The sequence below is a fragment of the Paenibacillus sp. 2RAB27 genome (genome assembly GCF_052115445.1).
Taxonomy (GTDB): domain Bacteria; phylum Bacillota; class Bacilli; order Paenibacillales; family NBRC-103111; genus Paenibacillus_E.
The window spans coordinates 57672-102029 of the sequence record NZ_JBFRGR010000025.1; the positions used below are offsets into that span (position 1 = coordinate 57672).

23 protein-coding genes and 1 pseudogene (1 of these 24 cut by a window edge) are annotated in these 44358 nt (G+C 46.9%); 23 read left to right on the forward strand and 1 reads right to left on the reverse strand.

The window, feature by feature from the left end:
* From AB4114_RS26355 to AB4114_RS26365, 3 genes are all read left to right on the forward strand, one after another.
* A protein-coding gene (locus AB4114_RS26355) for an ABC transporter substrate-binding protein (RefSeq protein WP_441991122.1) crosses the window boundary here: on the forward strand, positions 1 to 1248 show its 3' portion. It extends 75 nt beyond the left edge of the window; only the last 1248 of its 1323 coding nucleotides appear in the window; its start codon lies beyond the left edge, outside the window; the stop codon is at positions 1246 to 1248.
* A 104-nt stretch (positions 1249 to 1352) separates the two neighbouring features.
* Complete coding sequence (locus AB4114_RS26360) at positions 1353 to 2582, forward strand: MFS transporter (RefSeq protein ID WP_441991123.1); 1230 nt, start codon at positions 1353 to 1355, stop codon at positions 2580 to 2582.
* Positions 2583 to 2833: 251 nt separating this feature from the next.
* Positions 2834 to 3784, forward strand: a complete 951-nt coding sequence (locus tag AB4114_RS26365) for an NAD(P)/FAD-dependent oxidoreductase (protein ID WP_441991124.1) — start codon at positions 2834 to 2836, stop codon at positions 3782 to 3784.
* A gap of 164 nt (positions 3785 to 3948) precedes the next feature.
* Here the strand turns inward: AB4114_RS26365 and AB4114_RS26370 are convergent, their stop codons facing one another.
* The gene (locus tag AB4114_RS26370) at positions 3949 to 4662 is read right to left on the reverse strand and encodes a DUF2161 domain-containing phosphodiesterase (protein WP_441991125.1); all 714 of its coding nucleotides are present in this window, start codon (positions 4660 to 4662) and stop codon (positions 3949 to 3951) included.
* 120 nt (positions 4663 to 4782) lie between these two features.
* Between AB4114_RS26370 and AB4114_RS26375 the strand changes: the two genes are divergently transcribed.
* The 20 genes and pseudogenes from AB4114_RS26375 to AB4114_RS26470 all read left to right on the forward strand — a co-directional run.
* Positions 4783 to 6081 (forward strand): sn-glycerol-1-phosphate dehydrogenase, encoded by a 1299-nt coding sequence (locus AB4114_RS26375; protein WP_441991126.1) that lies wholly within the window; start codon positions 4783 to 4785, stop codon positions 6079 to 6081.
* A 382-nt stretch (positions 6082 to 6463) separates the two neighbouring features.
* Complete coding sequence (locus AB4114_RS26380) at positions 6464 to 7849, forward strand: family 4 glycosyl hydrolase (protein ID WP_441991127.1); 1386 nt, start codon at positions 6464 to 6466, stop codon at positions 7847 to 7849.
* Positions 7850 to 7862: 13 nt separating this feature from the next.
* A complete protein-coding gene (locus AB4114_RS26385; protein WP_441991128.1) occupies positions 7863 to 9245 on the forward strand; it encodes an MATE family efflux transporter in 1383 nt (460 codons plus the stop codon).
* Positions 9246 to 9269: 24 nt separating this feature from the next.
* A pseudogene (locus AB4114_RS26390) lies at positions 9270 to 11479 on the forward strand (alpha-galactosidase).
* A gap of 4 nt (positions 11480 to 11483) precedes the next feature.
* Positions 11484 to 11858 carry a cupin domain-containing protein gene (locus tag AB4114_RS26395; protein ID WP_171629990.1) on the forward strand — a complete coding sequence of 125 codons (375 nt, stop codon included), beginning with the start codon at positions 11484 to 11486 and terminating at the stop codon, positions 11856 to 11858.
* Entirely contained in the window at positions 11855 to 13633 is a 1779-nt protein-coding gene (locus AB4114_RS26400) for a glycoside hydrolase family 36 protein (protein WP_441991129.1), read from the forward strand. Before AB4114_RS26395 ends, AB4114_RS26400 begins: the two co-directional genes overlap by 4 nt.
* 44 nt (positions 13634 to 13677) lie before the next feature.
* Positions 13678 to 14670, forward strand: coding sequence for an aldo/keto reductase (locus AB4114_RS26405; RefSeq protein WP_441991130.1), 993 nt, complete (start codon positions 13678 to 13680; stop codon positions 14668 to 14670).
* Positions 14671 to 15127: 457 nt separating this feature from the next.
* Positions 15128 to 16327: a glucuronate isomerase gene (locus AB4114_RS26410; protein WP_441991131.1), complete on the forward strand. Its 1200-nt coding sequence runs from the start codon at positions 15128 to 15130 to the stop codon at positions 16325 to 16327.
* 145 nt (positions 16328 to 16472) lie between these two features.
* The gene (locus AB4114_RS26415; protein ID WP_441991132.1) at positions 16473 to 17429 is read left to right on the forward strand and encodes an ABC transporter permease; all 957 of its coding nucleotides are present in this window, start codon (positions 16473 to 16475) and stop codon (positions 17427 to 17429) included.
* Between the two features lie 28 nt (positions 17430 to 17457).
* Complete coding sequence (locus tag AB4114_RS26420; protein WP_441991133.1) at positions 17458 to 18327, forward strand: carbohydrate ABC transporter permease; 870 nt, start codon at positions 17458 to 17460, stop codon at positions 18325 to 18327.
* A gap of 254 nt (positions 18328 to 18581) precedes the next feature.
* Entirely contained in the window at positions 18582 to 25421 is a 6840-nt protein-coding gene (locus AB4114_RS26425) for an S-layer homology domain-containing protein (protein ID WP_441991134.1), read from the forward strand.
* Positions 25422 to 26077: 656 nt separating this feature from the next.
* Complete coding sequence (locus AB4114_RS26430) at positions 26078 to 27658, forward strand: extracellular solute-binding protein (RefSeq protein ID WP_441991135.1); 1581 nt, start codon at positions 26078 to 26080, stop codon at positions 27656 to 27658.
* A gap of 176 nt (positions 27659 to 27834) precedes the next feature.
* Positions 27835 to 28797, forward strand: coding sequence for a Gfo/Idh/MocA family protein (locus AB4114_RS26435; protein ID WP_441991136.1), 963 nt, complete (start codon positions 27835 to 27837; stop codon positions 28795 to 28797).
* 12 nt (positions 28798 to 28809) lie between these two features.
* Positions 28810 to 30936, forward strand: a complete 2127-nt coding sequence (locus tag AB4114_RS26440) for a TIM-barrel domain-containing protein (protein ID WP_441991137.1) — start codon at positions 28810 to 28812, stop codon at positions 30934 to 30936.
* A gap of 79 nt (positions 30937 to 31015) precedes the next feature.
* Positions 31016 to 32035, forward strand: coding sequence for a response regulator transcription factor (locus tag AB4114_RS26445; RefSeq protein WP_441991138.1), 1020 nt, complete (start codon positions 31016 to 31018; stop codon positions 32033 to 32035).
* A complete protein-coding gene (locus AB4114_RS26450) occupies positions 32032 to 33867 on the forward strand; it encodes a cache domain-containing sensor histidine kinase (protein WP_441991139.1) in 1836 nt (611 codons plus the stop codon). The genes AB4114_RS26445 and AB4114_RS26450 overlap by 4 nt, the downstream gene beginning before the upstream one ends.
* Before the next feature lie 11 nt (positions 33868 to 33878).
* Entirely contained in the window at positions 33879 to 36167 is a 2289-nt protein-coding gene (locus tag AB4114_RS26455) for a glycoside hydrolase family 95 protein (protein WP_441991140.1), read from the forward strand.
* A gap of 177 nt (positions 36168 to 36344) precedes the next feature.
* The gene (locus AB4114_RS26460; RefSeq protein WP_056624593.1) at positions 36345 to 38240 is read left to right on the forward strand and encodes a PrkA family serine protein kinase; all 1896 of its coding nucleotides are present in this window, start codon (positions 36345 to 36347) and stop codon (positions 38238 to 38240) included.
* Between the two features lie 575 nt (positions 38241 to 38815).
* A complete protein-coding gene (locus tag AB4114_RS26465) occupies positions 38816 to 41191 on the forward strand; it encodes a preprotein translocase subunit SecA (RefSeq protein WP_441991141.1) in 2376 nt (791 codons plus the stop codon).
* A gap of 67 nt (positions 41192 to 41258) precedes the next feature.
* The coding region (locus AB4114_RS26470; RefSeq protein ID WP_441991142.1) for a beta strand repeat-containing protein at positions 41259 to 44358 on the forward strand (3100 nt) is incomplete at its 3' end.

A 44358-nucleotide genomic window follows, 5' to 3' on the forward strand; every position in this document is an offset into this window, starting at 1 on the left:
GACGAGACAGCAAGTCCTGCTCCAACTACGGGTACATCAACAGCGACAACAACGCCTGCTGCTAGCGGCAAGCCAGTTACCATTAAAATCTTCCAATTCAAAGTTGAGATCGCAGACCAGCTTGGTAAAATGGTGCAAGAATATCAGAAGTTGAATCCGAATGTCAAAATCCAAGTCGACACTGTCGGCGGTGGAGCTGACTACGGCGCGGCGCTTCTTGCGAAGTTTAACGCAGGTGACAAACCGGATATTTTCAACAACGGTGGTTTCACAGACCTAGATAAATGGATCGATAACTTGGAAGATCTATCCGATCAACCATGGGTGAAAGATCTTGTTGACGTTGCGAAAGAGCCAATGACAAAGGGTGGAAAGCTATACGGTCAACCACTTAACCTTGAAGGATATGGCTTCCAATACAATAAAGATTTGTTTGCCAAAGCCGGCATCACAGAGCTTCCAAAAACGTTCTCTCAATTAGAAGCAGCGGCTAAAAAGCTGAAAGATGCGGGTATCACTCCTTTTGAAACAGGCTATGCCGAGTGGTGGGTACTTGGAAACCATTTCGTGAACCTTCCATTTGCTTATCAAAAGGATCCGAATGCGTTCATCGATGGCTTGAATAAAGGTACAGCGAAAATTCCAGGCAACGAAGTGTTCAACCAATGGGTGAAATTGTTCGACTTGCAATTGCAATATGGCAACAAAAACCCGCTGCAAACCGACTACAATACACAAGTAACGGATTTCGCTACGGGGAAAGCGGCAATGACGCAACAAGGTAACTGGACACAAGTTCAAATTACCAAAACAAACCCTGACATCAAAATTGGCTTCTTGCCAATGCCGATCAACGATGATGCAACAGCGAACGACAAATTGTTCGTAGGTGTACCTAATAACTGGGTAGTCAACAAAAACTCTGCAGTTAAAGACGAAGCTAAGAAATTCCTGAACTGGATGGTTACCTCCGATATTGGTAAGAAATATATCACAGATGAATTCAAGTTTATCCCTGCTTTCAAATCCATTCCTGCTGACGAGAAAGTACTTGGACCATTAGCAGCAGATATTATCGCTTACAGCAAAGCTGGCAAAACATTGAGCTGGAACTGGTTCAAATTCCCAGGTGGAGAAGCTTCCAGTAAGAAATTCGGCGATATCATGCAAGGTTATGTTGCTAAGAAGTATACGAAGGATCAAATGTTGGAAGAATTCCAGAAAACATGGGATAGCCTTAAGAAGTAACCCGAATCTAGACGTACGTCAAGCCTCAGCGCCAATGCTGAGGCTTTTTGCTGTTTAACAGATGTGGCAATGGCTGTTACAATGAAGAGGACTGGAGGTTTACCATGAATCTTAATATCAGAGCTTGGCTGCAGGGCAGAGGGAATGCGCTGCCACTTGAGAAAAGACTATCACGCGAAGCAGTCATTTCTTTAGTTATTCATTCCATTTTTCAATTTGGTGCTTCCATGTCAGGGGTGTTTCTCAATTTATATTTGTGGCGGTTAACGCATAGTGTTGTCGTGAATGGAACCTACAACATAATCGTGTACATCTTAACACCGATTGGGTTCGCCATTGGCGGTTATATGATTAAGAAGAAGGACCGTATGGTAGCGTACCGACTGGGTATTGTACTGATTGGTCTCTTCTATTTAAGTGTGAGCATTGCTGGGGAACGGCTTGTCGATTATTACGTGCTTTTTGCCATATTTAATGGACTGGCTAGCAGCTTCTACTGGGTCGGTTATTTAACTTTGATGTATGATGTGTCGACGGAGCAGAACCGTATTCGCTATCTCGCTTTCAATATGATGTTTTTCACAGCGGCTACGCTTGCAGGGCCAGCACTTGCTGGTTTCATCATTCGAATGAAAGAAGGGTTAAGCGGATACACCATCGTCTTCTCCATTGCTTTCTTCATGTTTCTATTGGCCGCGTTAATCTCTTTGAAAATTAAGGCGTCAAGCGGACATCACCGTGTGTATTATTTGAAATATACGGGGCTCATTATGAAGAAAAAGCAAGAGTGGTCGAATGCGCTGCTTGGCTTCTTCGGTATGGGCTTGCTGCAGGGCACGATGTTGTTTCTACCTAACATCCTTTTATTCAAAGTACTGCCGCGGGAAGATTTGGTTGGTTACCTAGGTGTCCTCTATTCGAGTCTAAGTATTGTCATGGGGATCTTTATTTCGAAGTACGCGAATGCGGGCAGGGCAAGGATGTATTTGACCATTTCGACTGTGGGTTATCTCGTTGGGGTCTCCTGTATTATAGGAAGTTTAAATGTGTGGTCTGTGGTCGGCTTTATGATTCTGTACTCCATCTTTGCACCGCTGCAAGGGAATACTATGACAGGGTACTATTACAGCCTTATTGCGAGGCTTCCTCTTAAGGGGGAATTAAAGGTTGAAAGCGTGGTCGTGCGGGAATTTTTCTTAAATGTGGGGCGGGTTATTTCCATTCTCGTTCTCATTACCTTTGGGAGCGATTTGGATGGTGGTCTTATTCCATGGATCCTGCTGCTGGCCGCTTTGACGCAATTTGGTTTGATCTGGTCAATTAAGAATCGATAGGGATGTAAGTGCAAGTTCAACAAGTCCAGTTTTCAGCACCGAGAAGATTGAAAGAAGATAGGAAATGAGGAGCGGAGCGTAGTGGAAGCTACGTGAGCACCGGAATTTCCGGCTGAATTCACAATATTCGATGTCGAATACGCTACTTGGAATGCTTCGTGATCAAAAGTGGACTACCTTGGTAAGGATTAGAGGCCTACAATTCGGTTATCCTAGATGGTAGTGAATTGGAGAAGAGGGGCATTGTGCAGATGGAGAAAGTAGATATTCTGATCGTCGGAGGAGGCATTGCAGGGCTTCAAGCGGCGATTCAATTAGGCAGATATGAGCACAAAGTACTTGTGGTTGATGCAGGTTACGGACGTTCGACCCTGTGCAGGAGCTATCATAATATTCTAGGTTGGCCAGATGGAGTATCGGGGGATGAACTGCGCCAATTAGGCAGGCTGCAAGCTGAGCGATTAGGGGTAGCTTTTGTCCAAGATGAAATTGTGCAGGCTGTCGCCAAAGGAAGAATCGGTGACGGCTTCGAGCTATGGGGAAAAAGTGGCCGAGGCTATGAAGCGAGGACGCTTCTGCTGGCGACTGGCTTATTGGACCGGATGCCTGAACTCCCGAACCTGAAAGAATGCTTGGGGTTAACCGTATACGTGTGCCCCGATTGCGACGGATATGAGATCAAGGATCGCAATACGCTAGTGATGGGCTCAGGTGATACAGGGGCAGCTATGGCGATTAAGCTCCGTCATCGAACCGAGCAAATGACGTATGTGAATCACCAAAATCGGGCCGTGAAAAGTGAGCTTCTTATGGAAATGAAGAACAAAGGCATTACTTATTTGACGGAAGATCTGGATGAGGTTGTGGTGGATTCGCCCGGACGATTCCAGGGAGTTGTGCTTAAAGATGGCAGATGGCTGGAAGCAGAACGAGGCTTTATCGCTTTCGGTGGGAATGAAGTGAAGTCGGATTTGGCTCGTCAGCTTGGTGCAGAACGCATGGAGAATCGGCATGTGATGACCGATCCTCGCAGTAAAATGACGAGTGTTCCTTTCGTCTGGGCGGCTGGCGATGTCGGCGTTCATGCGGAGCAAGTGACGATTGCGATGGGGGAAGGCTCACAGGCGGCCATTTGGATCAACAAGGCGTTGCTTAGAATGAATGAAGAGGCGAATGTTCATCGGGTTGTGATTCGGTCTTAGGGTGAATCTATAAGGTGATAATCGCTTAATTAAGGTAAATAACGTTGTGAGATAACTTTATTTTTCTCTAAATCCGATTCTGAAGGCTATTAAGGTGATGGCACAACTCTATTTTCATAACGGAGAAACTCTGGTTTAATCTGTATAGATAATAAAGGTAAAGACTAAGGGATGGTTATGGTTGGGAAAGCAGTAACTACGTGTGCATACTCTACTAAGGCTTTCTCGCCGATGGGGGTAAGATGGTAGATGCCTCGGCTTTGTCGGACAAACCAACGATAGTAGTTTTGCTGCAGAAGTGAGCTCACGTTCATATTGCTGGTCATCTCGCGCAGTTTACGTGGGCTGAGTGGACCGTGCTGCTGCATTAGATAAGCGCAGTGCAACGATTTCTCTCTGTATGCGGTCATAAGTTTCTGCTGAGAACTACCGCCGACATTATAGTCGCCGCTGCGCTCATGGAACTCCGCCATTAGCTTGCCGGAAGCCCTCTTGTTGGGGCGTAATGTATAAGGAGTAGGCTCACAGACGAGGTCGACTGTGGGCTGTTTGCGTTTGTAGAATTGAACGGTCAATACACCAAGTCCAAGCATGCGACAAAGTCGACGAATATCCTCCCATTGTAAGCGGTGGGGGGCTTTTCCTTTGTTCGGCAGCTCGAAGGCTACATAGACGTCTTGCGTTAGCCGCAGCCGTTCAATTCCTTGAACGAGGAGCGGGATATTAAAGCTTTTTTTCAATTCAACAATAACCGGGGGCTCATCGCCTCGAATTGCGACTAAATCACAGTGCTTAACTTCGCCACGGACGGTATAGCCACGCTGCTCGAAGAAGTGTTTAATCGGTGCATACAGCTCGGTTTCGGTCTGGATCGGCATGAGGGGCTCGTTCTCCTCTTTTCGTGCAAAAAGTCTGATAGAATGGCTTTTATTATAGCATAGGTTGCGCTAGAATAGGTGAGAGAATAACTTGTACGTACAGGTTAGGAGATGAGAGATATGAGTGAGTTGTTAAATGAGTGGTTGGGTAAAAGCTTTGCGTGCGCCTGCGGGCAAAAGCATGAGATTCCGATTCGCCGTATTGTTATAGAACGAGATGCTTTAGCTACTGTTGTTGAATATGTGAGAGAAGCGGGCTATGAAGAAATAACGCTCGTTGCGGATGCGAATACATACGCTGTGGCTGGTGACAAGCTGCGCTCTCTATTGGAAGATGGCCAGGTGAAGGTTGGTACTTGTGTCATTCGTGAGAATGAGATGGGGGAAGTAGCAGCGGACGAGGAAGCTATCGTTCAGTTGATGTTAGACACGTCACTGACATCGAAGGCTTTGATCGCCGTGGGGTCAGGCACGCTCCATGACATTGTGCGTTTCGTTAGTCATCGTACGAATCGGCCATTTCTTTCCGTACCGACAGCACCATCGGTTGACGGATTTGCTTCTGTAGGCGCTCCACTCATCGTCCGTGGCTTCAAAATGACGATACCTTGCTCAGCGCCAGAGGCGATCTTCGCTGACTTGGGGCTGCTTGCTGCAGCGCCGCAAGCCATGATTGCGGCTGGCGTCGGCGACATGCTCGGCAAGCATACCTCGCTCGCGGACTGGGCACTCGGCCGCGTGCTGCTGGATGAGCACTACTGCGAGCTGAGTGCTCGCTTGACCTTGGAGGCGGTGGAGCTGTGCACCGCACATCTAGAAGAGATTGCGCAGCGCACCGAGCTGGGCATGCGCCGTCTCATGGAAGGCCTGATCTTATCCGGCCTTTCCATGCTCCTGGTCGGCCACTCTCGGCCGGCCTCCGGGGCTGAGCACCATCTCTCCCATTATTGGGAGATGGTGCTTCTGCAGCAGCGCCGCCGGGCGCTGCTGCACGGCGCGAAGGTCGGCGTCGCGACCGTGCTCATGGCGCAGCGCTATCAGGCGCTGCTAGAGCTCACGGCCGACGAGGCCGCTGCGCGCCTAGCGGGGCGGCAGGCCCCGAGTGCGCAGACGGATGCGGAACGCATCCGGGCGGCCTACGGGGCCATGGCCGAAGCCATCATCGCCGAGAATGCGTCGGCGATGGGTGGGGATGCGCGTGCGCTTGGGGCGCGCATCGCGGCTTGTTGGGGCGATGTGCTCAGCATCGCCCGGGCGGTTCCGCCGCCTTCGCAGCTTGCTGCGTGGCTCGCGGCGGTGCAGGGGTCTGTAGCGCCGGACCAGCTGGGCGTGGAGCCCGCGCTGGTGGAGGCGTCGCTGCAGGATGCGCTGTTCGTGCGCAACCGGTTTACGATCTTACGCTTACAGCGATTGCTGTAAGCACGAGGTGAAAGGGAACCTAGATGCGCTATTTAATCGAAATCGATCGAAATTGGCTCAAAGCGGAACGTAGGTACTCTATTTGTTCGATTTTCGTGATTTTTAGTGTTATTCCGGCAAAATAAGGTACCGTAGTTCCCTTGCAATGTACATTTCACGTATTTGTTCGCAATAGCGCATCCTCGTTCCCTTCTCACGTTCCGATATTGCATCCATCATCTAACGCCAGTCCTCTAGAGAGGGCAGGCGTTTTTTTAGTTTCTCTTATGCAAAAGTGTAAAAAATCACAACCCCACTTAATTTTTGCCATCCCCTAATGTGGAATTGTTTTCTATACTGGTAGCTAATGGTAGGCGGTTCTACATCATGAAGGAGGCGTAACATGAAATTTGCTAATGAGAAAGTCAGCGATATCCAAATTGCTTATATTGGCGGCGGCTCAATGTATTGGGCTAAAAATTTGATTGCCGATTTGGCGCTGGATGGTCAATTATCGGGCACGATTCGCTTGTATGATCTTGACTATGGAAAAGCCAAAAATAATGAAAAGCTGGGGAATTCAGTTTCTGATTATCCTGAGACGAAATCCAAGTGGACATACAAGGCGTATCCGACGCTTCAAGAGGCGCTGAATGGATGCGACTTTGTGTTTATCTCGATTCTTCCAGGCACCTTCGAGGAAATGGAATCCGATGTCCATGCGCCAGAACAATACGGTATTTACCAAGCCGTTGGGGATACAACGGGACCTGGGGGACTGCTCAGAGCGCTTCGCACCATCCCGATGTATGTGGAGATTGCTCAAGCGATCGAGCGATATTCTCCGGATGCTTGGGTGTTTAATTACACGAACCCAATGACGCTCTGTACGCGAACGCTGTATGAAGTATTTCCCAAAATCAAAGCCATTGGCTGTTGTCATGAAATTTTCGGCGTGCAAGGGTTATTGATTCGTATGCTTCGCGATATGGAAGGCATTGAAGGTGTTCATCGCGATCAAGTGAAAGTGAATGTACTGGGAATTAACCATTTTACTTGGATCGATCAAGCCACGTATCACAATATGGATTTACTTCCGATGTATCGCAAGTTTGTAGATAAATACTATGATTCAGGATTTGAACACAACAAAGATGCCTGGGTTACGAACACCTATACGGCGGCGAACCGCGTGAAGTTTGATTTGTTTCGGCGCTATGGGGTTATTGCAGCGGCAGGTGATCGCCACTTGGCAGAGTTCATGCCTCCTTGGTATTTGAAAGATCCGGAGACGGTTCGATCCTGGAAGTTTGGGTTAACGACGGTCCAGAGTCGTGTTGAAAAGCATGCGGCAACTGAGCTTTTTTACGGGAAGCTGCTAAGTGGCGAGGAGAAACTACCGCTTAAGACATCAGGTGAAGAAGAAGTTAGGCAGTTAAAAGGTTTGATTGGACTTGAGCAATTTGTAACCAATATTAACGTTCCTAACGTTGGCCAAATGAAAGGTATTCCACTGGGAGCAGTTGTTGAAACGAATGCAGTGTTCTCTGCGAATAGCTTGCGTCCGGTCTACGCGGGTGAGCTTCCAATGGAAGTTAATAATCTGGTCCTGCAGCATACGATGAATCAAGAGCTTATTCTGAAGGCTGCTCTTCAAAAGGACAAAGCCTTAGCCTTCAAGGCGTTTATCAACGATCCGTTAGTGAATATGGATATCCACGATGCGGAAGTATTGTTTGATCAGATGCTGCACAATACGAAAGCATATTTGCCTGGTTGGAACATCTGATGGCAGGTCAGCCATGAGTTCAGATGCAGCGACATACAGCGAATCCGCCTCCATAAATCCGCAGGATGATAAAGCTGTTCGCCGGATGATTTTCAAATTGGCAGGGCCATCTTTGATGGAGATGCTGCTCATGAACGCAACTCAAATGGTGATGATGATCCTAGTCGGACACCTTGGGGCTGTTGCCGTGGCAGCTGTTGGCTTAACAAGCCAGCCGTATTTATTATTGAGCGTACTGTTTGCAGCGCTGAATTCGGGTACTACCGTTATCGTTGCTCGCTCCACGGGAGCGGGGAAGATGGGGGATGCGAATTTGGCGGCAGGGCAATCGCTTATGCTTGGTACAGCCCTGTCTGTCGTTATTGTGGCACTTGGAGTCACCTTTGCGGAGAGTCTGCTTCAACTGATGGGCGCTAGTGATGAGGTCGTTCAAGTTGGACTGCCCTATGCGAAGATCATGTTTTTCTCGATCGGTTTTTCCTCCATTTCGTCGGCTTTATCCGCTATTCTGCGAGGCTCGGGAGACACCCGAACACCGATGAAAATCAATGTGCTGGCTGGCTGCGTGAATGTTACCCTCGGGTTTTTGCTGATTTACGGCCATCTCGATTTACCGCAAATGGGGATTACGGGCGCAGCGATAGCTACGTTGGTTGTTCAGTCCGGAGCTATGATTTGCTTTATTGCTGTCATGTTCAGCGGAAGATTTAGAGTCCGCATCGGCTGGTCAGAGATCAGTCGTTTGGATAAAGCCATGATTAGTCGTATGCTGCGGATTGGCATTCCGAGCAGTCTTGAGCAGTTGATTATGCGATTAGGAATTATGACGTTTGTGAAAATATGTGCGGGATTGGGGACCGTTGCCGTCGCGGCAACACAAATAGTAACGAGCGTCATTGGCATCTCGTTTATGCCGGGGGCTGCCTTTGCCATAGCAGCTTCAACGTTAGTTGGGCAAACCCTTGGTGTAAGCAAACCCGATCTTGCTGAACGCTATGTGTGGCAGGTCCGCAAGTACGGCATGATCGTGGCCGGTTGTATGGGGGCGCTTTTTATTTTGTTAGCACCGCATATCCTTAGGCTGTATACCAATGACGAGACGATAATTCGTGAAGGGGCTTGGGCACTTCGAATCGTAGGATTCATTCAGGTGTCCCAAATATCGCAATTTGTTCTTGGAGGCGCTCTACGAGGAGCAGGCGATACCCGTTATCCTTTATATTCGACATTCATTGGCGTGTGGGGAATCAGGGTTGTTCTGAGCTACTTGTTTGTCTATATCTTCCACTGGGGCATGATCGGTTTATGGAGTGCGGTTGCAAGTGATCAGTTTCTCCGATCTAATCTGATTTATTTGAGGTTTAAACGCGGGGCTTGGAAGCATCTCAAGGTTTAATACGCACAAAGGGGACGCGTCAAAATGGGGATTGTGTACAATTCGAATTCGCAAACCTTCCATCTTCAAGGGAAGTCATCGAGCTATATCATGCAACTGATCAATTCCAAATATGTAGCTCATGTTCATTGGGGGCGCCAAGTACGAGGCAGTAATCCCGGCGGGTTGCTCGCAATGAGACGTCGATGCTCTTTCTCTCCATCCACGGATCTGGATGATCTTACACTGTCATTGGACACATTACCGCAGGAATATCCGGGATATGGGGGGAGTGATTATCGAGTTCCTGCCTATCAGGTTCAAATGGAAGATGGCACGACGGTCAGTGAACTTGTCTATGAGTCCCACCGGATTTACGCGGGAAAAGCACCGTTGGAGGGACTTCCATCAACCTATACGGAGGATGAGAGCGAAGCAGAGAGTATTGATATCGTAATGAGTGATAAGTTGATCGGATTAAAGGCTATTCTCACGTACACAGTATTTCGTGATTTAGATGCCATTACCCGGTCTGTTCGATTCGTAAATGAGAGTCATCAGTCCATCAAGCTGTTGCGAGCATTGAGCTTCGGTCTCGATCTGTCTCGCAGCGATTTCGATATGCTTCATTTATCAGGCACATGGGCGCGCGAGCGACATATCGAAAAACGCCCCCTTGCCACAGGTGGGTCTGTGATTGAAAGCCGTCGGGGAGCTAGCAGTCACTCTCTGAACCCCTTCATGGCGCTGCTTTCCAAGCAAGCGGATGAAGATCACGGAGAAGTTTACGGATTCGCCTCGTTTACAGCGGGAACTTTGTTGCTCAAGCCGAAGTGGACCCTTATGGAACGACGCGTGTCGTGATGGGCATCAATTCCTTTGATTTCTCGTGGCTCTTGGAGCCTGGGGAAGCTTTCCAAACGCCCGAAGCGGTTCTTGTTTATTCTGCCGAAGGCCTCGGCGGGATGTCGCGCACCTATCATAGGCTGTATCGCACACGGTTATGCCGTGGACAATTCCGGGATCGTCACAGGCCAATTCTCATTAACAACTGGGAAGCCACTTATTTCAATTTCAATGCGAATAAAATTGAAGAGCTTGCACGAGTGGGCAAGGAGCTCGGCTTAGAGCTTCTAGTACTGGACGATGGTTGGTTCGGCAAGCGTGACAATGATAAAAGCTCACTCGGCGATTGGTTCGTTGATCGTAACAAACTCCCACAAGGCATGCAGGATTTGGTAAGCCGAGTGAAACAGCAAGGGCTAGAGTTCGGTCTATGGTTTGAGCCAGAGATGGTATCCCCAGACAGTGAGCTGTATCGGGCACATCCCGACTGGTGTCTGCATGTGCCGGGCCGGCGAAGGACAGAAGCACGGCAGCAGTTGATTCTGGACTATTCGCGTCAAGATGTCAGAGATTACATCGTGAAGGTCATCACAGATATACTCGCGAGCAGTCCCATCACGTATGTGAAATGGGATATGAACCGTAATATGACGGAAATCGGTTCTGCCCAACTCCCGCCAGAGCGGCAACGTGAAACGGCACATCGTTATATGCTGGGGCTATACGAAGTAATGGAACGGATAACTTCAGCATTTCCGAACGTATTGTTCGAAAGCTGTTCTGGCGGTGGAGGGCGGTTCGATCCAGGGATGCTTTACTATATGCCGCAGACATGGACGAGTGATAACACGGACGCGGTGGAACGGCTGAAAATTCAATATGGAACGAGTATGGTGTATCCCATCAGTACGATGGGCGCTCATGTTTCCGCAGTTCCTAATCATCAAGTACATCGGACGACGCCGCTTGATATGCGTGGGCATGTGGCGATGTCGGGGAACTTCGGTTACGAACTTGATCTGACTACTTTCACGGAAGCGGACAAGGAAGACGTGCAGAAGCAAGTCGCACTCTATAAACAATTGCGGCCGCTGATCCAGTTCGGCGAATTTTACCGATTGATAAACCCTTTTGAAAACGCTAGCGCGGCTTGGATGTTTGTTTCCGAGGATAAGAAGGAAGCTTTGGTCGCTTTTTTTCAAGTACTGTCAGAGCCGAACGCACCTCTCAGGAAAATGCGATTGAAGGGCCTTGCACCCGAGAGCAATTATTTACTTTATGATGCGGGAGATCAGGATACGCGTGTGGAAATATTTGGGGGAGACGAACTCATGCATGTAGGACTTAATTTACCGATCTGGAAGGGCGATTTCCGAAGCCGCCTTTACCGCATACAAATGGAGGAATAACAAGATGAAAAAGCTGCGTTTCAGCGATTTGCAGGATAAGAAGAACGGTCATATTTTGCAGGATGTATTACCAGGTGCTTATTTATCGTCAGGCGGTCTATCTTTCGCGAAACGTGGCGACCGCAGCCATACGAATGATGGTCCTGAAGGAAGAGACTACCATGTTCATGGAGATTGTGAAGCGTTTCTTATTTTGCAGGGAACGGGAACGATGGAGATGAACGGGGAACATATCCCAGTTACGACGGGAGATATCGTGATTATTGAACCAGGCGAGGATCACCATCTCAATTCCAGTGAGGACGACCCGATTGTTACTGTCTGGTGCCATGCAGGCCCGAATCGGCATAAGAATCAACAACAGGAGGATGCAGTGTGAACAAAATCATAAACACGGATATCCATTCCTTTCAAGTATCGAGTGAGGACCATGGATTCACCGTCACGCTGTTTACGGAGAACCTTCAGGAGGGTATTGATGTCATCACGTTGCGACTGGAAGCAGAGGAGGCGCTAACGCCTCCAGTGTTCACACTTCGTTGGTCGCATCCCGCCTGTGATATTCAAGGCAGCTGGCATCCGGCCCAGGACCGGAATAAGAGCTTTAAAGCCGATTGGATGCGTACTTTGCGTTCCAATGCTGCTGCTTCTGCACCTGTTTATGCGTTATTTAATAGTGTGGGTCGTAACAGGCTAACATTTGCCTATTCAGATGCCTTGAACACGGTACACTACTCGGGAGGCATCAGTGAGGAAACCGCCGATTTCCATTGCTGCGTTCAATTGTTTACAGAGACGACGGCGCCTTTCAGATCGTATGAAGCCAAGCTCCTCGTAGATACGAGAGATGTGCCTTACTATGAAAGCCTTGATGGCGTCCAAGCGTGGTGGAGCGAGATGCCGGAGTATCGTCCGGCGTTTGTTCCAGAGGCTGCCAAGGAACCGATGTATTCGACTTGGTATAGTATGCACCAGAATGTCACAGACGTCCAAATCGAAGAACAGTGCCGTGTCGCCAAAAAGCTAGGGATGGAAGCCGTCATCGTAGATGATGGCTGGCAGACTGCAGATAACCGCAGAGGGTATGCCTATTGCGGAGATTGGGAGACCTATGAGGGCAAATTCCCCGATATGAAGCGGCATGTGGATACGGTTCATGCGTTAGGCATGAAGTTTATCCTGTGGTACTCGGTACCGTTTATTGGCAAATACAGTCAGGCATGGAATCGATTCAAGGATAAAATCCTTCGATTTAATGAAGGCCATGGAGCCGCTGTGCTGGATCCGAGATATCCGGATGTCCGGGAATATATCATCAATACCTATGAGAAGGCGGTCAAGGAATGGGGGTTGGACGGCTTTAAGCTTGATTTCATTGATACGTTCTATTCGCCTGAGTTACAGTTGCCTTCCACAGTGGAAGGTAAGGATTATGAGTCAATACCTGCTGCTGTTGATCGTCTATTGACGGATTCTATCGGTAGATTAAGAGAATTGAACCCTAGTATCATGATCGAGTTCCGTCAAATGTACATTGGTCCTGCGATGCGCAAATACGGCAACATGTTCCGCGCTTCCGATTGTCCGAACGACAGTATCCAGAATCGCGTGCGAACACTGGATCTTAGGCTGATTTGTGGAAATACAGCGGCTCATGCCGATATGATCATGTGGCATCCTGAGGAGCCTGTTAAAAGTGCTGCCTTGCAGTTGATTAACTGTTTATTCTCGGTGCCGCAGGTATCCGTTCTTTTGGATAAATTGCCTAGCGATCATTTGAAGATGCTAACCTACTGGCTTGCTTTCTGGAAAGAAAATCGAACTCTGCTACTGGACGGTACTATTGCGCCAATGAATCCGGAATTGTTATATCCGCTAGTCCGTGCGGTTCATGAGGATCGAGGGATTGTCGTCGCTTATCATGAGCAAATTGTGCCTATCGATGCAGCCGTGCCAGTGTCTCAGTGGATCGTTGTGAATGGCAGAAGACAGAACGGACTCTATGTAGAAGTTTCAGGTGAAATCGGGATCGTGCAGGTGACCATTCGCAACTGTTGTGGTGAAATCACGGAGGAACAGTCTGTTGAATTGCGATCAGGTATTCATAAGCTTGCGATTCCGGCGTCAGGGCTTGCAACCATCTCAATTAGATAAAAATCAGAAACACGGTAGTATTAATTTAGGGGGTCAACGAAGCGATGAACTATGCAGCAAATGAAGGAAGATATATAGACATGCCGTACAATCGAAGCGGAAAGAGCGGTCTAAAGCTGCCGCCGATTTCGTTTGGATTGTGGCACAATTTTGGTGGCGTCGATCTATTCGAGAACAGCAGAGCGCTAGCGCGCCATGCCTTTGATCTAGGGATTACGCATTTCGATCTTGCGAATAATTATGGCCCACCGACTGGCTCAGCAGAAGAAGTGTTCGGGCAAATTTTGAAAAAGGATTTGCTACCGTATCGTGACGAGCTGATTATCGCTACGAAAGCTGGCTACCGCATGTGGGATGGTCCCTATGGGGAGCGTGGCTCCCGCAAAAGCATGCTCGCCAGCCTTGATCAAAGCTTGAAGCGACTAGGCATGGATTATGTAGATATATATTATTCGCACCGTTTCGATGCAGAGACGCCTCTGGAAGAAACGATGAGCGCTTTGGATCAGGCTGTACGTCAGGGCAAAGCGTTGTATGTCGGCGTGTCCAACTATAATGCGGAGCAAACGGAGCAAGCCGCAGCAATTTTGAAAGGTCTTGGCACTCCGTTCATCATTCATCAAGTACACTACTCGATGTTTGAAAGGCGGCTGGAACAGGGGCTGCAGGATATTTTGGCAAAAGAAGGCGTAGGGTCTATCGCCTACAGTCCGCTCGCCAGGGGGCTTCTGACGGATCGTTATTTGGAGAACATTCCGGCTGATTCCCGTGCTGCGGGGGGCAGTGTGTTCCTAAGACCTGAGGATATTACGGAAGACAAGATTGCTAAGTCACGTCTATTGCATGTATTAGCTCAGGAGCGAGGGCAAAGTCTTGCCCAAATGGCTTTAGCTTGGGTTCTTCGCAAGGGACATGTGACTTCTGCATTAATTGGCGCAAGCAAAGTGAGTCAGCTAGATGATAATGTGGCCGCCTTGAAGCAGCCTAATTTCACACAGGAAGAATTGGATCTGATCGATAGCATTTTAAGCAAATAATTTAAGAGCATCGCGTGGACATTGAAGTCTACTCGGTGCTTTTTATTTTCAGCATAAATGAAAGTATAAATTTAAAGTTAAAAATCGGGTATTACGAAGTTTGAATGTGGAGTTAGTCGATATAATCGACTAACTCGTGCTCTGGCGGAGCAATGCGAGGTAAGTTAGTCGATAAAAACGACTAACTCGTGTGCAGGAGAGGCAATGCGAGGTAAGTTAGTCGATAAAATCGACTAACTGGTGCGCAGGAGAGGCAATAGGAATGGAGTTAGTCGATAAGATCGACTAACTCGTGCGCAGGAGGGGCAATGGGAGCAGAGTAGTACAAGGACAGCGGCGGTTTATCTTCCTTTTCAACGATCATAAAAAATCACAACCCTGTGGAAGTTATCCCATGTAACAGATCAGACAATCCATGTACCATCAGGACATACGACGTGTAGAAGGAGGAAGAAGAATGAATAGTCAGATGAAGCAGGGGAAGGAAGATTTTGAGGCGCAGATTATGCAGCTGCCCGTTGTAGATACGCACACCCACCTTGTGGGGGATCGACTCTGTGCTGGCGACTTCTGGGAGATTGCCCACTATTTCTGGTTGTTTCGTGAACTACAGGCTGCTGGTTACCCAGCGAATGCCATCGAGCTGCCTGAAGACGAACGGATCGCTGCTTTCTTGGAAGCTTACCATGGATCGCGAAATACGATGATGAATGTGGCGATGACGCACATTTTCAGAGATTTATACGGCATTGTCATCCGTGACGCGGCCTCGGTAAAGGAAGCTGACGCTGCCGTGAAACAGAGCGCTGGGCGTGTTACGTGGGCGCAAGAGGTGGCAGACCGATTGAATGTGAGCAGATTCGTCGTGAATATACCCGAACACGCAGATTTTCAAGGCATGCGTGAGAACGCCATCCTAATCCCGCGAATTGATGGGAGAATAGGGGGCTGGGTCAAGGAAATCGAGTCATCGCCTAATCCAGCTGGGGTATTCGCACAAGTGCGAGAGAAACTAACTCAGTTATTAGATACTTATAAGGAAGCCGGATACGCAGGTGTTATGACCACGTTGCCGAGCTATGAAGCCAGCGCAAACCGCAAGGTTATAGTCGGGCAAGGCAATACGAAGGATGAAATATTAATGATGCTTCTGCACGAATTAGGGGCTGCTGCTGAGCAACGGGGACTTCTCATACAGCTGTTTCTCGGCGTGGAACGATCCTGGTGTGGAACAGCGACGCCAGTCAATGACCCCACTCGTATCCTGAAGCTCTCTGCCTTGTTTGAATCGTATGCCTGCACCTTTGAACTCGTGGTGGCCTCCGAGCTTAACAATTTGGATATTGTGCAAGCGGCATGGAATTTCCCGAATGTTCATGTAGGTGGGCATTGGTGGTTTAACTTCCGTGCGAGTACCTATCGCGATAGTATGCAGTATCGGTTAGAGGCGCTTCCGGCAATGAAAAGTTCCCTTATTGTATCCGATGCCAGGTGCATGGAGTGGAGCTACGGCAAGATTCTGCTTGTTAAACGGATTGTGAGCGATTTCCTATGGGGTCAGATCGAGGCAGGCTGGATTGATTATGACACGGCGATCTATGTGGCTGAGCATTGGCTCTACCACAGTGCAGCGAAGCGCTATGGGGTTGCACATTGATCCTATTGTAATCGTTCTCACCGCTCCCATAGTTCTAATCGTAAAAAAACACAGCGCGCTATAAGTTTCACCATGTCTGCCTTGGAACAACCCTAGTAAGATGAAGAAGTCAAATCGATGCAGCATGCAAGAAGGGGAGGAAAACATGGCCAGCAAAATACAGCCATCCGATCAATCAATGTATAATTTCTCATCGCAGAGTCAGAAATGGGCTTTTATGCGAAAACATTGGCCGATTTATGTGATCTCATTACCGGGAATTATTTATTTCTTACTTTTTAAATATATCCCATTATTCGGTTCGGTCATCGCGTTTCAAAACTACAACATTTTCAAAGGGATAAAAGGAAGCGACTGGGTAGGATTAGAGCATTTCCAACGCATGTTTGCTTACACCGATTTCCTGCAAATTTTAAAAAATACGATATTAATCGGTATTTATGATATGTGTTTCGCTTTTCCGATTCCAATCGTCTTGGCTCTTCTCATTAATGAAGTACGCATCATGGCTTATAAACGGATTGTACAAACGGTGGTGTATATGCCGCACTTCCTGTCGTGGGTCATCGTCGGAGGCATAGTTGTTGGGGTTTTGTCCCCTTCCACGGGAATTGTCAATCATCTACTCTCCTTGTTCGGCGTTGAGCCTATCTATTTCTTGGGGGAAAATAGCTACATTCGAACCATTCTCATTAGTTCTGGCGTTTGGAAGGATAGCGGTTGGGGAACGATCATCTATTTGGCAGCGATTGCAGGCATTAATCCTGACCTGTACGAAGCATCACAAATCGATGGAGCCAGTCGGATTCGTCAAGTGTTCTCCATCACGATTCCTAGTATTTTACCAACTATCGTTATTTTATTTTTGCTTCAAATTGGTAATTTCCTCGATTTCGGTTTCGAACGCGTCTTCGTATTTCTTAACCCGCTTAACAATGAGAATGGGGAGATTATTGATACGTTTGTGTACCGAGCAGGGCTTGTTGATCGTCAATACAGCTACACGACGGCTATCGGGTTGTTCAAGTCGGTTGTGGGTCTACTGTTGATCATGATCAGTAATATGTTTAGTAAAAAAATGACGGGCGAAGGCTTGTACTGATAAGGAAGGAGACCGGAGGTGAATCGCTATGATTATGACAAGAGGCCATAAAATTTTTAATATCTTCAACCTTATATTGTTAGGTGTTCTCGGTTTGAGCATGGTGCTGCCCCTTATTCACATTATTGCGCAGTCCTTAAGCAATAACACGGCCATTAATGCAGGAGATGTATCGTTTTGGCCTGTGGGCTTCACATTAGGCAGCTATAAACTTATTTTGGAGGATCCGACGATCTGGATCGGGTTCAGGAATAGTGTCATTATTACGGTATTTGGTACTTTTATTAATTTATTTATGACAACAACGCTTGCATATCCGTTGTCCAGACCTGAATATTTGTTTCGTAAATCGATTCTACTGTTGGTGTTGTTTACTTTAATTTTCAGCGCACCGTTAATTCCCAACTATTTATTGATCAAGCAATTAGGAATGTTGAATACCCTCTGGGCCTTAATGCTGCCAATGGCGATTAGCGCTTTTAATTTATTCGTGATGCGGTCATTTTTCTTGAATCTACCATCGGAACTGCTGGATTCGGCACGAATGGACGGCTGCGGAGAGTTCCGTATACTCTGGAATATCGTCTTGCCGCTATCTAAGCCTGCGATGGCTACAATGGGCATTATGTATGCAGTCAGTCACTGGAACCGATATGCGGAGGCCGTCTTCTATATTGATCATCGTCAATGGATACCGCTGCAAGTGCGGCTGAGGGAAATTGTATTTACCGATCAGATGGGGCAATCGGATGTATCATCGGAACTTCTGCAGCTCCTATCCCCAGAAGGAATTAAGATGGCGGTCATTGTCGTCGCTACGATTCCAATCCTGTGTGTGTACCCGTTCCTACAAAAGCATTTTATCCAAGGTATGATGGTGGGTTCGGTGAAATCTTAATGCAAATAGCGTGAAATCGGCCGCCCCGTAAGCATATATGGGGTGGTTTTTTGACCTAACGGATTGCAGCTCATATCGTAAATAAAACAACCCCAATCGTAAATTTTTCCATCTATGGAAATAAGAATGTGATTTACACTTATCCAAGCAGGGGAGGAAGGAGATGATCTTAACATTTATAATGGAAGCGATTGCAATATGAATGATAACCCCTTGTTTCAAGTAGGTGTAACTGACTCTAAGGAGGCTTTAGAATGTTCAGTAAGATGTTGAAGCAACAAGTACTTAAAAAGGCGGTAAGCATAGTGCTTTCCTTAGCACTTGTTCTTACATTAATTAACATGAATCCAGTAGAAACGGTTTACGCAGCGCCGGAGGACAACTTGGGCATTTTGGACATACACGTGAACAAGCCAGTGGGCGCAGTTGTCGATCTCGATGATGCGACAATTGACGTATCCTTACCCTACGGTACCATCTATCAAATGCTGAATATAACCACAAATGGTGCAAACGCAGTACTATACAGAAGTGACGAAACAACGGTGATCCCTTTTGCAGCCAGCGGCATTAACAAAGGCGATGCGAAAATGGACCAATTTTCAACAAGCGGAACCACGACATATTACTTGGTAGTGACCGATATCCAGAATAGCAGTAATAGCAAAAAATACACGATAACGGTTACGGTAGATATGGCAGTGCCCTCTTTAAGTGGCCCAATGGGGCCAAATGACAAATACTTGCCACTGAATATTAAGGCAGGCGAGTCCGCGTGGGATGTGATTGGCGCATCCAAAATTGGCAATGGCAGCGGTACAGGTTCAATCGAAGGTCCAACGAGCCCTTCTTCTTACAGTGGGAAACCATGGTCAGAATCTGTATATGACCGTTCAGGTGACTACCCTGTGGCTTCGACTGTGAATGAATCATGGTTGGGAGACAATATGTATTTGCAAACGATCGGACGAAATAATTTGAATGCGCTTACGAAATATGGCATTGCAGGCGTACCAGGAACGTCTAAGCTCAACTCGGACATTTTACGGTTTCACGAATTTAAACCTTTTGTGACGCCTGGAGGTGTAAGTCGGGACGACGGTGATCGCGGAGCCGTAGGCAGTGACCGGCAGAGATTGGAAATTAAAAGCAATACCAGCGCAGCCAACATCGATGCAAATAGCGTAGGCGGCGATATTATGACCCATCATTGGAGACTTATGCTCCCATCGGAAACGTTAAGGTTTCAACAAGATGTTGGTGAGAAAAAAGCAGGTGAATTCATTGAACCGCACCGGTTTTGGCACATCTTCCAATTGAAAGAAATCGCCGGCAACGCAGCCGGCCAACCAGTGACTACACTGACCTTAGTTTCCAGCGAAGGCAAAGGGCAGCTTGAATTCAGGAACAATCCAGATGGCAGCAATGCGGATCGCATTAAGCCATTGTTCACGATTCCTTTTGAAAAGGTCGCAGATCGCTGGCTGGATTTTGAAGTAACGATCTTAACCGCAGATAAAGGTTATTTATACGGTAAACTTGTCGATCTGGAGTCGGGCGATGTGCTGTTCGAAGGCGGGATGACGGCCGAAACCTCTAGACGCCCTGAAGTGAGCAATCCGACAACAGGCAGACTCGAAAGAACGGATTTACCCGTTGAAGCGGGTCAACAAAATCGTTCCAAATGGGGGCTTTACCGGGGGTTGTATAACAGTCCGGCTGATGCAGCTTATGCGGATGAATGGCAAGCAGCAACCATGTACCTGTCTGACGTACACTTAATCAAACGGGATGAGGACAGCTATATTTTCCCTGACGGCTGGAACCCCAATACACAAGCGAAAGATGTTGTTGCATGGGCAAGGCCAGCTGCGATTTCAGCTTCCCAAGGTACGGCATTTGGCAATTTAGCTTTACCTTCAAAGCTAGATGTCACCCTGAGCACGGGGAAAATAGAGCCGGTGAATGTAACATGGAGCTCATCGGGCTATAATCCAGATCATACGGGCATTCATACGATTTATGGTGAGTTTAATGGCTCAGGTATTACGAACTCAACCAATATTAAACCATTTATTGAAGTTAATCTTTCTAGTTATAAAAACTGGGCGGTAACTCCCGGAGCTACGCTTAAAGTTGTGTCTAGCAGCAGCAATAGTAAAAACAACTTTATTGATGATAATGCTACGACAGCTTGGCAGGCCAACAGCTCTCTAACCAAGACAGATGGTTATCAATACTGGGCGGCCGTACAACTGGAAAAGAAAATAGATGTGAGTAACATTCAAATTGAATGGACGAGTAATAGTAAGTTTTTGAAAAATTATCAAGTATACTACGCGAATGATGCTGCAGCTTTTAATGAACTCAAAGAGGGAAATGCCCTATCAGCGACTTCAGATGCAACGCGTAAACCGCTTGAGACGGCAAATGGTGCCCTATGGCAACCAATTGCAGGCGTGGGAAAAACGACACAACTAGAAAATAACGAAAAAGCCAATCATACGTTGGCTGTACCGATTGCAGCGCAATATCTATTACTTGTATCCGATGTCACACTCGATAATAGTGCTGGCGGAATCAAAGCGAATGTATTCAATGTTTTCGGTGAACCTTCGGCAACGGATATTCCGGTTATACCGTCGGGCTCTGTTAACCTGCTAGATCCATCTCGTTTTACACCGCAGGCTGGTGTCAATCTCAAGGTAAGCTCGGAAGCCAATGATCATCCGGGTGTAGATGCTTTGCGGTCAGGCGGCAGCGGGTATTGGCGGAATGCAAACCCTGATGTCTATAAAGGGGACTACTCGCCATCCTCACTTGCATTAAGTCTTGACTTAGGCGCGCCTAAAACGATTGATAAACTTTACCTTGAAATCCCTAACACTATCGCCAATATTCAAAGTAATGCTACAAGATTTGAGGTCTATTACACCAATGATCCTGCAGCATGGTCAAGTGCACCTACGCCTTCAGTTGGGTCACAGCTCTATGACTGGAAAGCTAACGGTTGGACGCTAGCTGGTGGTACAGAGACTGAAGGTTTGTGGTCCTACGTGACGTATAATGGTCAACAATGGGGCTATGATACGAAGCGTTTTCTGTATCCGTTTACAGCACGTTATGTGATGATAAACACCGTATTGGTTGGTCCTAGCGATAAGCGTGCGAATGATACCAATTCCATGATGGGTCTATCCGCCTTAGCGATTTATGGTAAAAATCCGTATACGAACGCAACCGCACTAGTGCCAGCTAAGGAAACCTATAGTACATGGGATCAGGTTGAACCTATATCGACAACGATTAATCTGGGTGGGAAAGTGCTTACGAGCATTACGAAGGGTGACAGTACGCTTCTATTAAATACGGATTACACATTTGCCGGCAATATGGTTACTTTCACACCTCCCTACCTTGCCAAGTTGCCGCTAGGCACGAATGAATTTACGTTCAACTTCAACAGCGGCGCACCTTCGCTATTTGCATTGGATGTCATAGCCCGTGGTTATGGCGCCAATGATAAGACGATCAAGATGAACGCAATCGAAGGCGTATCTCCTTACAATGTGTTAGGCGGAGCCATGGGTACCGACGAACCTGTAGAAGGAGTTACGAAAAGAATAAGAGACGCTTATCACGCTTTCTATGGTAATCAGCCTCGGGCGACAGCCGCGGATGATCATATCCAGAGTGTGTGGGATAGTACATTGCAAAAAAATGTGTTCAAGATTTTTGAATACGGCAGAGGTTTGAATAATGAGTTCTTGGATAAAACGCGTGATGGCGAGTACGGTCACAAAGGTGTATTTGACCCGAGTGTAGGCTATATCGTTGACGGCGCAGCTACTACCGATCGACAAAGAGTTGAGATTCGCCCAAGCGAAGATTCGAATAACGATTTTGTCGCATACGAAGGCGATTTGGTTTCCTATGAGTGGATGTGGAATATTCCGGACGGCATCCAATGGAACCAGTCTAACTTCAGGCATATCTTCCAGTTGAAGGCTACGAATCGACAAGCTCCTGATACTTTACCAGGCGGCAATAATGGCGGGGAGAACGGCGCCTATATTCTTGCGATGTCCATTTCTGGAACGACGAACCGTGATCTAGTTGTCAATCATAACCGTTATGATGGAGATAAGACGCTGATGCGAATTCCATTACGAGAAATCGATGGACATTGGATTAAAGTTGAGCTTAAAGCTCACATTTCGGACAGCGGCTGGCTGACCATTAAAATTACCGATCAAGTGACGGGCAAGGTATACACCTTTGACAGTCCCGATGTCTATCAAGTCTTCGGTAATCAAGGTACAGGTGACGGTGTCAAAGATTTATGGCGAAGACCCGAACGAGCAGGTGGCTTTGAGACCGAGTATCCGGCTGCGTTTGATCAATATTTGCGTCCAAAGTGGGGGATATACCGCAGCTCTGCTAACGGTACCAACTCTGCGTATGACGTTCAGCTCGGGCTATCGGACATCACCATAAGCAAGGTGGCATCAGGGTTGTCATCTGTCAACTTGGCGCTTAATAAAAAGGCGTACAATGTTGGACCGACAGGTGGTGCTAATCCGATTCAGATGCAATCTGCTACGGCGAATATCTACGGAAATGCTAACAAATTGACCAATGGTGTATTACAAGACCCGACCAAATGGACGGTAACAAACGTTACCAATTTGGACCAAATCGGCAATTATTCATGGCTGGGTACCGACGGGGAACGCAAAGGCAGCTTTGTCATCGACCTTGGCCAGGCGATGGATTTCAGCCAGATTAGACTGTTTGCCAAATCCACGAGGTTAAAGGGCGCAACCGTGTTTGTATCCAATGAGATCGGAGATCATTCATCGGCTGCTGATTTTAACAATATGACCTTTCAACAAGTGGAAAAGCAGACGGCCCTTGGTTATACGTATGAGTCAGGTAATAGTAATGGTGGTATCGATTCAGCAGATAGTTCGCACCCGATTAACCTGGGCAAAACCTACCATGCCAGATATCTCAAAGTAACGGTGGAGAATGCTTCTGGTGGTAATACAGGCACAGATCTGACGGGACCTCCACGCTTGACACAAGTACAAGTGTTCAATGCGCCACTTCCTCCGCAGCATCTGACGATTGAAGCTAGCGGTTCAGGTAACATGCTGAAGTGGGATGCTAATGTTTTAAGCGAAGGATATACGGTGTACAATGAGACAACAGTATTGGCTGATTTACCAGCAGGCGTAACTACTTATCTGTTACCGAGTAACCTGACTGATTTCTCCAAAGTGACCGTAAGGTCCAAAGGAACAGACCCGTATTCACGTAAGTTTATGATTTCGGCACCGACCTTACTTAACATGTCAACGGACATCGTAGGGATTGCACCGATTAGCATCACAACGAGCGCGGGCGTAGCTCCTGTTTTACCAACAGTCGTCACAGCGGTTTATAGTGACAACACGACGGGACAAAGAGGGGTCATCTGGGACGCTATTGACGCATCCCAATATGCTGTAGCAGGGAGCTTTAGCGTGCAAGGAACCGTCACCGGCGTAACGTATAAGGCTTTGGCTAATATTACAGTTACAGCTGTAGACATTCCACTACCTGTTATTGTTAGTTATTCGCCAATCAACATAACGACAACAGCGGGTACAGCACCCGTATTACCAACAGTAATCACAGCGGTTTACAGCGACAATACGACTAAGCAGCTAAGCGTCGTCTGGAGCAATATTGAGGCTTCACAATATGCCTCGGCAGGTACATTTAAGGTGCTGGGAACAGTAGTGGGCACCTCCTTGAAGGCAGAAGCAACAATCACAGTTACACAGCGTACGACGGATCCGGGGCCAAGTACAGGGACAGGTAGTGGAACTGGTTCTAGTTCTGGTTCAAGTTCTAGCTCAGGGACCACAGGGATCATCGATCTTGATAAAGATGCCAAAGTGACCAAAGAAACAACGGCAGATGGGAAGACGATTACGAAAGTCACCTTAGATCGGGATAAACTGGAGAAAGCATCAGCGATTCCAGTCGTCGTGATTGAAGTGAAGGACAGTGCATCCATTGTAAAGGTGGAACTGCCGGGCCAAGCGATCCTGAATGCAATCAGTAAGCATAACAACACAGTAATTCAGATTAAAGCGAATGGTGCCATATATGAGCTGCCAGTTCAATTGTTTAAAGATATAGCTAAGGATTCAACCATAAGCGTTGTAATTTCAAAAGTTTCGGGTAAAACCGGAGACGATGTCACTGCCGCAGTGAACAAGTTGAACGCGAAGCAGCTCGTTGCAAACCCGATCGAATTTACGATCACGGTCAATGAGAAAGAAATGAATGATTTTGGTGGCGTTTACGTGAACCGCACACTTAGCTTGGGGACATGGACAGGTGACCCTGGCAAAGTAACTGCGCTCTGGATCGATGCGAATAATGGGATCCATTTCGTACCAGCCATACTTACGACGAAGAATGGATCATCTGAAGCTACGATTCGCTCGCCGCACAACAGTACGTACACGGTCATCCAATCCAATCAATCATTTGCAGATTTAGCAGGGCATTGGGCCAAGGCGGATGTTGAGCTGCTGGCCAATAAATGGATCGTTAACGGAATCACGGATAAGCAGTTTGCACCAGAGGCGCAAGTTACGCGCGCTGAGTTTGCGGCCATGCTAGTTCGATCCCTTGGACTCGTAGAGAAGAAAGCAGATGCATTCCGTGATGTAAAGTCGATCGACTGGTTCGCTGGAGCCGTTAGCACGGCGCATCAAGCCGGGTTGATTAACGGTTATGAGGATGGTACCTTTAGGCCGAATACCAACATTACTCGCGAACAGATGGTGGCGATGATGATGCGCGCGATGAAAGTTGGAGGTAAGGAAATCCAAGCCAGTAGCACAGTGATTGATCGCTTCGCCGATCGTTCGACGATCGGCGAATGGTCGAAGGCAGCCGTCGCTCAGGCGCTGACAGCAGGTCTTGTACAAGGCTTATCGGACAATAGCTTCGCACCGACAGAGCCTGCCACACGCGCACAAGCGGCCACAATGCTGAAACGTATGCTGCAATCGTTACAATTTATTAACTGATTCACAACCAGACCGCCAAAGCTGTAGTGTCCCCGTCGGGCCATCGCACGCTAGCGCACAAATATTGTGCGCAAGGGAAGTCGTCCGGTCGGCCGTCGCTCGCTAGCGCACAAATATTGTGCGCAAGGAAGTCGTCCAGTCGGCCATCGCACGCTAGCGCACAAATATTGTGCGCAAGGTAAGAGTCCCGGTCGGCCATCGCACGCTAGCGCACAAATATTGTGCGCAAGGAAGTCGTCCCGTCGGCCATCGCACGCTAGCGCACAAATATTGTGCGCAAGGAAGTCGTCCCGTCGGCCATCGCACGCTAGCGCACAAATATTGTGCGCAAGGGAAGTAACCCGATCGGCCATCGCTCGCTAGCGCACAAATATTGTGCGCAAGGAAGTCGTCCCGTCGGCCATCGTACGCTAGCGCACAAATATTGTGCGCAAGGGAAGTAACCCGATCGGCTACCGCTCGCTAGCGCACAAATATTGTGCGCTAGGAAGTCGTCCCGTCGGCCATCTCACGGCGGCGCAAGCCGCCTCTTTTCTCAATCGTATAAAATCACATAGCGTCTTAAATTTATACATTCAGAAATCGGATCGTAATCGTTATGATAATCACAGATCGATGGAATCGCTTACAGTACATGAAGAAAGAAGGGGTTTTCAATGAAAAAAACAATGAGTTTAGGTTTAGCTGCTGTCATGATGGCAGCTACCGCACTAACCGCGTGTTCCTCAGACGGAAAAGTGGCAGGCACAACTTCACCACAACCATCAGGCAACGTAAAGGCAGCACCGGTCAAGTTCTCGTTACTTTTTCCGACGACAGTCAGCACAGGTTACCACACTCGAATTCCCGATTTAAACAAGGACAAGTGGGTCTTGAAGCTGGAAGAATTAACGAATACGGATTTGGATGTTAGGGTTGTCGAAGATGCCAAGTTCGGGGTGATGTTCGCAAGTAACGATATTCCCGATGTTGTTGGCAGTATCGGTGGTCCAGGCAGTAAGTCGATGTCAGGTTCGGTTGAGAATGGTGTGTTCATGCCGCTGGACGATCTGTTGAAGCAGTATGGACCGAATTTGTTGAAAATGGTACCCAAAGCAGCGTGGGAGAGTGTTTCGTATAACGGAAAGATTTATGGCATTCCCGAATATTTGAGCAATCCTTCCCGTCGTGCCACTTACATTCGTACCGATTTGCTAGCTAAAACAGGACTTCAAGCTCCCAAAACGGTAGATGAGTTTCTGAATGTCCTAAGGGCTTTCAAGAAGTTAGGTGTCGAGAGTCCGTATCAAATGAGGGAGAATTTCAAGTATGCAGACGTTCTTCTAGGAGCTTACGACGTACTGCCGTATAAAGATCAATTTGAACTCGTAGATGGTCAAGTGGTTCCTAAATTTTTCGATTCGGAAAATGTACAGAAAGCACTAACCGCATATAAAACAATGTACGAAGAAGGTTTGATTCCGAAGGAATTCGCTACCATTTCCGCAACAGATTACAACAAAAGCCTAGATGCGGGGAAAGCGGGAATTTGGTCACAGAATGCTTCCGGTTTACCAGGGGCCAAAACCAAGCTAAGAGCGCTCAACCCAGACTTTAAAGCGGATATCATTGCTTCTCCGAAGGGTCCGGAAGGCAAAGGCGGTTACTTCTACTATTCACCTGTTGTTCGTACGTTCTATATCAATAAAAATGTGAAGCAAGATACGGCTGCCGGTATTATCAAAATGTTCGATTGGATGATGACTTCCAAGGATGCAGAAACATTCTTTACCTTCGGGATTGAAGGCGATACCTATACCAAAGACAGCAGTGGTGCGATCAACTATAAATTCCCAGTAACGAAGGAAGAAATTGATGAAGAAGGGTTCCGCAGCGGAACACTTTGGGCGGTACATGACTCTACCTACAATAAACCAAGAATGCAGTTAAACGATGATGGAAAAACGACCTTGAAAGCATTTGATGAGATTCTTTCGAAGGAAGGTTTACCTGGTATTGGATTCTATCCGGATTTGAGCAGCTTCGCTAAATTCCCGGATCTTGCAGCGCCTCAACCAGACGTAGGTCCGAAAATCATCGTGGATCACATGATCAAAATGATTTATGGCAAAGAGCCAATCACCGATTGGCCGAAAGTCATCGAAGAGTATAAATCCAAAGGCGGCACCGAAATTATTAAAGAAGCGACAGAGCGTTGGAATAAGAAGCAAGGCGCGATTATGATTGACACGAAATAAATGCATGTCTAATGAGGCATCCCTCTCGCAATGTAATGCGCGGAGGGGTGTCTTTTCTCATACAGGAATCGTAAAAAAACACATACTGCCGTAAGTTAATACGTTTTTCTTGGACGGTCAATCTCCTATAATGAAGGCAACTAAAATCTATGGAACTTTAAGGGGGTATTTTATACATGAAAGCGATATTGGTTGGTTTAGGTTCAGCCGGGTTCAGTTGGTATAAACGTCTAAGAGATCAAGGATTGTTAGCAGCAGTTGTTGAAGTTGATCTAGCAATGAAAGAGAAGATGCTGGATGATCCGTTCCCTTTTTACACGTCATTAGAGGAGGCTTTGCAGAACGAAAAGGCTGATTTTCTAGTCAATGTAACTTCACCTATGCGGCATACAGCAGTGAACCATGCGGCATTTGATCATAAGCTGGCTGTATTGTGCGAGAAACCGATTTCCTTTGATTATGAGGAATCCATCGAGATCGTAGCTCGAGCTGACAGGGATAAGCTCCCGTTTATGATTGCAGAGAATTACCGTAGGATGCCTTATATTCGTAAAATGAAACAGCTTTTGGACGAAGGTGTCATCGGCCGTATTTCGTCTATGGACATACAGTTCTACAGATACCACCATGTTCAGCGGAGATATACCGTTAGTATTCTGGATGATATCGGAGTGCACCACTTAGATATGATCCGCTATTTCACGGGTAGAGAAGGGACGTCCGTGCAATCGAAGCTGTACAATCCAATTGGCGCTTGGCAAGAAGAAGGAGCGCTTATTAATGCGTATGCTTTCTTTGAATTGGAGGGTGGTATCACAGCGAGCTACAACGCATCGATCTCAGCCAGAGGGACGGAGACGCCATGGAGCGGCAATTGGCGAATCGAAGGAACGGAGGGCGCTATGGAAGTCGTCGATAAAGAAATTCGCCTTATTCGGGACGGCAAAGTTGAAGTTATAGATGACATAAGTGGTGTTGATGAAACAGATACACTGGCCGAATTTCTGACATCACTCCGTGAAGGACGCGAAGCGGAAACGAGTGGCAGGGATTATTTGAAAACCCAAGCACTTGTTCATTACACGAAGCTGGCTAATGAGTCCCGTAGAACGATGTCCATTGAGGTTCCAACAATATAAAGGATTGGGGAAATGAGTGTGCAAACATCGAATTGGCAACAAACAGCACCTGGCGTATGGCGCCTTACGATTGGAAATCCGCAGGGCATAACACCGCTCTCTTTGATGGGGGTGTTACCGAAAGATGAAGCGCTGCAGCAGCTTCCGCAAGTGAATCCTCCTTTTACAAGAGAAAGCATTGAAATCGAGGATCTTGGTGATTATCTTTTACTATCCATACCGCTTAATCGCACAGAAAAGCTATATGGGACAGGCTTACAATTATTAAGAATGAATCAACGTGGAAGAAACCGTTATTTGCGGGTAAACAGCGATCCTAAGCAAGATACAGGCGAGACGCATGCGCCAGTACCCTTCTATATAAGCGATCTCGGGTATGGTGTGTTGGTGGATACTTCGCGGATCGTGACCATGTATTGCGGCTCAACGATGAGACAAGAGGAAACACGAAGTGAGGATATACGGGATCGCAATACCGATAAGGGATGGAAAGCTACACTAGTGGCATCGCGGGTGGAGATCAAACTACCCAGGGAAGGTGCACACGTTTATTTGTTTGGTGGACCAACCCTCTCCGATGTCGTAGCTAGATATAATTTGTTTTGCGGTGGAGGCACGCTGCCTCCGAAGTGGGGACTGGGCTTCTGGCATCGGGTTCCGACGCTGTATACGGACGAACAAGTGCTCGAAGAAGCAGAGCAGTTCCGTCAGCACGATATGCCTTGTGATGTCATTGGACTCGAACCTGGTTGGCACAGCCACAGTTACCCGGTCAGCTATGAATGGGAGAAGATCCGATTCCCTGAACCGGAACAATTCGTAAAGGAACTGGATCGTAAAGGCTTTCGTGTCAACCTGTGGGAGCATCCCTTCGTATCACCAAAGAGTGAGTTGTATGAGGAATTGAAGCCGCTGTCGGGGAGTCACTCGGTATGGGGAGGGCTTGCGCCGGATTATTCGCTGCCTGAAGCTGTGTCGCTCTATAAGAAGCAGCATGAAGAGCAACATGTCAATATCGGGGTGGCGGGTTACAAGCTGGATGAGTGTGACGGCAGTGATCTGACCAACAACTCATGGATGTTTCCTGGGCACGCTCAGTTCCCATCGGGGCTTGATGGCGAGCAGATGAGACAAATGTACGGGTTAATGTTTCAAAAGATGACGACGGAACTTTTCCGCAGTAAGAATCGGAGAACGTATGGGCTTGTCAGGGCTTCGAATACCGCGGCTTCCTCCATGCCTTATGTCTTGTATTCAGATCTTTACGATCACAAGCAATTCATTCGTGGTGTATGCAACGCCTCTTTCAGCGGGTTGCTGTGGACGCCGGAAGTGCGCAGAGCTAGGAATGCCGAAGACTGGGTCAGACGGATGCAAACGGTCATCTTCTCGCCTCTTGCGATGCTCAATGCATGGGGGGATGGCACGAAACCGTGGTCTTTCCCAGAGGTTGAGGACACGGTTCGCCACTATATCAAGCTGCGGATGAGACTGCTGCCTTACTTGTATACGGCATTCGCCGCGTACCGGGAGAAGGGAATTCCACCTTTCCGTGCCATGCCATTCGTCATGTCCCCAGCAGAAATCGCAGAAGCTGAGGCAATCCAAGCTGAAGCAGCTGAGCAAACCTTGAACACGACAGATGGCGCTTATGGCAAAAGGAAAGTGAGAGAATGGGACGACCAATACATGGTCGGCGACGCCCTGTTAGTTGCTCCACTTGTCGAAGGAGAAACTGAGCGAGAAGTCCTGCTCCCTTCGGGAACCTGGTATGGATTAGAGACGGGTGAACGATACGAAGGTGGTTGTATCATTCGGATTCAATGTGGTCTAGAACGAATCCCAGTATTTGTTAGAAATGGATCAATCATTCCTATGATGCCTGCGCTGTCGCATGTCCCACCGCTAGGAACGCAAGTTCCACTTGAGCTGATTCATTTCGGTGATGCGGTAGGTGAAGGGAATTTATATGACGATGACGGGGAATCGTTTGACTATGAGGTAGGTGTATGCGGTTTGTGGAAAACAACGGTCATCCAACAAACAGATGGCTCCTACAAGGGGCATCTTACTGGACCGACTGATAAGCCGCAAGCCTACAGCACTGTCACGTGGCGCTTCGCACAAATTCGTTTGTAGCACCTTCCGTTGAAGAACTGATCACGGTGAGTTATCATAATTGGATATTGATTCTGAGACATGGGTAGGAGGTCTGGACATGCATGTATTGATCGTAGATGATGAGCCTGTCATACGCAGAGGAATCGTGAAGATGGCGGAAATGTACCAACCTGCTTTCTCACGTATTCAGACAGCCGAGAATGGCTTGGAAGCGTTGGAGCGAATTCGAGCCTGCGAGCCTGATCTTGTGCTGGTAGACGTTCGTATGCCGAAAATGGACGGATTAGAGCTCTGCAGAATCATTCATGAGGAATTCCCGCAAATCAAAACCGTTGTGATATCCGGATATAGTGATTTTGAATATGCGCAAAAAAGTATGAATTATGGTGTACGCCATTATATGTTGAAACCAGTTACGACAGCGGATGTCCATGACATGCTGAATCAGTTAATCAAAGAGCCTTCACGCGGCTACATGCCGCCTTCCCGTTATATTGAGTGGATTGATCAGATGGAGCAGCACATATGGGCTTTGCAAATGGAGGAGCTTGGCAGCTTAATCGACCGTTGGCGTGACTATTGTCTCTCTGTGCAACTGTCTTTGGCTGGACTTAAAGAACTATTGGATGATTGTTATGCCTTGTTAGTCAAGCGCTTCCAAGCCCGTAACTACTCACCTTCCATCGCGCAAGCCTATTTGCAGGCAGATAGTGTGAAGGAAGCTATAGACACATTTAATAAAGGGTTAATTCAAATGGCCAAAGGCTTGCAAGCCGTTCGAAGTGGAAGCTTTAAAGATCCGATGGAAGAGGCCAAAAGCTATATTGACAGCAGGTTATCTGAGGATATCACGTTGGATCAAGTTGCGGCCATGGTCGGATTGACACCGACCTATTTCAGCTCGCTTTTTAAAAAAGTAACCCAAGAGACCTTTGTTCAGTATCGGATTAATAAAAGAATGATGAAGGCGAAGGAATTGTTAGCCATTCCCTATGTCCGAATCGTGGATGTAGCCACAGATGTGGGGTACGACGATTACCCTCATTTTACAAAAACCTTCAAGAAAATAGTCGGCGTATCCCCGTCTGAATATCGTGCAGGATTGGGTATCAAATGAAAATTAGAGGATTAACGAAGAAAATATTCGTTTATTTCTTGATCGTTATCATTCTTTCGCTTAGCAGTGTTGGCTTCTTCTCCTACATGACTTCTTCCGGAGAGTTAGCTGAGATGGTTGAGAATCAAATGAACCAAATCGTCGGAAATGCGGTTCATCACACGGATCTTTATTTGAAGGATTATGAGCGGTCCATTGTCTCCCTTTTGACAAACAGACAGGTTATGGAGTTTGTAGATTTGAAGGCTGACCGGGAGGAATATGACTATTATATCGCTCGGAAAACGATTCGCGAACTGAGTGTCGATCCGTTATTTATCCGTAATCCGAAGTTGTCATCCGTATATGTGCTTAGCGATAAACTGAATGCCGTCTATTACTATAACGGTGTAGGTGAGCAATCTTTCAACGCCGAGGATAAGCGGAAGCAGCGAGAATATCTTCTCGCCAATACAGCGGCTGACGGTAAATTAAGTATTTTGAACCATACCATCATTGAAGGTCAAGAGAATCAAATGCTTACGTTAGTTCGTCGATTTCGAGGGTTCACCTCGTCTGAACTGAGCGGCATACTCGCTATTGAGATGCGATCGGCGGATCTGTCTGCCCTATGGAAAGGGATTGATCTAGGTAAGTATGGATACTTATTTATTATTGATAATAAAGGCCGATATATCTATCATCCAGATGGGGAGAAAGTCGGGTCCGATGTCCCAAAAGCGTTTGTAGAAAAGATGGAAAAGGCTGGAACTTCTTCCTTCATCGACAGCAGTGAAGGGGATGAACGCATGTATGTGAGTCGGAAGTCTGATTATTCGGATTGGCAGCTTGTCGTTTCTATGCCGTTGCGGGAACTGCGTAAGCCTTTGATGAACATTCGTTCGACAACGTTGATTGTCGGTTTATTTACATTGATGTTGGCGATTTTACTTGCGTACAGATTCGGTAAATCGATTACGAAGCCGATTCAAGTGTTGAAAAGCGGCATGCGGGAGACGGAGAAGGGGAACTGGGCTACGATTCCACTCCCTCCTCACAAGGATGAAATTGTTGAGCTGATGGTGCGCTACAATTTGATGGTTAAGCGGCTATCCGAAGCCGTTGACCGCGTGGTTCAGGTTGAAATCAGCAACTCTGAGATTCGGATGGAACGCCAGAAAGCGGAGTATCAATCTCTGCAGCTGCAGATCAATCCTCATTTTATGTACAACACACTTGAGACCATTGTTTGCTATGCCACGATTCAAGAATCGGAAGAAATATCTGAAATCGTGAAGGCATTGGCGTACATGCTGCGTTACTCGGTTCAAACGAATCTCGAGGAGATTACCGTTGCTAACGAATTGAAGCATGTTTTGTATTATATTGTTGTTCTGAAGCACAGAATCGGCCGTGATTTCGAGATTGATGTTGCCATAAAACCGGAGTATCTGCTTCATGTCATGGTTCGTTTGACCCTTCAGCCTTTAGTCGAAAATGTGTTTCAGCATGCCTTTCCTGACGGGTTGGAAGATTACCACTTCGTTCGCATTGACGGAGGCGTTGTTGACGGGATTTTCTGGATCAGTGTTGAGGATAATGGTTCAGGGATGACAGAGGCCAAATTAACGCAGCTTCAAGCGAAATTGAATGCCAATCGGTTGGCGGATACGGAAACAGATGAAGCAGGCATAAAGGGTGGCATAGGTGTGCTGAACGTCCATCGCCGTATTCAAATGGTCTATGGGGAGAGCTATGGACTCAGGATTGAAAGTGTGGCTGAGCAGGGGACCAAAATGATTATGGTGATGCCTGCATCGCCTAAACAAAGTGATAAGCCAAATGGTGAATAGGGGGCGTATTCTTGAACAATCGAGAGAAACTGTGGTATCTGCAGCCTGCTAAGTTGTGGGTGGAGGCCCTTCCGATCGGGAACGGTCGGTTAGGCGGGATGATCTTCGGTCACGTACAGGAGGAACGAATTCAGTTAAATGAAGATTCCATCTGGTACGGAGGTCCTAAGGATGGGATTAACCCCGATGGTTCCCGTCATTTGGAGGGAATTCGGGAGATGCTTTTTGAAGGAAAGGTGGAGGAGGCCACACGATTAACGCGAATGGCTCTTTTCTCCACGCCCAAATATTATAATCCGTATCAGCCTTTGGGAGACCTGAGGCTTTATTTCCATGGTCAAAAGGGTGAAGTTGAAGCGTTTCAGCGAGAGTTGGATATCAAGAATGCCATAGCTCGGACGAGCTATAAGGTAGATGGAGTCACCTATCGTCGTACGATGTATGCCAGCTACCCTGATCAAGTGATTATCATCCGACTGGAATCTGATCAACCTGGGCAACTGAATTTCTCGGCGAATCTCAACCGCAGACCCTACGAGGGGGAAACGGGCCGTCTATCAGCCGACAGTATCTGGATGAGCGGCGAATGTGGGAAGCACGGTGTCGAATATGCCTGTGTACTGAAGGCAAAAACGGAGGGCGGCACTGTCTCTGTCATTGGCGATTTCTTGTCTGTGGAAGGGGCTAGTTCCGTGACGTTGCTGCTTGCTGCAGCGAGTACCTTCCGAGAGTCGGATCCATTAGCTGCCTGTCAGCTGCATATCGCGGCTGCCGACCAGTTTAATACGGAAGAACTAGAGCGCCGCCATATTCAGGATTATCAAACGTTGTTCAATCGGGTGAGTCTGCAACTAACGGAGCAGGATCCGTTAGATGACTTGGCAACCGATGAGCGATTGAAGCTGATGCAAGAGTCGCATTCGCATATGGATACTGGATTGATGGAGCTTTACTTTCACTATGGACGGTATTTGCTTATCGCCAGTTCCCGCCCAGGATGCTTGCCAGCCAATCTTCAGGGCATATGGAATGACAGCTTTACACCGCCTTGGGAGTCCAAGTACACCATTAATATCAATACGCAAATGAACTATTGGCCAGCAGAGGTATGCGGACTATCCGAATGTCATGAGCCATTGTTTGATCATATTGAACGCATGCAGGTGAGCGGTCGGCAAACCGCAAGAGATTTGTATGGATGTTCCGGCTTTGTCGCTCATCACAACACAAACCTTTGGGGAGAAACACGGCCTGAGGGTTTATTTCCGACATGTGTCATTTGGCCAATGGGAGCGGCGTGGCTGAGTTTACATCTGTGGGAGCAATTTCTATATACCCAAGATAAACAATTTTTGCAGCATAGAGCTTATCCAATCTTGAAAGAAGCCGCGGCCTTCTTCGTTGATTATTTGGTGGAAGCGCCGAATGGACAGCTTGTGACAGGCCCCTCTGTCTCACCCGAAAACGTGTACGTATTGGAAGATGGAACTAGAGGGGCATTGACCATGGGGCCCGCTATGGATTCGCAGATCATCCATGAGTTGTTCACTGCATGTATCCAGAGCAGCGATCAACTGCAAGTGGATGGAGAACTGCGGGAACAGCTCACGGCGCTGCTAGCGCGGCTGCCTAAGCCTCAGATTGGCAGACATGGTCAAATCATGGAATGGTTGGAGGACTATGCGGAGGAGGATCCTGGTCACCGTCATATTTCACAATTGTTTGCCTTGCATCCTGGCACGCAAATAAGCCCGCATCGAACGCCAGAATTAGCTGAGGCAGCAGCAGCAACCCTTCAGCGCAGATTGGCAAACGGAGGGGGGCATACAGGCTGGAGCAGCGCATGGATCGTTAATATGTTTGCGAGACTTGAGGATGGCGAACAATCGCATACGCACTTGAATCATATGCTGCGCAAATCAACGTATCTCAACCTTTTTGATGCGCATCCCCCTTTTCAGATTGACGGCAATTTCGGAGCCACAGCTGGTATCGTGGAGATGCTGTTGCAGTCACATGCGGGTGAATTGAGCTTGCTCCCTGCCCTGCCGTCTGCATGGCCGCAGGGGGCTGTGAGCGGCTTGCGAGGACGCAATGGATATACGATTGATCTGAAGTGGTCCGATGGCCAATTATCGGAGGCGATGATCGATGCATCTAGCTCTGGCACATGCAGAATCCGTACGCGCGAAGCCGTTCTGGTGCGTAGTGGAGGCGTAGACATCCCAGTGAACAGGGATCATGCGGTTATCGAATTTCAAGTCGAAGCGGGTTGCAAGTATGAGATTTTCAGAAAATAGGGAAGATCGTCTTGGAATCCTAGTCATTTCCATTTTCAAAAATCGGTAAGCGAGAAATCCGTTACATTTTAAAATTTCGGGCAAGTTATCCTTCTTGGGTGCATAGGATTGTAGTACACAATTCACCATCACGAGCTGACCTATTGCCATTAAAGGCAGCAGTGAAAGGAGGTACCCATGGACATATTCAAAAGAATTTCAGAGCATCGTACGGAGAAGGATTCATTGAGCTGGACCGGTACGTTCGCGGAGTACATAGAATTGCTTCGCAGTAATCCTGGACTCGCGAGAACTGCGCATTCTAGGGTCTATGACATGATTGCTTCGCAAGGTATCAACGATCAAGTTGGCCACAAATCCTACAAATTTTTCAATCAAGAGATTTTCGGCCTGGATCGTGCCGTTGAGAAGCTAGTGGAAGAATATTTCCACTCCGCTGCCCGTCGATTAGATGTTCGCAAACGTATTTTGTTGCTAATGGGTCCTGTAAGCGGTGGGAAATCCACAATTGTGACCATGCTGAAACGCGGATTAGAGCAGTTTGCCAAAACGGATTTAGGGGCAGTCTATGCGATCAAAGGGTGTCCGATGCACGAAGAGCCGCTTCATTTGATTCCGATGGAGCTGCGACCAGAGATTGAGCGCGAGTTGAATGTGAAAATCGAAGGCAGCTTATGCCCATCGTGCCAAATGCGGTTGAAAACGGAGTATAACGGTTGTATTGAAGATGTGCATGTGGAGCGCGTTTTTGTCTCCGAAGAAGGCCGGGTAGGGATTGGTACTTTCAGTCCTTCAGATCCCAAATCGCAGGATATCGCCGACTTAACGGGAAGCATTGACTTTTCAACGATTACAGAGTTTGGTTCTGAGTCGGATCCACGGGCGTATCGTTTCGATGGCGAGCTGAATAAGGCGAACAGGGGGATCATGGAGTTCCAGGAAATGCTGAAATGTGATGAGAAATTCCTCTGGAATCTACTCTCACTGACGCAAGAGGGGAATTTCAAAGCCGGTCGCTTCGCTCTGATCAGTGCAGATGAGTTGATCATTGCGCATACCAATGAAACGGAGTATAAGTCTTTTATCGCGAATAAGAAAAATGAGGCCTTGCAGTCTCGTATGATTGTTATGCCGATCCCTTATAATTTGCGTGTATCCGATGAAGAAAAAATTTACTATAAGCTTATCGGACAGAGTGATATGTCGCACATCCATATTGCCCCGCACGCGCTTCGTGTGGCCGCGATCTTCTCGATTCTCACGCGTTTGAAGGAAACGAAGAAGCAAGGGATGGATTTGATCAAGAAAATGCGTATGTACGACGGTGAAGTTGTCGAGGGTTACAAAGAGGCTGATCTGAAGGAAATGCAAAATGAATATCAAGAAGAAGGCATGAGCGGAATTGATCCACGGTATGTTATTAATCGAATTTCAAGTGCCTTGATCCGTCAGGATCTTCAATGTATTAACGCCCTAGATGTGCTGCGAGCTCTGAAAGACGGTCTGGATCAGCATCCATCGATTACCAAGGATGAGCGGGAGCGCTTCCTGAATTTCATCTCTGTTGCTCGTAAGGAATACGACGATATTGCCAAGAAAGAAGTGCAGAAAGCGTTCGTCTACTCCTTCGAGGAGTCGGCTAGAACCATTTTCGACAACTACTTAGATAATATTGAGGCCTACTGCAACTGGGGTAAAATTAAGGATCCGTTGACCGGCGAGGAGATGGATCCAGATGAGCGCCTCATGCGTTCCATTGAAGAGCAGATTGGTATTTCGGAAAATGCGAAAAAAGCATTCCGCGAAGAAATCTTAATCCGCATTTCCTCTTACTCACGCAAAGGCAGAAGGTTCGACTATAGCAGTCACGAGCGGCTGCGTGAGGCGATTGAGAAGAAGCTATTCGCTGATCTGAAGGACATCGTGAAGATTACGACCTCAACGAAAACACCGGATGAGAAGCAGCTGAAGAAAATTAATGATGTGACGAAGCAGCTCATCGACGAGCATGGATACTGCCCAGTTTGTGCCAATGAATTACTGCGGTATGTAGGAAGCTTATTGAACAGATAGGCGAATACGCTTGAAGCCAAAGACCTGAGTGGGTGACGACCCCTTAGGTCTTTTTCCCTGTGAAGAGGATGCTGATTGTTGCCTAACACGAAATCTATTAATCTCTCATATACCCAATTGAATGAGTTTCAGAATGCTTGGGATTTCAGACTAATCGTACTCACAACCATTGTTGTTTTCTTCGTAGGGCTGTGCGATTTGATGGGATTTAGAAATAACAAGAAAAACTAGGATAGCATCTAAGTCTATGAATACCTCTTGTGCAAAAATATGCCAATGAGGTTTCTTTTTTATTGAATAGTGGGAAGAAATGTGTCGAATAAAAGATATTTTGTCAAAATATTAATTTAATATAAAGCAATAGTAAGTGTGACCCATGTTTGATTTGTATGCTAAATATAAAATTAGGGTCTTTTGGATTAGTTTATTTGGTTTATTGATAGCTATATTAACCGTTGTTGGTTATAATTAGGTATAATGATCTATATTTTTGTAATATTCGTATTATTTTGTAACATTATGACGGTAATGTCGAAATATAGAAGGCATCTTTACTAGAAAGGGGTGACAGGTAGATGTTTGCCCGATTATTCAATAATATAACTAGAAATCATGTGGAATTGCCGGCAGATATTGTCCCTATCATTAATGAAATCAATAATCTGTATATAGCGATGGAAGAACGTTTGGCAAATGAAGAATTGCAGCATCGGTCAAAAGAACTATCCGAACAAATCCGAAGTGGAACACCCGGAGAATTTCTGCTACCTGAGGCATATGCTCTAGTCAAGCTGGCATGCCGTAGAGTCTTAGGAATTGTTGTGCACGATGTCCAGCTTTACGGGGCAATTATGCTTTACAGAGGGCATATTGCTGAAATGAAAACGGGGGAAGGCAAGACAGTAACCGCTGTGTTCCCTGCATTTTTGCAAGCTTTGGAAGGGCACGGCGTACATATTGCAACAGTAAATGAATATTTGGCTGAGCGGGATAGTCGCAAAATGGGAGACATTTTTCGCATGCTGGGACTTACCGTAGGTTGCATCATCGCTGGAATGTCTCCTGCTGTAAGGAAGGCACAGTACCTACAAGATGTTATTTATTCCACACATGTGGAGCTTGGGTTTGATTATTTAAGGGATCATTTGGTGCTGAGCGCAGGAGAAAAGGTTCAGCGTGGTTTATACGATATCATTATAGATGAAGTGGACAGTATCCTAATAGATGAAGCGCGCACTCCGTTGATTATTTCGGCGCCTCCAGGTAGCGGGCAACAGTATTTATTTTTTATTGACGAAAAAGTAAAAAAACTTAGCGAAAGCCATATTCAGATCGTGGAGTCTCATAAACATGTCGTGTTAACGGAAGAAGGAATGGATTATTGTGAAAATCTTTTTTCTGTTGATAATTTGACAAAGCAGGAGCATTCGGAACTCTATCATTATATTGTTCAGGCATTGCGAGCAAACTATGTCTTCAAACGAGATGTTGATTATGTCATTATCCGCCATGATGACGGATCCGAGGAAGCCGTTATTATCGATCCGAGCACAGGACGCCCTATGTTAGGAAGAAGGTTTATGGAAGGACTACATCAAGCCATAGAAGCCAAAGAGGGAATTCTGGTTCAAGGGCAGCCAAAGACCCTTGCAACGATAACTTTGCAAAGCTTTTTCGCTATGTACGCCCAAATATGCGGCATGACGGGTACTGCGATGGAATCTAAGGACGAGCTTCGTGATATTTACGGTATAGATGTTGTGAGAATTCCTACCCATAGACCTGTCATTCGCAAAGATTTGCGAGATCTATTATTTTTCACGGAAGAAGCGAAATTTAATAGAGTCATAAAAGATATAAGACGTATCCATGAAACAGGACAGCCTGTGCTTGTTGGAACAGCAGATATCAAAAGGTCCGAATATGTAAGCTCTATGCTTACCGCAGCAGGAATTCCACATCGATTATTAAATGCAAAGCATATTGACGAGGAAGCGAAAATCATTGAACAGGCAGGGGCGTATGGCGCAGTCACGATTGCTACGAACATGGCTGGAAGAGGGGTTGACATCAAACTTGAGCCTGGGGTAAAAGAGCTTGGCGGGCTATATGTTTTAGGTACTTCCCACCATGAATCTTCTCGAATCGACAACCAACTTCGTGGACGCAGTGGGCGTCAAGGAGACCCGGGCTATTCAAGGTTTTATGCTTCGTTGGAAGACGAAATGTTATGGCAGTATTATCCGGAACGACTGTTGGATGAATTGGAAAACGCTAATTTCGATTTGTTAGAGCCTATCCCTCGAAAACATTATTTCAAAGGAATCAGTGACGCTCAAAAACAAGTGGAATCGCAACATTTTTTCATGAGAAAACAACTCCTTGCCTTCGATTATGTGCTTAATCTTCAAAGATTGGCGATGTATTCGATGAGGGACGCGCTTCTGGAAGCAGAAGAGGTACATGCCAAGTTAACAGACTCTATACCAGATGTGATTTTGAACATTGTTCAGGGCTTCTTCTCGAACTCAGCGGAGCCGTTGAATTTTGCGGGGATTATGGCAGCTGTTCGAAGTGTTTTTCCCGATCGGAGGCCCCTCAAGCTGGAATGCCAAGATGAGGTGACGGCAGATACCATAACAGTGAGTCTTGCCTCTCAGATTTCCTTGATTTTCGAGGAAATAACGGAGCTTTGCGGTGAGAGCGTTCATCAGGTGGGAAGGCAGGCGATGATTTCAGCCTTGGATCTTCACTGGATGAATTTCATAGAAGCTGTGGAAGATGTTAAAAAGGGTGTCGGCTTACAGGCCTATGGCAACATGGATCCCTACATACAGTTTGAAAAAGAAATTTCAACAATGTTTGAAGAGATGATGCATGCCATCCGTCAGGACAGCTTGCGTAACGTTTGGCTTCAGCTGCAACGCATTAGGCCAAATGTAGCTTGTTGACAGACTGGTTATTCTCTCAATTTATCATAGATTAAGTAAAATTTGATTGCATTTATAGGAGGCTAACATGTCGGATAACAACAATCACAACCAAGATGAAAAAGAAGTCAATCAGCCAAGCGCCAAGTTTAAGCGAAGAAGTAAGGGCACTTCATCTAAAAACAAGACGGCTGTCATCACTGGAGGAATTATGGCGGTGGGGTCTCTTTTGCCGCTTTTACCTGTTCAAACGGCTTATGCTGCTACTGCAGCTTCGCTGTCGATCAGTTCATCGTATGCGGCTGCGGAAGAGAGTGTAACGGTTACTGTCAATACGAATGATGGTGACGGTTCCTTGAACGCCAATATTGGCGTTGCGGAAACGACCACAGTCAAAGTTTCTTCTCCTGATGATACTCGAGGATCTTTTAGCTTGACGCTTACAGAAACAGATGTCAACTCTGGTATTTTTACAGGTTCCTTGAAACTGGTAGAAGCAGATACTGCTAACGCTAATGAAATAAAGGTGCAGAACAATAATCAGGTAACTATCGTAGATCCGAATACCGGTTCTCCTACGCTTAATCCGATTGCTGCAACCATTACCAGAAGAGATCATACGACTGGTATTTTGAGTTTTTATGACAAAGGTACTGACGGCACTAACGGCACTAACGCTTCTATTTCGGGTTTAAACGGTCTCGTACGCAATGGTCAGGTCATTCGAGTGGAGTTGTCCGATCTTGATTTGAACACTAATGCGACTACCGCTCAGACACAAGCTGTAACTGTTGCTGGTGTTTCTCTCAATTTAACAGAAACGGGCGTAAACACTGGGGTGTTTGCCGGAACGTTTACAGTAGGGGCTGGCGGTATTTCCCCTGCTAATAACAGCAGTTTTCTCATAGAGTATGCGGATTCGAAAATATATAACCTCAATACTCCTGCCACTATTACTAGCACGTTGATCCGCAAGGATTACTCTGCAGCAACACTTACTGTTTTGCCGACTAAAGCGGCATTTAATGAAGCAATTACGGTTACATTAGTGGACAATGATCTGAATTTAACGGGCGGCCAGGAGCATGCCAATGTCCATATTAGTTCTACTGACGATTCGACTGGGTTTAATCTGGATTTAACAGAAAGTGTTGGTACTCCAGGAACTTTTATAGGGACCTATACGATGCAAGCATCGACTAATGCCTCCGAAAAAGAAATCGGTGTAACGAACGGCAATACGGTAACGGTAGCATATACAGATCTTCGCAATAGTTCTGGTGGGATAAGCTCACTTACACAGCTCGTAACCCGTAAAGACCATACGACGGCAACAGTTACTGTTGATAAATCTCATTTAGTTATAGGTGAAACTGCAACGATCACCGTGTCCGATTTGGAGCTTGCTAATAACAGTACGGCAGACGCGCCTACAGTTACTGTAAAGTCAGGTATTACGGATAATACAACGGGTATTACAGTTATATTAACGGAAACTGGTGATACTGGGGTATTTACAGGGACGTTCAAAACAGGGGTAGCTTCTGACCCAGTGACGACGCCAAAGACGATAGGCGTTAATACGAATCTTGAGCCGATCACGATCACTTATACAGATGCTACGCAAGCTAATAACGCGACGAACGTAGCTGTAACGGCAACAACGGATCGTAAAGACCGGATGACAGGTATTTTGTCATACCAGAGGTTGAACGAAAGCGGACATGAAGTTATCGAAGTATCATTGAACGATACGGACTTAAATGTAAGTTCGTCAGTTGCGGAAACAACGACTGTTAATGTGACTTCTGTGGATGACCCGACAGGTTTTACGTTGACATTGACGGAAACAGGGGTAAACACGAACTTTTTCAAAGGGCAATTTAAGCCTGTTACAACTGCAACAAATGACTCCGCAACCCCTGCGGAATTGAATGTTGCAGCATACAACAACAATATGATCGTTACCTATGCCGATGCGTACAAAGCAAACGGAATCCCTGGTAATGTAGCGATTTCGTTTGCGAATTTGCAAATTCCGTCAATTACAAGCATCACGGCAGCGGAAGCGGGTGCATCCGAGAACGGCGCTGGCGCTGGGGATACAGTAACGATTGCTTTTGATATTGCGACGAATCAAGCTATTAATACTAGCAATGTACTTTCGGCATTGACGCTTCCTGTTGGACGAACTTTAGGAACTGCACCTACCGTTTCATGGACTGACAATAAAACTTTAGTTGTTAATTTGGATGCAGATGCTGTGTTGTTTAAGGGGGATACAATCACTGTCGCCTCTAGTTCAGGATTGAAGAATGTAGCGGGTACAAGCGCAATTAGTGAATCTGCACATTTGATTGATGCGGGTACGTTCGGAAACGATACATTAGCGATCACTTCGGCTGATCCGAACTACGATAACACGACTTACCGCCAAAGCGGGCAGTCTTTTGACATCGTCTTTAATGCGCCAACGAACAAAGTGAACGGGGATACGGCGACGTTTGCGAAATTGTCAACAATCTCCAGGAACACGTTAGGTACAGGTGGTAACGCGGTATGGCAAAATTCGACGACACTTCGTGTAACGTTAGGCACGGGAGCAACTGTTGTAGTAGGCGATACTGTAACCTATGATACAACCAATGAAAATCTCTCCGATTACTCGCGAGAAACGGTTGCTCCAGCTTTGATTTCCCAATCTATTGGGGGAAGCTTTGGTACGCAACAACCGGGTCTAGTCAGTGTAACAGGGCATAACGATGGAGGACACGTAGGGCCGGAAGCAAGTGATACCGTCCGAATCGTGTTTGACATTCCGACGAACCAGTCGATTACAGCGGGTGATTTGGCGACTGCAGTCCTATTGTCGAACGGGACATGGGGGAACTCAACGGTCGTTTGGGTGGATGACAAAACGATGGACATCGTGTTGGGAAGTACGGCGAATGTATTCGCAACGTCGAATTACACGGTAACTATTGACTACGATCAATTGACAACCAATGGCCAGCCGTTTAAAAATATTGGATTGGAAGCAGCCAGCACGTCCACGGGATTGAGCACGGCGATGGCGATTGCGCCGACATTTGGTGCGGGTGTGGTACCGACAGCCATCACAGCGGCAACGACGACAACGTACGACGATACAACGTACCGTCAAGGCGCTCAAAGTTTTGCCATTACGT

Coding starts and splice junctions, on each gene's coding strand:
- AB4114_RS26420 (WP_441991133.1), top strand. CDS start 17,458: ATGATTATGACAAGAGGCCATAAAATTTTTAATATCTTCAACCTTATA.
- AB4114_RS26360 (WP_441991123.1), top strand. CDS start 1,353: ATGAATCTTAATATCAGAGCTTGGCTGCAGGGCAGAGGGAATGCGCTG.
- AB4114_RS26440 (WP_441991137.1), top strand. CDS start 28,810: ATGAGTGTGCAAACATCGAATTGGCAACAAACAGCACCTGGCGTATGG.
- AB4114_RS26385 (WP_441991128.1), top strand. CDS start 7,863: ATGAGTTCAGATGCAGCGACATACAGCGAATCCGCCTCCATAAATCCG.
- AB4114_RS26445 (WP_441991138.1), top strand. CDS start 31,016: ATGCATGTATTGATCGTAGATGATGAGCCTGTCATACGCAGAGGAATC.
- AB4114_RS26425 (WP_441991134.1), top strand. CDS start 18,582: ATGTTCAGTAAGATGTTGAAGCAACAAGTACTTAAAAAGGCGGTAAGC.
- AB4114_RS26375 (WP_441991126.1), top strand. CDS start 4,783: ATGAGTGAGTTGTTAAATGAGTGGTTGGGTAAAAGCTTTGCGTGCGCC.
- AB4114_RS26450 (WP_441991139.1), top strand. CDS start 32,032: ATGAAAATTAGAGGATTAACGAAGAAAATATTCGTTTATTTCTTGATC.
- AB4114_RS26365 (WP_441991124.1), top strand. CDS start 2,834: ATGGAGAAAGTAGATATTCTGATCGTCGGAGGAGGCATTGCAGGGCTT.
- AB4114_RS26415 (WP_441991132.1), top strand. CDS start 16,473: ATGGCCAGCAAAATACAGCCATCCGATCAATCAATGTATAATTTCTCA.
- AB4114_RS26405 (WP_441991130.1), top strand. CDS start 13,678: ATGAACTATGCAGCAAATGAAGGAAGATATATAGACATGCCGTACAAT.
- AB4114_RS26380 (WP_441991127.1), top strand. CDS start 6,464: ATGAAATTTGCTAATGAGAAAGTCAGCGATATCCAAATTGCTTATATT.
- AB4114_RS26465 (WP_441991141.1), top strand. CDS start 38,816: ATGTTTGCCCGATTATTCAATAATATAACTAGAAATCATGTGGAATTG.
- AB4114_RS26460 (WP_056624593.1), top strand. CDS start 36,345: ATGGACATATTCAAAAGAATTTCAGAGCATCGTACGGAGAAGGATTCA.
- AB4114_RS26430 (WP_441991135.1), top strand. CDS start 26,078: ATGAAAAAAACAATGAGTTTAGGTTTAGCTGCTGTCATGATGGCAGCT.
- AB4114_RS26410 (WP_441991131.1), top strand. CDS start 15,128: ATGAATAGTCAGATGAAGCAGGGGAAGGAAGATTTTGAGGCGCAGATT.
- AB4114_RS26370 (WP_441991125.1), bottom strand. CDS start 4,662: ATGCCGATCCAGACCGAAACCGAGCTGTATGCACCGATTAAACACTTC.
- AB4114_RS26395 (WP_171629990.1), top strand. CDS start 11,484: ATGAAAAAGCTGCGTTTCAGCGATTTGCAGGATAAGAAGAACGGTCAT.
- AB4114_RS26435 (WP_441991136.1), top strand. CDS start 27,835: ATGAAAGCGATATTGGTTGGTTTAGGTTCAGCCGGGTTCAGTTGGTAT.